We start from the raw sequence: 52,261 nt of genomic DNA on the forward strand, positions 1-52,261 counted from the left end.
CCCGATCCCTGTAGGAGCGGCCTCGCGTCGCGAAAGGGCCGCGAAGTGGCCCCAAAGGCCCCGGAGAAACACCATGACCACAAACATCATCACCCACGACAGCCAAGCCCTGGCCATCGCTGAAGACATCGCCCAGCAACTGCGCCGCGACAGCGCCCTGCGCGACCGCGAGCGCCGCCTGCCCCTCGCCGAACTCGACCTGTTCACCCGCTCTGGCCTGTGGGCCATCAGCGTACCCAAGGCCTTCGGCGGCGCCGGTGTTTCCAATGTTACCCTGGCCAAGGTCATCGCCCGCATTGCCCAGGCCGACGCCTCGCTCGGGCAAATACCGCAAAACCATTTCTACGCCCTGGAAGTCCTGCGCGTAAACGGCAGCCCCGAGCAGCAACAGCGCTTGTACGCCGAAGTGCTGGCGGGCCGGCGCTTCGGCAATGCCTTGGCCGAGCTGGGCACGAAAACCGCCAACGACCGCACCACCCGCCTGACCCGAGATGGCGACGGCTTTCGTATCAATGGCCGCAAGTTCTACGCCACCGGCGCCCTTTACGCCCAGCGCATCCCCACCTCGGTGATCGACGAAGACGGCGTGCAGCAACTGGCCTTCGTCCCCGCCGACAGCCAGGGCCTGCAGGTGATCGACGACTGGAGCGGTTTTGGCCAGCGCACCACCGGCAGTGGCTCGGTGGTATTCGACAACGTGTGGGTGCGTGCCGAAGACGTCGTGCCGTTCCAGAGCGCATTCGAACGCCCGACCCCGGTCGGCCCACTGGCACAGATCCTCCACGCTGCCATCGACACCGGCATCGCCCGCGCCGCCTACGAGGATGCCCTGCACTTCGTGCGCACCCGCAGCCGCCCCTGGGTCGACTCGGGCCTGGACAAGGCCAGTGAAGACCCACTGACCCTGAAAAGCTTCGGCCAGCTCGCAATCCGCCTGCACGCCACCGAAGCCCTGCTGGAACGCGCGGGCGAATACCTCGACCGCGCTCAGCAGGATAGCAGCGCCGACAACGTCGCCGCCGCCTCCATCGCCGTGGCCGAAGCACGCGCCATCAGCACCGAAATCTCCCTAGCCGCCGGTACCACGCTGTTCGAACTGGCCGGCAGCCAGGCCACCCTGGCCGAGCACAACCTCGACCGCCATTGGCGCAACGCCCGGGTGCACACCCTGCACGACCCGGTGCGCTGGAAGTACCACGCCATCGGCAACTACTACCTCAACAACGAAAACCCGCCCCGCCGGGGGACCATCTGATGGCCAAGCAGATGCTGCTCAATGCCTTCAACATGAACTGCATCGGGCATATCAACCATGGCCTGTGGACCCACCCGCGGGACACCTCGACCCAGTACAAGACCCTCGCGTACTGGACCGACCTGGCCCGCCTGCTGGAACGGGGGCTGTTCGACGGGCTGTTCATCGCCGACATCGTCGGCACCTACGATATTTATGGCCAGTCGCTGGAGGTGACCCTCAAGGAGTCGATCCAGCTGCCGGTCAACGACCCCTTGCTGCTGGTCTCGGCCATGGCCGCAGCCACCCGCCACCTGGGCTTCGGCCTTACCGCCAACCTCACGTACGAAGCGCCCTACCTGTTCGCCCGCCGCCTCTCCACCCTAGACCACCTGAGTAACGGCCGGGTCGGCTGGAACATCGTCACCGGCTACCTCGACAGCGCTGCCCGCGCCATGGGCCTGGCGCAGCAACCCGAGCACGACCGCCGCTACGACCAGGCCGACGAATACCTGCAGGTGCTGTACAAACTGCTCGAAGGCAGCTGGGCCGACGATGCCGTGGTCGCCGACCGCGAGCAGCGCATCTACGCCCAGCCCGACAAGGTGCGCAAGGTCAGCCACCACGGCGAGTTCTACAACGTCGAGGGCTACCACCTGAGCGAACCGTCACCGCAGCGCACACCGGTGCTGTTCCAGGCGGGCAGCTCCGCACGCGGCCTGGCGTTCGCCGGCAACCATGCCGAATGCGTGTTCATCAGCGGCCAGGACAAAACCGCCACCCGCGCCCAGGTCGACAAGGTACGCGCCGCCGCCCAGGCAGCCGGCCGCGATCCGCAGGCCATCAAGGTGTTCATGGGCATCACGGTGATCGTCGCCGCCACCGAGCAACAGGCCCAGGCCAAGCATGCCGAGTACCTGCGTCATGCCAGCCCAGAGGCTGGCGTTGCGCACTTCGCCGCCTCCACCGGCATCGATTTTGCGGCCTATGGGCTGGACGAGCCGATCGGTTTCAGCAAGGGCAACGCCATTCAGTCGGCCACCCGCCAGCTGCAGGAAAACGCCTGGACCCGCCGCCGCCTGCTTGAGCAACACGCCTTGGGCGGGCGCTACGTGACCTTGGTCGGCACACCCGAGCAGGTCGCCGATGCGCTGATCGCCTGGCTCGACGAAACCGGGCTGGACGGCTTCAACCTGACCCGCACCGTTACCCCGGAAAGCTTTGAAGACTTCATCGACCTGGTCATCCCGCAACTGCAACAGCGCGGCCGTTACAAGACCGCCTACGCCGAAGGCACCCTGCGCGAGAAGCTGTTCGACAGCGACCACCCGCACCTGCCCGCCAGCCACCCCGGCTCGGCCTACCGCTTCACCCCAACCCCCGCCCCGACTGGAGCCTTGCACCATGCTTGAGAAACTGTTCCGGCCCGTCGCGGCCATGGCCTTCACCCTCGGCCTGTGCGCCAGCGCGATCGCCGCCGAGCCCTTGAAGATCGGCACCACCTCAGCCTTCGCCATCCCACTGGAAACCGCCGTGGAAGAGGCCCACAAGCAGGGCCTGGAAGTGAAACTGATCGAGTTCAGCGACTGGATCGCGCCCAATGTCAGCCTCAACAGCGGCGACATCGACGTGAACTACTTCCAGCACATCCCGTTCCTGGAAAACGCCAAGGCCGCCGCAGGCTTCAACCTGGTGCCTTACGCGCCGGGCATCATCAACAACGTCGGCTTGTACTCCAAGCGATACAAAAGCTTCGCCGAGCTTCCCGAAGGCGCCAGCGTGGCCATCGCCAACGACCCGATCAACAGCGGCCGTGGCCTGCAACTGCTGGCCAAGGCCGGGCTGATCACGCTCAAGCCGGGGGTCGGCTACAAGGCCACAGAAGACGACATCGTCGCCAACCCCAAGAAACTGAAGATTCTGCAGGTCGAGGCGGTGCAACTGGTGCGCGCCTATGACGACGCCGACCTGGTCCAGGGCTACCCGGCCTACATCCGCCTGGCCAACACCTTCGACGCCACCTCGGCGCTGCTATTCGACGGCCTGGAGAACAAGGAGTACGTGATCCAGTTCGTCATCCGTCCGCAAAACAAGGACGACCCCCGCCTGGCCAAGTTCGTCGACATCTACCAGCACTCGCCCGCCGTGCGCGCGGCGTTGAACAAAGCCCACGGCAACCTCTACCAGGCCGGTTGGGAGGGCTGACATGAGCCAGGCCAGCGCGCTCAGGGCGCCGACCCCACAACCATTGCCGCCAACGGCCAAGGAACAGGCCCTGCGCCCCGACGTCAATGAAGCCCATGTGCGCTTCATCGGCCTGGGCAAGACCTACCCTGGCCAGGCGCAGCCCGCCTTGCACGGCATCGACCTGAACATCCGCCGGGGTGAGATCTTCGGCATCATCGGCCGCAGTGGCGCCGGCAAGTCATCGCTGCTGCGTACCATCAACCGCCTGGAGCAGCCCAGCCAAGGCCGCGTGCTGATCGACCAGGTAGACATTGCACCGTTCGACGAGGACCGCCTGGTCGCGCTGCGCCGTCGCATCGGCATGATCTTTCAGCACTTCAACCTGATGTCGGCCAAGACCGTGTGGCAGAACGTCGAGCTGCCGCTGAAGGTGGCCGGTGTGCCCAAGGCCGAACGCCAACGCAAGGTCCGCGCGCTGCTGGAACTGGTTGGCCTGCAGGAAAAGCACCAGGTATACCCGGCGCAGCTTTCCGGCGGGCAAAAGCAGCGTGTCGGTATTGCCCGGGCACTGGTGCACGACCCCGAGATCCTCTTGTGCGACGAGGCCACCTCGGCACTGGACCCTGAAACCACTGCCTCGATCCTTGAGCTGCTGCGCGACATCAACCAGCGCCTGGGCCTGACCATCGTACTGATCACCCATGAGATGGCGGTGATCCGCGATATCTGCCACCGCGTGGTGGTACTGGAGCGTGGCGAAGTGGTCGAGCAAGGCGAGGTCTGGCGGGTATTCGGCGCACCACGCCACGAGGTGACCCGCACCTTGCTCGCGCCGTTGCAGGCCAAGTTGCCAGCTAGCTTGCAGGCCAGCCTCAAGGCCAGCCCGGTGAGCCGCGACAGCGCCGTGGTACTCAAGCTGACCTTGCTCGGCGAGCCGGAGCTGTCGGCCCTGTTCAACGACCTGGGCGGGCGTGTACGCCTGTTGCAAGGGGGTGTTGAAACCATAGGTGAGCATGCGCTCGGGCAGTTGATCCTGTCGGTGCAGCACTCGCCACACGAAACCCACCAGCTGCTGGCGCGCGCCCGCCGTTGGGCCGAAGACGTGGAGGTATTGGGCCATGTGGTTTGATCGCCTGCTTGAAGGCTTGCTCGATACCCTGCTGATGGTCGGCGTGTCTTCGCTGATCGCCCTGTTGGTCGGGGTGCCGATGGCGGTGCTGCTGGTCACCAGCGACAAAGGCGGGATATTCGAGGCGCGCCTGCTTAACCGGGTGCTGGGCGCGTTCGTCAACCTGTTCCGCTCGATCCCGTTTCTGATCCTGATGGTCGCGCTGATACCCTTCACCCGCCTGTTGGTCGGTACTACCTACGGCGTGTGGGCGGCCGTGGTGCCGCTGACCATCGCCGCCACACCCTTCTTTGCACGCATTGCCGAAGTGAGCTTGCGCGAAGTCGACCATGGCTTGGTGGAAGCCGCGCAAGCCATGGGCTGCCGCCGCTGGCACATCGTCTGGCATGTGCTGTTGCCCGAAGCGCTGCCGGGCATCGTCGGCGGGTTCACCATCACCCTGGTGACCTTGATCAACTCGTCGGCCATGGCCGGGGCGATTGGCGCCGGTGGGCTGGGGGATATTGCCTATCGCTATGGGTACCAGCGCTTTGACAGCCAGATCATGCTGACCGTGATTGCCATGCTGGTGGCGCTGGTAGCGGTGATTCAGCTGGGTGGGGATCGGTTGGCGAAGGGGTTGAACAAGCGGTGAGCCATTTGGTGGGCCGCTGTGCGGCCCCAAGATCATACGGGCACCACCTCACTCCCAATCCAAATCCCCAGCCGGCACCGGCCGCCCAAACCAGTACCCCTGCCCCAACTGACACTGTTCCTGCAGCAAAAAGCTGGCCTGTTCCTGCTGCTCGATGCCCTCGGCATGCACCTGCATGCCCATGCTGCGGGCCAGAGCGATGATCACCCGCACAATCGCAATGTCATCGTCGTCATGCGGCAACCCGGCGACAAACCCCTGGTCGATTTTCAGCTTCTGCACCGGCAAGCGCTTGAGCCGCAGCAGCGACGAATAGCCTGTACCGAAATCGTCGATAGCCAAGGTGACCCCCAGCTCACGCAAGCGATGCAGCTGCTCCAGCGCTACTTCCGGGTCTTCCATCACTGCGCTTTCGGTCACTTCCAGTTCGAGCAACGCCGGGTCAAGGCCGGTTTCGTGCAACACCTCGGCCACCTGCCGATACAGCGCGTGCTGGCCAAACAGACGGCTTGAGATATTCACCGCCACAAAGGCCATTTGCCGGCCTTCACGCTGCCACTGCACCATCTGCCGGCATGCCTGGCGCAGCACCCAGGCGTCGATCTCGGCAATCAGCCCGGTGCGCTCGGCGATCGGGATGAATTCGCTCGGGGGCACCAGGCCGCGTTGCGGATGCTGCCAGCGTACCAGCGTCTCGACCCCAACCCGCTTCGCCGTGGCCAGGTCGTGCACCGGCTGGAAGTACGCCCGCAATTCGTCCTGCTCCAGCGCCCGGCGCAGCTCGCCCGCGGTTTCCACCCGGTGCTGGGCGTGCGCGGTCAGCTCCTCGGTGTACAGCGCATAGCAGGCGCGCCCGCTGCTCTTGGCCTTGAACAGCGCCGAGTCGGCGTTACGCAGCAGTTGCTCGGCGCTCAAGGCATCGCTGGGGAACAGGCCGATGCCCACGCTGACACTGATGAACAGGCGATGCCCATCAAACACGAACGGCTCGCGCATGCGCTCGATGATGCGCTGCGCCAGCTTGCCGGCCTGGCCGACCTGCTGGCAGTTCTCGGCCAGTACACCGAACTCGTCGCCGCCCAGGCGCGCCAGGGTCACACCGCTGCCCACCACCTCGCCCAGGCGCTCGCCCACCAGCTTGAGCAACTGGTCGCCAATGGTGTGGCCAAGCCCGTCGTTGATACTCTGGAAATGGTCCAGGTCGAGCAGCAGCAAGCCGCAACCGCGCTTGTTGGCTTGCGCCGTGACCAGTGCCTGTTCGACGCGGTCGGTGAACAGCAAGCGGTTGGGCAGGCCGGTCAGCGGGTCGTGATGCGCCAGGTAGGCCAGCTCTTGCTCGGTATGCTTGATCGCGCTGATGTCGCTGAACACCGCCACGTAATGGCTCAGCTCGCCGGCGTCATCGTGTATGGCACGGATCGTTTGCCATTGCGGGTAGATCTCGCCACTTTTGCGGCGGTTCCAGATCTCGCCGCTCCATTCACCCTTCTCGGCCAGGGTGGCGAAGATCTGCTGATAGAACGCCACGCCGTGGCGGCCCGACTTGAACTTGTTCGGGCGCTGGCCAACGACCTCGTCCTGCTGGTAGCCGGTGATGCGCATGAAGGCGCGGTTGACGTGCACGATCAAGCCTTGGCGGTCGGTCACCAGCACGCCTTCGAGGGTACTGTCGAACACCGCCGCCGCCATGCGCAGCCGCTCGCGGTCCTCGCCACGCAGGCGCACGCCGATGCCGATGAAATTCAGCAGCCGCGCGCGCGAAACGAAGATCAGCACCGCGCTGAACATCACCCAGATAACCACATTGATCTGCTGCCCCACGGTCAGCGCCAGCGGGTCGTCAGTCATACCCTGCAGCAGTACCTGGGCGAGCACCAGCCAGAGGATCGACAGCACCACATAGAGCGCTGCCATGCGCAAGGCGTCGCGAACGGAAACAGACATGTCGGGGGGAGTGGCCCTTGAACGAAGATCAGGCATTATAAAGGTTGAAACATGTCGTGACGTCCTATCTGAATGGGTGACTGGTTTTATTTCCCTGCCAAGGGATAATCATGCCCTTCCCCTGTGTTCTCGAGGGTTTTAACACCTATGTGGTACAACGGCCTGCTCGACTTGTCGGCCTGGCAACTGGTCGGCATCACACTGCTGATGACCCATGTGACCATCGTCAGCGTCACGGTTTACCTGCATCGCTACTCCGCGCACCGGGCCTTGGAGCTTAATGGCGCGCTCAAGCACTTCTTCCGCTTCTGGCTGTGGCTGACCACGGCGCAGAACACCCGCGAGTGGACCGCCGTCCACCGCAAGCACCACGCCAAGTGCGAAACCCCGGACGACCCGCACAGCCCGGTACACAAGGGCTTGAGTACGGTCCTGCGCAAAGGCGCCGAACTCTACCGCGAAGAGGCGCGCAACCCCGAAACCTTGCGTATCTACGGCAAGAACTGCCCGGACGACTGGATCGAGCGCAACCTCTACTCGCGCTACAAGCTGGGCGGCATTGCCCTGCTGGCGGTGATCGACCTGCTGCTGTTCGGCACCCTCGGCATCACCGTCTGGGCGGTGCAGATGATGTGGATTCCGTTCTGGGCTGCCGGTGTGGTCAACGGCCTTGGCCATGCGGTGGGCTACCGCAATTTCGAATGCCGTGACGCTGCCACCAATCTGGTGCCGTGGGGCATCGTCATCGGTGGCGAAGAGCTGCACAACAACCACCACACCTACCCCAACTCGGCCAAGCTCTCGGTCAAGCGCTGGGAGTTCGACATGGGCTGGGCCTGGATCCGCCTGTTCTGCCTGTTGCGCCTGGCCAAGGTGCAGCGCGTAGCACCGATCGCCCACCGGGTAGAAGGCAAGGCCAACCTGGACATGGACACCGCCATGGCCATCCTCAACAACCGCTTCCAGATCATGGCCCAGTACCGCAAGCTGGTGATCGGCCCGCTGGTCCAGCAGGAACTGGCCAAGGTCGATGCGTCGGTACGCCACCGCTTCCGCCGCGCCAAGCGCCTGCTGTCGCGCGAGACCAGCCTGCTGGAAGACCGCCACCACGTACGCATCGAGTCGCTGCTTGCACACAGCCAGGCGCTCAAGGTCATCTACGAAAAGCGCCTGGCCTTGCAGCAAATCTGGGCGCGCACCAGCGCCAATGGCCACGACATGCTCGCCGCCATGAAAGACTGGGTGCACGAGGCCGAAGCCAGCGGTATTCACGCGCTGCACGACTTCGCCGCACAGCTCAAGACCTACTCCCTGCGCCCCACCGGCGCCTGAAGGCCATTGATCGGCACGCCCTGCTGTCAGGGCGTGCCGCTCGGAACTTCCCCCTCTGGTTTCGACTCCAACCCGGCACATCGCCCGCGTGGCGGGCCTGATGCTGGCCGCACGCTTCCTTGTCGAGACTCGCTCCGTGCACATGGCCAAAAAATTTCCAACATCGCTGCCCGGCACCCCACCTCCAGAAGCCGCCCAAACCTTGCTGGCCCTGCTTCACGCCCAAGGCGAAGTCGCCCGCCTGAGTGAGCGCGAACAACTGTTCAGTTCATTGCTCGACAGTGTCAACGCCGTGCTTTGGGCGTTCGACTGGGAAGCCCGCCAGGTGCTGTACGTCAGCCCTGCCTACGAACGCATCTTTGGCCGCCCGGCCAGCCTGGTGCTGGCCGACTACAACGAGTGGCGCGACAGCATCTACCCCGACGACCTCGAATACGCCGAGCGCAGCCTGGCCCAGGTGCTGCTCAAAGGTTCGGTGGAAGACCGCGAGTACCGCATCCTCAATGCCGAAGGCCAGGTGCGCTGGCTGAGCGACAAGTGCTACATCAACCAGCAGCGCGAGGGCGAGCAGCGGGTGATCGTTGTCGGCATCGCCGAGGACATCACCGAGAAGAAGCAGCTTGAAGGCGAACTGCATCGCCTGGCCACCACCGACGTGCTGACCCAAAGCAGCAACCGTCGGCACTTCTTCGAATGCGCCCAACAGGCGTTCGAAAACGCCCGCGAGGACGGCACCCCCCTGGCGTTCCTGCTGCTGGACATCGACGACTTCAAGCAGGTGAATGACAGTTACGGCCACCAGGAAGGCGACCAGGTACTACAGCGCATCGCCGACAGCGGCAAAGCCGTGCTACGCCGGGGCGACCAGTTCGGGCGTATTGGTGGCGAGGAGTTTGCGGCAGTGTTCCCTGGCTGCAATGCGCAGGTGGCAGAGCAGATTGCCGAGCGTTTGCAACGCGAGATCCAACGGCTGAGCTTCAGCCATGGCGATCATGAATATGGCGTGACCGTGAGCCAGGGGCTGACGGCGTTGAGCGACGTGGACGAGTCCCTGGACAGCCTGTTCGCCCGCGCCGATGCGGCGATGTACCGGGCCAAACGCCAGGGGAAGAACCAGATCGTACGGGGGTAGTTAGGTGAAATTTGGGGGGGTGTGAATGCCTGGAGATTGTATTTAGGGCCGCTGGGTGCCTGGCTTGGTTTTTTCAGGGCGGCGCTCGATGTTCGCGGCACCTCCAAGCCCAAGACAAGCACTTAACCGCCCTCACCCGCCCCATTTTCGTTCACAGGTGATTCTTCACCCTGCGCCTTCACCTCAGGGTTTTCCACCTTGCGCAACCGGCTCAGCTCCGGCAAGCCGATCTTCAGCAGCCGCGCAGTCTTGTTACTGGCAACCGGCTCCAACCCATGACCCGCCGGCAGCCGCGACAATTGCCCAGCCAGGTTCATCGCCAGGATCTCCCGCGAATACACGCCACCGCCCAGTTGGTAAACCGCCGCGATCAATTCGCGCAGCGCCAGTGGCAAGCGCCAGCGCGTGCGCAATGCCGAACCAAACGCTGCGCCGTATTCATCCAGTGACTGCTGCACCCTGCCCTCGTCCAGCTCCCCACCGGCCAGGCGCCACTCCTGCAGGCAACGCAACACTGCCAGGTCGCCCAGGCAGTGCAGCAGCCCCGCGCAGTAGCAACGCCCTTCGTCCAGTTCGAGCATGCGCGCCAGGCTGCGACCGTATTCGGCACAGTGCAGTGAGAGGTTCCAGTAGTGGGCCGCATGCTGCGCCAGCAGCGGGTCACTCAGCCGTGCGCTGCGCTTGAGCGTCATGCCCAGGATCAGGTTCATGCTCTGGGTACTGCCAAGCTTGTTCAACGCCTGCAGCAAGGTTTGCACGGGCGCATCGCGGTGCAGGGCAGCGCTGTTGGCGGCGGCGATCAGCACCGCAGTGACCTGCGGGTCGTTGCGCACTTCCTCTTCGAGCACCTTCAGGTTCAGGCCCTGGGGGTTCAGCGCCCGCTTGATCGCCACCTGCACATCGGCCAGCAGCGGCCCACCATCGGCGGTAGCGCGGCGCTGTTCCAGGTAGCCAGGCAGGCTGGCACCCGGTTGCAAGTGCGGCACCGGGCAGGCGATTTCCTCGCCCACGGCCAGCAGCAGCTCTTCCAGACGCTTGCGCAGGTTTTCCAGGTTCAGTGGCTTGCTCAGATAAGCCGTGGGGTGCAACGGCAACGCCTCGCGCACGCTGGCGCTGTCGCTGCGGTTGCTCATCAGAATGAACGGCAACCCAGGGCCCTTGGCGCGCACCTTGCGCAGCAGGTCGAGGCCATCGACGCCGGCCAGCTCACGCGCAGCGATGATCAGGTCGGGCTTGCTCGATAGCGCGGTCAGTGCCTGCGAGCCGTCGGCGCAGACCTGCAGCCGGGCATCGCAACGCACGCTGAGCAGCATCTCCTTGAGCATGTCACGCACCCACGGGTCGCCTTCGACTATCAATACGCAAGGTGGGGTGGGGTCTACAGCGCTCATGGCCAACTCCTGAATATCCCTGACACGCAATCCGTCGCAGCTTCCTGGGCAAGTCCTGCGTCAACCATAGCGCCCCTCAGGTTTTCTGGGCACAAAAAAAACCCGCCGAAGCGGGTTTTTTCAGAAGCGCGTCACATTAGGCGAGTTCAGCGAAGCACTCTTCGATGATGGCCAGGCCTTTGTCCAGCAGCGCGTCTTCGGCGGTCAGCGGGACCAGGATACGCAGGACGTTGCCGTAGGTGCCGCACGACAGCAGGATCAGACCCTTGTCACGTGCCTTGGCAACTACTTGGCCAACGGCAGCGGCATTCGGGGTGTGAGTGCCTTTCTCGAAGACTTCGACAGCAATCATCGAGCCCATACCACGGATGTCACCGATGATCGGGTTTTTGTCCTGGATCTTGCGCAGGCCGGCAACCAGGTGCTCGCCAACGGCCTTGCTGCGGTCCAGCAGTTTTTCTTCTTCGAACACTTGGATCACGGCCAGGGCCGCGGCGCAAGCGATCGGCGAACCGGCGTAGGTGCCGCCCAGGCCACCTGGGGCGATGGCGTCCATGTACTCGGCCTTGCCGCACACACCGGCCAGCGGGAAGCCGCCAGCGATCGACTTGGCGAAGGTGGTCAGGTCAGGCGCGACGCCCATCTGCTCCATGGCGAAGAAGGTGCCAGTACGGCCAGCGCCGGTCTGTACTTCGTCGGCGATCAGCAGGATGCCGTGCTGGTCGCACAGGGCGCGCAGGCGCTGCATCAGCTCTTTCGGCGCCGGCAGGAAACCACCTTCACCCTGAACGGGTTCCAGGATGATCGCGGCGATGTCCTTAGGCTCGGCATCGTTCTTGAAGATGCGTTCGACCGAAGCGATGGCGTCGTCGACGCTCACGCCGTGCAGTTCGTTCGGGAACAGTGCGCGGAAGATGCCGCCTGGCATCAGGCCCATGCCAGCGGAGTACGGCACAACCTTGCCGGTCAGGCCCAGGGTCATCATGGTACGGCCGTGGTAGGCGCCGGTGAAGGCGATCACGCCAGCACGGCCAGTGGCGGCACGGGCGATCTTGACGGCGTTTTCAACGGCTTCGGAGCCGGTGGTGACCAGCAGGGTCTTCTTGTCGAAGTTGCCTGGGACCAGCTTGTTGATCTTCTCGCACAGCTCTACATAGGGTTCGTAGGCCAGCACCTGGAAGCAGGTGTGGCTGACTTTGGTCAGCTGCTCTTGCACAGCTGCAACCACTTTCGGGTGCAGGTGGCCGGTGTTCAGTACAGCGATGCCGCCGGCGAAGTCGATCAGTTCGCGGCCTTCAACGTCGATCACGGTCGAGTTCTTCGCGGTATCAACGAAGATCGGGTGAATTTGGCCGACGCCACGTGGGACGGCAGCTACACGGCGTTGCATCAAGGATTCGTTGGTCTTGCTCATAATGCCCTCATTGCGCCGATCGGAATGGCGCTTTTATTCGGGGGTGGCTGGGAGTGCTCGCGCACAGTATTCGTTGATCGACTGCCGTGAACGCCCTGGCCACCAGGTACTGCATGTAAAAAAGGCCAGCGAGACGTCGCTCTCGCGCCCCGCTGGCAGAGGTAAAGCCTTTTAACCGGTGATCAGACGCTGATGCACAGGTATTTGATTTCGAGGTAGTCCTCGATACCGTATTTGGAACCTTCGCGGCCCAGGCCCGAAGCCTTGATGCCGCCGAACGGCGCGACTTCGTTGGAGATCAGGCCGGTATTGATGCCGACCATGCCGTATTCCAGGGCCTCGGCAACACGGAACACACGGCTCATGTCACGGGCGTAGAAGTACGAAGCCAGGCCGAACTCGGTGTCGTTGGACATGGCGATGACTTCGGCTTCGTCCTGGAAGCGGAACAGCGGCGCCAACGGGCCGAAGGTCTCTTCCTTGGCTACAGCAGCAGTCTTCGGCACGTTGACCAGGATGGTCGGCTCGAAGAAGTTGCCTTCGATCAGCTTGCCACCGGCCAGCACCTTGGCGCCTTTGGAGACTGCGTCTTCGATGTGTTCCTGGACCTTGGCGACAGCCTTGCCGTCGATCAGCGGGCCAGTGGTGGTGCCGTCTTCCAGGCCGTTACCGATCTTCAGCTTGGCCACTGCGGCGGCCAGCTTCTCGGCGAACGCGTCGTAGACGCCGTCCTGCACGTAGATACGGTTGGCGCAGACGCAGGTCTGGCCGTTGTTACGGTACTTGGAGATGATCGCGCCCTCGACGGCCTTGTCCAGGTCGGCGTCGTCGAACACGATGAACGGGGCGTTGCCGCCCAGCTCCAGGGAAACCTTCTTGATGTCCTTGGCGCATTCTTGCATCAGCTGGCGACCGATTTCGGTCGAGCCGGTGAAGGACAGTTTGCGTACCAGGGAGTTGCCGGTCAGCTCGCCGCCGACTTCGCCAGCGCTGCCGGTGACGACGCTCAGCACGCCAGCCGGAATACCGGCACGGTGAGCCAGCTCGACCAGGGCCAGGGCGGAGTACGGGGTTTGCGAAGCAGGCTTGAGCACCATGGTGCAGCCAGCGGCCAGGGCCGGGCCGGCTTTACGGGTGATCATCGCCGCCGGGAAGTTCCACGGGGTGATGGCCGCGGTAACGCCGATTGGCTGCTTGATGACGATCAGGCGCTTGTCGGGCTGGTGGCCCGGGATGGTGTCACCGTAGACGCGCTTGGCTTCTTCGGCGAACCACTCGATGAACGAGGCCGCGTAGGCGATTTCGCCCTTGGCTTCGGCCAGTGGCTTGCCTTGCTCGGTGGTCATCAGGCGAGCCAGGTCATCCTGGTTCTCGATCATCAGTTCGAACCAGCGACGCAGCTTGGCCGAACGCTCTTTGGCGGTCAGGGCACGCCAGGCCGGCAGGGCTTTGTCGGCGGCTTCGATGGCGCGGCGAGTTTCCGCGGTGCCCATCTTCGGCACAGTACCGATGACTTCGCCGGTGGCCGGGTTGGTCACCTTGATGGTCTGGCCATTGTCCGCATCCAGCCACTCACCATTGATATAGGCTTGCTGGCGGAACAACTGAGCGTCTTTGAGCTGCATGTCGGCTTCCCGAATTGTTGATTGTTGAAAAGCGCCCAAAGCAGGGCATCGAGCGTTTGAAATCTCAAACGAATGCTAAGCGGCTGCTGGGGTGTAGGACAATAGGCTGTTCGAAAAAAAGAACGAATGGTTGAACAGCCCATCTGAAATCGCCCGCAGAACGGCCGCTACAGGGTAGACGATCGGGCGGGTAGAAATGTGAAAGGGGGGTGATAGCGGGGAGATTTTCAGCGCCTGGGAGATCGAGCGCCGCGCGGGCGGCGCTCGATCTCATAAACGCTGAAAATCCACCGCCTACACCCAGCCTCGATCAGCTCAACTCCAGCCAGATCGGCGCATGGTCGGACGGCTTTTCCATCCCACGCAGTTCATAGTCCACGCCCGCTGCCTTGATCCGCGGCACCAGGTGCTGCGAGGCCATGATCAGGTCGATGCGCAGGCCACGTTTTGGATCGTCCTCGAAACCACGGCTACGGTAATCGAACCAGCTGAAGCGGTCGGCCACTTCCGGGTAAAGGTGGCGGAAGCTGTCGACCAATCCCCAGCCCTTGAGGCGCTCCATCCACTCGCGCTCTTCGGGCAAGAAGCTGCATTTGCCAGTCTTGAGCCAGCGCTTGGCGTTGTCCGGGCCGATGCCGATGTCGCAGTCCTGGGGCGAGATGTTCATGTCGCCCATCACCAGCACCGGCTGGTCATTGCGGAACTGACCTTCGAGCAACGCCTGCAGGTCACTGTAGAAGCGCTGCTTGGCCGGGAACTTGGTGGGGTGGTCGCGGCTTTCACCCTGGGGGAAGTAGCCGTTCATGATAGTGACCGGGTTGCCATCGGCATCGGCGAAGGTGCCCCAGATGAAACGGCGCTGGGCGTCTTCTTCATCGGTGGCAAAGCCCTTGTGCAGGCTCAGGGGGGCCTGGCGCGACAGCAAGGCAACGCCGTAGTGACCCTTCTGGCCGTGGTAGTGCACGTGGTAACCCAGCGCCTGGACATCGGCCAGCGGGAACTGATCGTCACTGACCTTGGTTTCCTGCAGGCCGATCACGTCCGGCTGGTGCTTGTCGATCAACGCCGCCAGCTGATGCGGGCGGGCACGCAGGCCGTTGATGTTGAAACAGACGATCTTCATGGAAAGACAATCCTGGCAAAAGCCGCGATGCTAGCCGACATCGCACGTCATCACCAGCATGGCGGGTTGCGAGTGCTGCTGCTAACGTGCTGTAGGGGGTGAACGATGCGCGGTGGAGCCCCTCCAAGGCACTGTAAGCCCATTCCAGGAGGACTGCCCGCAATGCCCGACACCACTGCCACCCCGGCCCGTATCTGCCAGCTCGACGATGGTTACAGCCGCGAGGCACGTTCGCTGCTGTACAACGCCTACCGCCACGAGCCTACGTTCGCCTACATTTTCGAAGCGCAGCGCCCAGGCTATGAGCGGCGTTTGCGCGTGATGGTGCGTGAATGGGTACGCCAGCATTTCTATCTGCAATTGCCTGCAATCGGCCTGCTGGTGGATGACCGCCTGATTGCCGTGGCCCTGATCGTGCCGCCGCTGCGCAGGCTGGGGGTGGCCGACAGCTGGGCCTGGCGTTTGCGCATGATGCTGGGTACTGGCCTGCGCTGTACGCGGCGCTACATGGATTACCAGGCGGCATTGGCCAGTTGCCTGCCCACAGACCAGGTGCACGTGTTGCCGTTGCTGGGGGTGCATCCACAGTTCCAGGGGCGCCAGTACGGCGAGCAATTGTTACAGGCTGTGCATGACTGGTGCGCAGAAGACCCGAGCACCCAGGGCGTGGTGCTGGACACCGGCAATGAGCACTACCTGGCGTTCTATCAGCGTCAAGGCTATGAGGAAATTGGCGAGGTTGCTGTAGGGCCTATCCGTGAGAGGGTATTTTTTCACCCCAACCCGGTCTCTTCGAATCCTGCTTTTGCCTGACAGGCCGCCAGACGGCTCCCTTGAGCGCCCGGCTCTGGTAGCATGCGCCGCATGACGTATTCAGGAAGATTGACCTGGGGCCTGGTTTTCTGGGTCGCCAGTTTTGCAGCATGGGGCCAGAGCGAGTTGTTGGTGAAGGTAAAGCCCGCCAACAAAGCGCTCAAGGCCAATGTCGAAGGCTATATTGGCAACCTTGGCGACCGCGACGAAGAAGCGCTACTGCGCTTCAGCCGCGGGGCCGAGGAGCAGGCGCGCAAAGCAGCGCAGGCACTTGGCTACTATCAGGCCCAGATCGAAACCGAGGTCAAGCCTCCGACCAAGGCCGACCAACCCGCGCAACTGATCATCCAGATCGCGCCGGGCGAGCCGGTAAGGCTGCGCGACGTGACCGTGCGTATCGAAGGCCCTGCCAGTGAAATGAAGGCGTTCCGGGTGCCCGACAGCAAGGCGTTGCGTGCTGGCGAGCAGCTCAACCACGGCCTGTATGAGGATGCCAAGCGGCTGATCCAGAATCAGGCCTCGCGCTATGGGTTCTTCGCCGGCCGCTTCAGCCGCCAGCGCCTGGCGGTTGACCCCCAGGCCGGTGTGGCCGACATCGAACTGGTCTACCAAAGCGGCCCTCGTTATCGCCTGGGCGCAGTCAAGTTCGGTGGTGACACCCCCCTCGATGATGACCTGCTGCAGCGCATGGTCTCGTTCAAACCCGGCACACCCTACGATTCCGAGCTGATCGCCGAGCTCAACAACGACCTGCAATCGAGTGGCTACTTCGAAGGCGTGCGGGTAGATGCCGCGCCGACAGCTGCCGTAGGTGAGGACATCCCCGTGGATGTCCGCCTGGAAACCCGCAAACCCCGCACCATGGGCCTGGGCCTGGGCTTCTCGACCGACGTCGGGCCACGCGGCAAGGCCAACTGGACGCGGCATTGGGTCAACCCCCAAGGCCACAGCTATGGCTGGGAAACCGAGCTGTCGGCCCCCCGTCAGAACGTCGGCCTGTGGTACGACATCCCGCTGGACCCGCCGCTGACCGACAAGTTGCGCTTTGCCGGCGGTTACCAGAACGAGGAAATAGCCGGTACCGACACCCTCAGCAAGCTGCTGACGGTTGGCCCGGAATGGCACAGCAAGTTGCCCAGTGGCTGGCAGCGGGTCATCTCGCTCAAGTACCAGCGTGAGGAATACCGCCTGGGCGATGACTCGGGGCTGAGCAACCTGCTGATGCCGGGTGTGAGCTTTTCGTACCTGCGCAGCGACAACCGTATCGACCCACACAACGGCTACCGCTTGCAGTTCGATACACAGGTGGCCAAGGAAGGGCTGGTGTCCGACACCAACCTGCTGCACGGCAACGTATTGCTCAAAGGCCTGACCACGCTCGGCCACAACCATCGCTTCCTCGGCCGGGTGCAGTTCGGCGGCAGCGCCACCAACGGTTACAAGCACAACATCCCGCCTTCGCTGCGCTTCTTCGCCGGTGGTGACCAGAGCGTGCGCGGCTATGACTACCAGACCCTGTCGCCGAAAAACAGCGATGGCGACCGCATTGGTGGGCGCTACCTGGTGGCAGGTAGCGTCGAGTACCAATATTCAGTGACTGAGAAGTGGCGGGTGGCGACCTTCGTCGATCAAGGTAACTCGTTCAACACGCTCGAACTGCCCAGCCTCAAGACCGGGGTAGGTATTGGCGTGCGTTGGGTTTCACCGGTCGGGCCGCTGCGCCTGGACCTGGCCAAGGCACTCGATGACGAGGGTGGTATCCGCCTGCACTTCTCCATGGGGCCTGAGCTGTGACACGTGTGTTCAAATTCATTCTGCTGGGGCTACTCGGCCTGGTATTGACTGTGGGCCTGGCGCTTGGCGTGCTGGTAGGTACCGAAAGCGGCAGCCGCTGGGCGTTGGCAAAGGTGCCAGGGCTTGAGGTTGCTGATTTCACGGGCCGACTGGCCGGCACTTGGCAAGCCAGTCGGCTGAGCTGGGTCGACGGCGGTAACCGGGTCGAAGTACAGGCGCCTCTATTGGCTTGGTCGCCCGCGTGCCTGTTGCGTGGCACCTTGTGTATCGAGCAGTTGCATGCCCAGCGCATCGACATGGCGTTTGCGCCGAGTGAAACGCCTGCCGACAGTGGTCCTTTGCAGCTCCCGGCCTTGCGTTTGCCGGTGGCCATCGAACTGGGTGAGGTCAAGGTCGGCCAGTTGCGCCTGGACGGCAGCGACCTGCTCGGTGATCTGCAACTGGCGGCGCATTGGACCCGGACCGGGATGCGCATCGATAGCCTGCAACTGCAACGGGACGACCTGCGCCTGGACTTGCAAGGTGACTTGCAGCCCGAAGGCGACTGGCCTGTGCAATTGCAGGGGCAGGTTCAACTGCCCTCGGTGGAGGGCAAAAGCTGGCAGCTGGCACTGGCAGCAAAAGGCGAGCTGCAGAAAACCCTTACGCTCGAAGGCACCAGCTCGGGTTACCTCGATGCAAGCTTGAACGGTGAGTTGCAGGCGTTGGCCGAACACCTGCCGGCAACGTTGCAGATCCGCTCTAAGGCCTTCAAACCGGCCGCTTCGCTGCCCGACACCGTGCAGTTCAACCAGCTCGAACTGAACGCCAAGGGCGATCTGCTCAAGGGCTATTTACTGTCGGGTTCGGCCAGTCTGCCCGCAGAACAGTCGCCGATCGCCTTGGCCTTGTCCGGGCGGGTAGACACCAAGGGTGCCAAGCTCGATGCCCTTGACCTCAGCGCCAGCGATAGCCAGCGGCTCAAGCTGCAGGCTACTGCCGACTGGCAACAGGGCCTGAGCGCCGAGGCCCAGCTCGAATGGCTGGATTTCCCATGGCTGCGCCTGTACCCACTGGAAACGCCGCCCGACGTCACGCTCAAGCGCTTCAACGCCCAGGTTCGCTACCGCGATGGCAACTACCAGGGCGCCTTCAATGGCGACCTTGACGGCCCTGCAGGTGCCTTCACGCTGGCCAGCCCGTTCGAGGGTGACCTGACTCAGGTGAAGCTGCCACAGCTGGCGCTCACCGCCGGGCAGGGCAAGGCCGCCGGCAGTGTCGCGGTGCGCTTCGCCGATACACTGGCGTGGGATGTCGATCTGCAGCTTTCGGCGCTGGACCCTGCGTACTGGCTTGCCGAACTGCCGGGTACCCTGGCCGGGCCTCTGCGCAGCAAAGGTGAAATGAAGGGTGAGGAGCTCAAGCTCGATGCCCAGCTCGACCTCAAAGGCCGCCTGCGCGGTCAGCCGGCGGTGCTCAAGGTCGAAGCGCAAGGGGCAGGGCAGAGCTGGACCCTCGGCGCCCTGGCGATCCAGTTGGGTGACAATCGCATCAACGGCAGCGGCAGCTTGCAACAGCGGCTGGCAGGGCGGGTGGATCTCGACCTGCCCCGCCTGGGCCAGCTATGGCCCAGGCTGCAAGGGCAAGTCAAAGGCCGGCTGGACATTGCTGGCAACTTGCAAGCGCCCCAGGGCACGCTCACCTTGCAGGGCCAGCAACTGGCGCAGGCCGAGAACCGTATCCAGCGACTGGACCTCGACGCCCGGCTGGATAACGCCCAGCGTGGCGTGATCGAGCTGAAAGCGGGTGGCATACACCTGGGCGACACGGCGCTGGGCACCTTGCAGGCCAATGGCAAAGGTGACATTCGCCAGCAAGCCCTGACGCTGGCGCTCGACGGCCCGCAGCTCAAGCTCGACCTTGGCCTGGACGGCCAGCTGAACAAGGGCGATTGGCGTGGTCGGTTGGCCAGTGGGCGGATCCAGGCCGGTGGCCAGGACTGGCAGTTGCAGGCACCGGCACGCTTGCAGCGCCTGGCCAGCGGCCAGCTGGATTTCGGCGCCCATTGCTGGCGTTCCGGTCAAGCCAGCCTGTGTGGTGAAGACCAGCGCCTGGCGCCGGAGCCGCGCCTGCGCTACCACCTCAAACAGTTCCCCCTGGACAGCCTGGCCCAGTGGCTGCCAAAAGATTTTGCCTGGCAAGGCCTGCTGAACGCCGACGTCAACCTCGATGTGCCGGCCACTGGCCCCAAGGGCAGCATCGTTGTCGATGCCAGTGGTGGCACCCTGCGGGTGCGTGACAAGGACCGCTGGGTCGACTTCCCTTATCAGGCCTTGCGCCTGGACAGCACCCTGGCGCCACGACGTATCGATGCCCGCCTGGCATTTCGCGGCGAGCGCCTGGGTGAACTGAGCGTGAATACCCGCATTGACCCACTGGGCAAGAATAAACCGCTGTCGGGTGATTTCAGCCTGGCGGGCCTGGACCTGTCGGTGGCCCGCCCATTCGTGCCCATGGTCGAGCGCCTGACCGGGCAACTCAATGGCAGCGGTCGTTTGTCGGGCACCTTGCTTGCGCCACAGGTCAACGGCAACCTGGTGTTGAGTGGTGGCGAGGTCAGCGGCGCCGAGTTGCCGCTAAGCCTGCAAGACCTGTCATTGCAGGCAACCATTGCGGGCGAGCAGGTTCAGCTCAATGGCAATTGGCGCAGTGGCGAAGCAGGGCGCGGCCAACTGACCGGTAACCTCACCTGGGGCCAGGCGCTGGGCATGGACCTGCGTTTGCAGGGCCAGCAATTGCCGGTGACGGTGGAGCCCTACGCGACCCTGGAAGTCGCTCCCGACCTGAACCTGCGCCTGATCGACGACAAACTTGCGGTGACGGGCAAGGTCCAGGTGCCAAAAGGCAAGATCACGGTACGCGAACTTCCGCCATCAACCGTGAAGGTGTCCGATGACACGGTGATCATCGGCCATCAGACCGAAGAGGGTAAACAGCCCCTGGCAATGGCGATGGACATCGATGTCGAGGTTGGGCGAGACAAGCTGTCGTTCAGTGGTTTTGGCCTCACTGCCAACCTGCTCGGCCATGTGCACATCGGCGACAACCTCGATACCCGGGGTGAGTTGAGCCTGGCCGATGGCCGTTACCGTGCCTATGGGCAGCGCCTGACCATTCGCCGGGCGCGGCTGCTGTTCGCTGGCCCGATTGATCAGCCGTATCTGGACATCGAGGCCATTCGCAAGGTCGATGATGTGATTGCCGGTATCCGTTTGAGTGGCAGTGCCGAGCAACCGACCACACAGGTGTTCTCCGAGCCCGCCATGAGCCAGGAGCAGGCGCTGTCGTACCTGGTGCTGGGGCGCCCGTTGGGCACATCGGGTGAAGACAACAACATGCTTGCCGAAGCAGCGTTGGGCCTGGGGCTGGCCGGCAGTGCCGGTATCACCGGGAGCCTGGCGTCTAGCCTGGGCATCGATGATTTCCAGCTGGATACCGAAGGTTCGGGCAACACCACCAGCGTGGTCGCCAGCGGCAACCTGACCGAGAAACTGAGCCTGCGTTACGGGGTAGGGGTGTTCGAGCCTGCCAACACCATCGCGTTGCGCTACAAGTTGAGCCGGATGGTCTACCTCGAGGCGGCCAGCGGGTTGGCCAGCTCGCTGGATATCTTCTACAAGCGGGACTTCTGATAGCCGCGGTCAGCAACGGACCGTGGCCGCTTCGATGAATTCATTGGAGCCGGAGAGGGGGGGGGGACTGGACCTGGGTCTGCGTACCGGTGTGATCAGGCTGGTGTATTCCTCGATCAGCCGGTTCAGCGCTTCAGGCGGCTCGCTGGCCTGAAACTGCATGCGGATCTGCACCTCGTCGGGGTCGCGACTTTCGCCCTGACGGCCTTGGCCGCCAATGGTGACCTTGAAGCTGGCCGCAGTGTGCTCGTTGGCGGTCAGCAATGCTTCTTGCGCCTCGGTGCCCTTGACCCGAACCGACAAGTCGACCTGCATGCGTTCCAGAGCCAGGCCCTTGGGTGATACCAGCGCAAACAAGGGCACGCGCATGATGTGCTGTTCATCCATGGCCACTTCGACCATCTTGGCCTTCATCGGGGCGCCCAGTGCTTCGGTGTCGCAGTCGAAGAACTGATCGAACAGGTTGATGTACTGTTGAGCAATCAGGCTGTTGGTGGCACTGGCGGCTTCTTGCAGGCCCCGCGTGATCTCGCGCAGGTCGATGGATGTCATGGGGGCTAGGGACTTGTCCAATCATTCGGCTCCTGGGTGGGATGGTGCCCCCTGCTGCGAGGGGGCGATTCTTGCCAGCTTCAATTTGTTGGCGGGGTTTCACTGTCAGCTGGTTGTTTGCCAGGGGCCTGCGGATTGGTGCCTGCCGTGGGGCCTTTCAACCTGTCGGCCTGCGAGATAGCGTCTGAGCTATCAAGCGTCGCGCTCTTGACGATGGTGGGTTTGGTTGCGGCTTCGGTCAGGAAGTCGATGACCCTCATCATTGCTTCGGGCGGGTCCTGCCGCTTCAAGGTAGTGTTGAACGCGTAGCGGGCGCGGGTATCGGTCTTTCGGGTTTGCGTGGACTTGTGGCTGATGCTGCCCTTGACGTTGAGGCTGAATGGCCCCCAGCCAAGCGACCCGGTGGCTTCTGCGGCCATGTTCTTGTCGGCTACATCTTCCGACATCTGATTGATGGTCAGTTCGAACTCGACATTGCCTTCTTCGATGGAGATGTTCGGGTGGGTGATCGCTGCCACCAGCGGCACTTTCATCGTTTTGCTGACGACGCCTTGGTATTCGCCCTGTTCATCGACGATGGTTTCGTCATAGTCGAACTGGATCGCGACGGCCTTGCCTTCCTGAACGCAGACTTGCATCAGGAAGTCGGCATAGGACTTGCTGGCAGTGATCTGCGCCTGGACCATGGCTTGCAGGGGGCCTGCAATCATACGGTCCATCGGCAAGGCATTGATGACGGATCCGATGAGGCTAGAGTCTATGGACATAGCTGGATTCTCTTTTTAGTGGGGGTGCATGAAGGGTCGTCAGTAACGACCTCGTTGCTCATTGGCTAGCGAACGCAAGGTTCCTGGCGGCGGATATTGCCGATCTGGCGCAGGCTCAAGCCGTATTTGTCGGCCAGCAAGCTGCGCGACAAACCATCGGCGCTTTCTTTCTGGATCTGCAGGTTGCGCAGCTGGCGCATGAAGTGATCGGCCTTGGGGATTTCCAGGGCTACGCCGGCGAAGCGTTTGATCAGCGCATCGAGCGCCTCGGCTGGGAGTACATCGGCAAGCTTGGTCCGCTCGCGATGCTTGGGGATGTATTTGGGTCTGCCGCCATAGGTGCAGGTCAGCTGGAAGGCGTTTTCGATACCGATGCAGTCGATCAGCGCTTGCAATGAATGCGGCAAATGGCTGATGTCTATGCAGGTGAGGTCTGGTAACTCCATGCGACGCTCCTTCGTTCAGGGTTGCGATGCGGTAAGCGATCACCCGCGGCGTTATGTCGAAGGTGTGACTGGATTCTCAGGTAGAGTCAGGGCGCGTCGCTAGGCGGCATTTAGGCTGGGGTTTGTAGCCTCGGTGAACAGGGTTTGCAGGCAGCGATTTCGCTTGTTGTAGGACACTGCTTCAACTACTCGCCGCAGCTGTTGATTTTCCGTTGTCGCACTTCATAGCTTGCAAGTTGGGGGTGGGGACCCTCAGTCGCACGGATAGCTGCTCAACAGGCTGGCACTTTTCAAGTAGGCCTTGGGGGTTGTGCCCATGCCCTGTGGCAGGGCGCGCCAGTCCACAAGCAGGCACAGAGCACTGAACGCATGCTCGCCGCGCTTTCCTACAGTGCGATCGGGAAAGTCACGGCGATAAAGTGCTCGGGTCTGCTGCACGGGGTAAACTTGATCGGCCTGCGCCAAGGTCTGGCGGGCCAGCTCTGGCAGCAGCGATGCCGGCACGGTGAAATGAACCTGACCGGTGTGGGCTTGCAGGTAGCCGGCTTCGCGAGCGCGTTGCCAGAGTTGCTGCCATTGGCTGGAGCCGGCGTTGGCGGCCAGTTCGCTGCCTAGATTGAGCAACTGCTCGGCGGGCGCCTGGCGAGTGTCCAGCGCGTAGGCAGGGAGGTAAGTCAGGGCAAGGGATGCGAACAGCATGGATCTGTACATGGTGCCTCCGGCACGGGCGATGAGGGCCCAATGCTTTCAGGCGAACGGCACCATGCTAAGCAGGAAATGCAGCGCTGGTGCGGGTGAGCGTTGTATCATTGCCGCGGCTCGTTGCGAGCCATTTGCCCCTGATGTTGCAAGGAACTTTGAATGACACATGTGCAGCGCCTCAAATATTCACTTCTGATCATCCTGGTGGTACTGGGCCTCATGCTGGGCATGTCCCACCTGCAAAAGCAAGGCACGATCAGTGAGCAGACCTTCCAGATGCTGGCGATCGCCATTGCCGTGGTCGTGGTCGTGATAAACGGCATTTTGCGGCGCAAGGTCAAGCGCTGAGCTGTGCGGGCCGGCCAGCTGTGGCCGGCCATACGCTCAGCGCGGGGCGGTTTGATCCAGCACGGCGCGGGCCTGGGGGTTGAGGCTGTAGCATTTGTCGCTGCCCAGGTTGATGACGCCTTCGGCGCACAGCCGCTTGAGTACTTCACGCACACTGAGGAACGACAGCGGGATATCCAGTTGTTCCAGTTGCGCGTGCACACCACGCACGCCGATGCTGCGGCCATTGCGGTCTGCCGCATGCAGGGCATCGATCACTTTGAGCCGAATGAGGCTGGTGCGCAGGCCAAAGGTGCGCAACAGCTCGCGAATCTGTTCGTTACCAACACGTTCCTCGACGAAAGCGTCCTGTCCTTTGGGCGCCTTCCCCGGGATGTGCCCGGCCTGCATTGAGGGTTGCGGGTTGTACATGTGAATGCTCCTTTTCGTGGACTAACCCGAAATGTGGTTGCCTCACTTACTAGGACGAATGAGAACGGAAAATCTGCAGCCCGCTCGCAAAAAAATTGCCTGTTGCTGTTCAAGACGTTCTACCTCGTTGTAATACGTAAAATTTTCATTCAGCCATTCGTCTGATCGGGATGACCCCTGAATCCGAGGTGTGCCCGTGTTCTCAATTTCGCGTCCCATGACCCGAGCCAGCTTGGCCGCTGCCCTGGTCGCCTTCAGCATTGCCGCGCAAGCGCAGCCCGCCAGCGCCGATGCCAGCGCGCAGATCCGCCGTACCAGCTTCGGGGTGCCACACATCGTGGCCAAGGATGAGCGCGGCCTGGGGTATGGCATTGGTTATGCTTATGCCCAGGACAACCTGTGCCTGCTGGCCAACGAGGTGCTGACGGTGAGCGGCGAGCGGTCGCGCTATTTTGGTGCCAAGGCCAAGACCTTCGAGCAACGCGACAACTTGGCCAGTGACCTGTTTTTCACCTGGCTCAACACGCCGACTGCCGTGGGTGCGTTTCTAAACGCTCAGCCAGCGCCGGTGCGTGACCTGCTGGACGGCTATGCAGGTGGCTTCAACCGCGCCCTGGCCGAGCGCCGCAGCCAAGGGTTGCCGGCAGAGTGCGGGACTGGGGACTGGGTGCGTCCGATCACCAGCCAGGACTTGATCAAGTTGACCCGCCGGCTGTTGGCTGAAGGGGGTGTCGGCCAGTTCGTCGAGGCGTTGGCAGGGGCGCAGCCTCCTTCGCTGACCAGCCAACGCGCGGCGGCCGGTTTTGCCACGGCGCTGGCTCGGCAGGCGCGTTTCGCTTCGGAACGAGGCAGCAACGCGGTGGCCGTCGGGTCGCAGCGCTCGGCCAACGGCCGTGGCCTGTTGCTGGCCAACCCGCATTTCCCGTGGATGGGCGGTATGCGCTTTTATCAGATGCAACTGACCATACCGGGCCAACTGGACGTGATGGGGGCTGCATTGCCAGGCTTGCCGGTGGTGAACATCGGCTTCAACCGCCACCTGGCCTGGACGCACACGGTCGACACGTCGAACCATTTCACGCTCTACCGTCTTCAGCTCGATCCGAAGGACCCGACCCGCTACCTGCTCGACGGCAAGTCGCTGCCGTTGATGCGCCAAGCTGTCAGCGTCACGGTCAAGGCCGAGGATGGCACCTTGAGCCAGGTCGAACGCCAGGTCTACAGCTCGAAATTCGGGCCCGTGGTGCAGTGGCCAGGGCGCCTGGACTGGGACGCGCAAGCCGCTTACAGCCTGCGCGACGCCAACCTGGACAATACCCGGGTGCTGCAGCAGTGGTACCGCATCAACCGGGCCGACAGCCTGGACGCGCTGAAGGGCTCGGTGGAGCAGTTGCAGGGTATCCCTTGGGTCAACACGCTTGCCGTGGATGAAGACGGCCAAGCGCTTTACCTGAACCAGTCGGTGGTGCCCTATGTCGACCAGCAACTGCTGAGCACCTGCAGCAACCCGAAGGCTTCAGGGCGCCTGGTGGTGCTGGATGGCTCGCGCAGTGGCTGTGCGTGGAAGGTCGATGCGCAGGCCGCGCAGCCCGGGATCTTCCCGGCGCGATTGCTGCCCAGCCTTGAGCGCAAGGACTTTGTGCAGAACTCCAACGACCCCGCCTGGATGGCCAACCCCGCGCAGCCCTTGACCGGTTTTTCACCGCTGGTCAGCCGCAATGACCAGCCGCTGGGCATGCGCGGGCGTTTTGCCCTGAACCGCCTGCAAGGTAGCGCCAAGCTGGGCGTCGACGACCTGCAGCGCATGGTCACGGACGATGAAGTCTACCTCGCAAGCCTGCTGTTGCCGGACCTGCTGGCGTGGTGCAAGGGAGCCGAAGCGGACCTGCAGCCCGTGTGTGACAGCCTGTTGGCCTGGAACGGCAAGGCAGACCTGGACAGCGGCATTGGCCTGGTGCATTTCGAGAACATGTTCAATGCCCTGGCGGCCCACCCTGAAAGCTGGCGGGTGGCCTTCGACCCGGCGGACCCGCAGCATACGCCGCGCGGCCTGGCGGTCGAACAGGCGGCGGTGCGCAAGCTGTTGCGCGAGGCGGCCTTGGCGTCCTTGCAACAGGTGGGTAAAAGCGGAGTAGGGCGCGACAGCCAGTGGGGGCAGGTGCAGCAGGCTCTCGACGGTACGCCTGTACCGGGTGGCCCGCAGGGGCTTGGGGTCTATAACGCGATCCACAGCGTGCCGCATGGGCCGGGCAAGCGCCTGGTGGTCAGTGGTACCAGCTACCTGCAACTGGTCAGCTTCACCGATCAGGGCCCACAGGCTCGGGGGCTGCTGGCGTTCTCCCAGTCGAGCGAGGCGGGTTCGGCGCATGCCCATGACCAGACCAAGGCGTTCTCGGCCAAGCAGTTGGCAGTGATTCCGTTTACCGAGGCGCAGATCAAGGCGGACCCCGAGTATCGTGAATATGTGATCAGTGAGGGGGATAAAGGGGCAGTGGCTCAGCATTGAGCCTCTGTCCGAGGCGGTTGTCGTAGGAGCGGCCTCGCCGGGCGCTCCTACAAGCCGGTTGTCATCCGTTTGCAGAAAACTCGAACGGCGCCAGCTGAAAACCCTGCTCGTCAACCTGCAGGGTCCAACCTCGGCGGTCCCAGTCCCCCAGCACGATGCGCCGTGCGGGCTGGCCGTCCACCACCAGCTTGTGAATCGCCGGCCGGTGGGTATGGCCATGCACCAAAGTCCTGACACCGTGCGCCGCCATCACCTTAGGCACTTCCTCTGGCGTGACGTCGACGATCTCGGTGGCCTTCATGCGCGTCTGCGAGCGGCTTTCGCTGCGCAGCTTGCGCGCCAGCTTGTGCCTCGAAGACAGCGGCAGGTGCCGCAAAATCCACAGGCTCAACGGGTTGCGCAGGTAACGACGCAGCTTCATGTAGGCCAGGTCCCGGGTGCACAGTGTGTCACCGTGCATCAGCAATACCTGCTCACCGCCCAGTTCGATCACGCTCGGGTCGGTCAGCAAGGTGCAGCCGGCGGCATCGCAGAAATCCTGACCAATCAGGAAATCACGGTTGCCGTGCATCAGGTAGATCGCCGTACCGCTGTCGCTCAACTGGCGCATGGCCTGGCAAATCGATTGCTGGAAGGGCGTCATGGCATCGTCGCCGATCCACGCTTCGAAGAAATCGCCAAGGATGTACAGGGCCTTGGCGTGGCGCGCACGGCCGTCGAGCAGATCAAGAAACGCCCGGGTGATATCCGGGCGTTCTTCTTGCAGGTGCAGATCAGAGATCAGCAGTATCACTCAATGATCTCGGCTTTCTCGATGATCACATCTTCTTTCGGCACGTCCTGGTGACCGGATTTGGAGCCGGTGGAAACGGCTTCGATCTTGTCGACGACGTCCTGGCCTTCGGTCACCTTACCGAACACGGCATAGCCCCAACCCTGGACGTTTTTGCCGCTGTGGTTGAGGAAGTCGTTGTCGGAGGCGTTGATGAAGAACTGCGCCGAGGCGGAGTGCGGCTCCATGGTACGGGCCATGGCGATGGTGTACTTGTCGTTCTTCAGGCCGTTGTCGGCTTCGTTCTGGATGCTGGCACGCTTGTCACGCTTCTCGTTCATGCCTGGCTCGAAGCCGCCGCCCTGGATCATGAAGCCCTTGATCACGCGGTGGAACACGGTGTTCGAGTAGTGGCCGGCTTCAACATAGGCCAGGAAGTTGGCAACGGTCAGAGGGGCCTTTTCGGCGTCCAGTTGCAGGACGATGTCGCCGTGGTTGGTGCTCAGTTTGACTTTGGACATGCTGAAATTCGCTCTTACAGGGCATTCGGAAATAGGTTGCGCAGGTTCACGCTCAGTCACCTGACGCTGGATCGGGCTGCCGCGGCACACGTACGCGGTGCCCATTTTGCCGGATCGCGACAATTTGCTGCGATAAATCGCGCCACTTTGTCAGCGCCCGGCTGTCAGCAGCTTGACTGCTTCGGCTATGATAGGCCCTTTGATTCAATCGGCCTACCCAGGCCGGACACGTGCATTCAAGGATCCTATGAGCAAGCCCACTGCCGACAACGCGCCCAACGCCGCTGCCAAAGGCGCCCCCGCTGTCCCTGCGAACTTCCTGCGGCCGATCATCCAGGCCGACCTGGACTCGGGCAAGCACAGCAGCATCGTCACCCGTTTCCCGCCGGAGCCCAACGGCTACCTGCACATCGGTCACGCCAAGTCGATCTGCGTCAACTTTGGCCTGGCCAAGGAATTCGGTGGTGTCTGCCACCTGCGTTTCGATGACACCAACCCGGCCAAGGAAGACCAGGAGTACATCGACGCGATCCAAAGCGACGTCAAGTGGCTGGGCTTCGACTGGGCCGGCGATGTGCGCTACGCCTCCAATTACTTCGACCAGTTGCACGACTGGGCCGTCGAGCTGATCAAGCGTGGCAAGGCCTATGTCTGCGACCTGACCCCTGATCAGGCCAAGGAGTACCGCGGCAACCTCAAGGAACCAGGCAAGAACAGCCCGTTCCGCGAGCGCAGCGTCGAAGACAACCTCGACCTGTTCGCCCGCATGAAGGCCGGCGAGTTCAAGGACGGCGAGCGCGTACTGCGGGCCAAGATCGACATGGCGTCGCCGAACATGAACCTGCGCGATCCGATCCTCTACCGCATCCGTCATGCCCACCACCACCAGACCGGTGACAAGTGGTGCATCTACCCCAACTACGACTTTACCCACGGCCAGTCGGACGCCATCGAGGGTATCACCCACTCGATCTGCACCCTGGAATTCGAAGGGCATCGTCCGCTGTACGACTGGTTCCTGGATAACCTGCCGGTACCGGCGCACCCGCGTCAGTACGAGTTCAGCCGCCTGAACCTGAACTACACCATCACTTCCAAGCGCAAGCTCAAGCAGTTGGTCGACGAGAAACACGTCGATGCCTGGGACGACCCGCGCATGTCGACCTTGTCCGGCTTCCGTCGCCGCGGCTACACGCCGGCGTCGATTCGCAACTTCTGCGAAATGATCGGCACCAACCGTTCCGACGGCGTGGTCGACATGTCGATGCTCGAATTCAGCATCCGTGACGACCTCGACCGCACCGCGCCACGCGCCATGTGCGTGCTGCGCCCGCTGAAAGTGGTCATCACCAACTACCCGGAAGGCCAGGTCGAGCAACTCGAACTGCCGCGCCACCCGAAGGAAGACATGGGTGTGCGGGTACTGCCGTTCGCACGCGAACTGTACATCGACCGCGACGATTTCATGGAAGAGCCGCCGAAGGGTTACAAGCGCCTGGAGCCAGCCGGTGAAGTGCGCCTGCGCGGCAGCTACGTGATCCGCGCCGATGAGGCGATCAAGGATGCCGACGGCAACATCGTCGAGCTGCGCTGCTCGTACGACCCGGACACCTTGGGCAAGAACCCCGAGGGCCGCAAGGTCAAGGGCGTGATCCACTGGGTGCCGGCCGCAGGCAGCGTCGAATGCGAAGTGCGCCTGTACGACCGCCTGTTCCGCTCGCCTAACCCGGAAAAGACCGAGGACGGCGGCAGCTTCCTCGACAACATCAACCCGGATTCGCTGCAAGTGCTGACCGGCTGCCGTGCCGAACCGTCGCTGGGTCGGGCGCAGCCTGAAGACCGCTTCCAGTTCGAGCGCGAAGGCTACTTCTGCGCCGACCTCAAGGACAGCCAGCCGGGCCGCCCGGTGTTCAACCGCACCGTCACCCTGCGTGACTCCTGGGGCAGCTAAGGAACCGTCGTGCTTAACATCTACAACACGCTGAGCAAAACCAAGGAAGCTTTCAAGCCGCTCGATGGCAACAAGGTGCGCATGTACGTCTGCGGCATGACCGTGTACGACTACTGCCACCTTGGCCATGGTCGCAGCATGGTGGCCTTCGACCTGGTCACCCGCTGGCTGCGCAAGAGCGGCTATGAGCTGACCTATGTGCGCAATATCACCGACATCGACGACAAGATCATCAACCGGGCCAACGAGAACGGCGAGACGTTCGATGCGCTGACCGCCCGCATGATCGACGCGATGCACGAAGACGAGCGCCGCCTCAACATTTTGCCGCCGGATCAGGAGCCGCGTGCCACCGACCACATCGCTGGCATGCACGCAATGATCCAGACGCTGATCGACAAAGGTTACGCCTACGCGCCAGGTAACGGCGACGTGTACTACCGGGTAGGCAAATTCGTCGGTTACGGCAAGCTGTCGCGCAAGAAGATCGAAGACTTGCGCATCGGTGCGCGTATCGAGGTCGACGAGGCCAAGCAGGACCCGCTGGACTTCGTGCTGTGGAAGGGCGTCAAGCCGGGCGAGCCAAGCTGGGAATCGCCGTGGGGCCCGGGCCGTCCGGGCTGGCACATCGAGTGCTCGGTGATGTCCACCTGCTGCCTGGGCGAGAGCTTCGACATCCACGGCGGTGGCAGCGACCTGGAGTTCCCGCACCACGAGAACGAGATTGCCCAGAGCGAGGCCGCGACCGGCAAGCAGTACGCCAATGCCTGGATGCACTGCGGCATGATCCGTATCAATGGCGAGAAGATGTCCAAGTCGTTGAACAACTTCTTCACCATCCGCGACGTGCTTGAGAAGTACCATCCGGAGGTGGTGCGTTACCTGCTGGTGGCCAGCCACTACCGCAGTGCCATCAACTACTCCGAGGACAGCCTGCGCGATGCCAAGGGCGCTCTGGAGCGCTTCTACCACGCACTGCGCGGTCTGCCGCGCGTGGCGGCCAAAGGTGGCGAAGCGTTTGTCGAGCGCTTCAGCATGGCGATGAACGACGACTTCGGCACCCCGGAAGCCTGCGCTGTGCTGTTCGACCTGGTGCGCGAGATCAACCGCCTGCGTGACAGCGATCTTGAGGCTGCTGCTGGCCTGGCGGGTCGCCTGCGTGAGCTGGGTGATGTGCTGGGTGTGCTACAGCTGGAGGCTGATGACTTCCTGCGGGCCGGCGCTGAAGGCAAGGTGGATGCTGCTGAGGTTGAAAGCTTGATCCAGGCACGGCTGCAGGCACGGGCTGACAAGAACTGGGCCGAGTCCGACCGTATCCGCGACCAGTTGACCGCCATGGGTGTGGTACTGGAAGACAGCAAAGGCGCAACCACCTGGCGCCTGGCTGACTGATGGCTGCTGTGAAGGGGCTGCCAGGCAGCCCTTTCACGACACCTGGCCCAGGCTTCAAGCCTTGCGGCACACTACGAAACAGCAGAAACCGCTTTTCTTCCCAACACCGCACGCCCTTTCTTCATGCCGACCGCAAGCGCCAACAAGATCAGCGCGATCGATAGCCAGTCCCATCCGCTCGGAACCTGATGCACGATCACGGCCGAGCTGACGATGCCGAACACCGGTATCAGCAACGACAACGGCGCCACCGTCGACACCGGGTATTCGCGCAGCAGGCAGTTCCACCCCCAATAGCAGAAGTGCGTCGCGGCATACACCTGGAACGCGAGTGAACAGGCCAAGACGGCATTCGCTTGTGTGACCAGCGCCACAAACGGGCTCGTGCCGTGCAGCCACCAGGTCAGCAACAGCAAGGGTGCCGGCGCAAAGAGGCTGGCCCACACGACGAAGGCGAATATCTCCCGCACCTTTGACAGCTTGATGATGACATTGCCGATGCTCCAGGCCAGTGCGCTGATCATCACCAGCGTCAAACCGATGGTCGTGGTCTTGCCAGGGCTCGCGGCGAGGATGCCAAGCAAGCCGGTTGCCGCCAGCACGATGCTGATAAGTTGGGGCCAGGCCAGGGGTTCGCGAAACAGCAAACAGCCCCAGGCCAGCGTAAAGAATGCACTGAACTGGATCAGCAACGAGGCGCTGCCTGGCGGCACACCCATGGCAATCCCCAGGTTGATCAAAGCCCACATGGCGACGCCAAAGATCAAGCCATAAGCACCCAGCCAGCCGATCGCGACATTCGGGCGCTTCACGAAAAACACCCACGGTAAGGCGCACAGCGCAAAGCGGATGCCTGAGAGCAGGAGCGGGTCGACGTGGGCCAAGCCCAGTTTGGTAATCGGAAAGTTGATGCCCCATAGCGCAGTAACCAGCACTGCGAGGATCAGGTGTTTTCTACGCATGGTTTGACAGCCTTGTGAAAGTCGCGGCAGGGGGCCTTGACGCATTTGCCAATATGCCGGGGCGTGGTTTGGCCTGCTTTCAATTCAAGGTCAAATACCATTAAAATCAGGCCATGACGCATGCAGATGACACGCTGTACCAAGACACCGCTTGCGATGTGGTGGTGACGAGGAGGGCCTTTGCCGATGGCGAGCTGTTCCCGATGCACAGCCACAGGCGCGGCCAGTTTGCCTACGCCGCCTGCGGCGTGATCACGGTAGCGACCGCTTCGGGCACCTGGGCAGTACCGCCATTGCGGGCCATCTGGGTGCCTGCCGAGCTTGCGCACGCCATGCACATGCGCGGCCCCGTCACCATGCTCAACGCCTATATTTGCCCCCAGGCAGCCCAGCGGGTGGGCCTGCCTGAGCATTGCCAGGTCTTTGCCGTTTCGCCCCTGGTGCGCGAGTTGCTTGAGAAGGCCATTGACGTGCCCGCCCAGTATCCCGCGCAGGGGCGCGATGCCTGTTTGATGGGGCTGCTGCTTCATGAGGTCGCTGGCATGCCGGGTTTGTCGCTCAATGCCCCAATGCCCGAGGAGCCACGCCTTGCACGTGCTTGCAGGGCGTTTCTGGCGGAGCCCTCGTTGCAAACAGGCATCGACGGGATGGCGGAGCGCGCCAGCATGAGCAGGCGCACCTTCACCCGCCAGTTTCGCCTGCACACCGGGATCAGTTTTAACGAATGGCGCCAGCAGGCATGCTTGCTGGCAGCCGTGGTCCGACTGGGGAATGGGGAGCCCGTTACGCGCGTTGCGACAGCGCTTGGGTACAGCAGCCCAAGCGCTTTCGCGACGGTGTTCAAGCGTTTGCTCGGTGCTGCTCCCAGCCGCTACTTCGCCGATCCCGCCAATGGGCAATGCAGCACCAGCTTGGCCCCGCCCAGTTCGCTGGAGCCGATTTCCAATCCGAACCCATGCAGGTCTACGATCGCCGCCACGATCGACAAGCCCAGCCCGAAGCCCGGGTGACGGTGGCCTTCTTCGCTGCGATAGAAGCGCTTCAGCACAGCGGTGCGCTCTTCTTCCGGAATGCCCGGCCCAGTGTCCTCGATGGCGATATGCAGGCCCCGTTCATCCTGCGTCGCCGAAACCCGCACGCAGCCGCCCTCAGGCGTGAACTTGATGCCGTTGCCCACCAGGTTGGCCAGCGCCTCGAACAACAATTCGCGGTCACCGTGCAGCGCCGGTAACTGTTCGGGCTGGTCCAATTCAAGCCGAATAGCGCCATCTTCGGCCAATGGCAGGTAGAAGTCGTGCAGTTCCACCAGCAGCCCATGCGGGTCGAGCTGAACGAAGCCGGCACGGCGCTGACGGTCTTCCAGTTCGCTGATACGCAGCAAGCCGCGAAAGCGTGCCATCAGTGTGTCGGTTTCACCTATCGCCTGGTCGAGTGCCTCGGCCTGCGCCGAATCGCTGTCGCTCTGCTGGCGAATGCGGTACAGCTGGGCGCGCAGGCGGGTCAATGGCGTGCGCAGGTCATGGGCGATGTTGTCGCACACGCCCTTGACCTCATGCATCAACCGCTCGATGCGGTCGAGCATGGCGTTGACGATGGCGGCCAGCATGTCCAGCTCGTCGCGCCGGGCCGACAGCGGCAGGCGGTGGGTGAGGTCGCCTGCCACGATCAGCTCGGCCTGGGCCTGAATGGCGCGGATGCGCTTGAGCGGCCTGCGCCGCAGCAGGTACCAGCCGGCAAAGCCTGGGATCAGGGTCAGAGAAATACCCCAGAGCAGGGCATGCAGGATGATCCGGGTGACCACGAACAACGAGCCGTTGTCGCGCACCAGCACCAGCCAGCGGCCATCCTGCACCTTGATCGCCACGGCATCGCAGCTGTCGCGTGGCATGTGCGGGTCGTCGGCGTCCAGGCAGCGTTTGAGCTCATGAACCTTGCCGTCCAGGCCAAGCTCGGAGGGCAGGGTGCGAATACGCCCGCCGAGCGGGTTGAGTTGGGCATCGAACAGGCCGTAGGCGTCGAAGCTGCGTTCTTCGAAGGCCTGGCTGGCAATCAGCGCGTCGTCCAGTTGCTTGCCGCTCATGTGTGCGAACAGGTGCTGGCGCTGCAGCATGGAATGACGGGTGAGTTTGTTCAGGTAGCTGGACACCTCGAAGTACAGCACCCCCATGAGGATGCTGCTCCAGGCCACGAACAGAAAGCTGTACAGCGCCAGCAGGCGGCTGGTCGAGGAACTCCAGCCCTTAGACGGGTTCAGCAATGGCATAGCCCGAGCCCCGTACGGTACGGATCAGCGGCGATTGGCCGGGAGAGTCGATCTTCTTGCGCAGGCGGCCAATGTGGACATCGATCAGGTTGGTGCCGGGGTCGAAGTGATAACCCCAGACCTCCTCGAAGATCATCATCCGGGTGATGACCTGGCCACTGTGGCGCATCAGGTATTCCAGCAGCTTGTATTCGGTGGGCAGCAGGTTGAGGGTGTGCTCGCCGCGCCGCGCTTCGTGGCTGATCAGGTCCAGTTGCAAGTCGGCGACCTGCAGGCGGGTCTGGGTCATGGGCACGCTGTTGCGGCGCAATAGCACCTCGACACGGGCAGCCATTTCGTCCGAGGCAAAGGGCTTGGTCAGGTAGTCATCACCCCCGGCACGCAGGCCGCGCACCCGTTCGTCGACGTCAGACAGGGCGCTGATCATCAGGATCGGTGTGGCGATCTTCAGGCTGCGCAGGGTGGTGACGATGGTCAGGCCATCGACTTCGGGCAGCATGCGGTCCAGGGTAATCAGGTCGTAGCCACCGGCAATCGCCTTGGCCAGGCCTTCCCGGCCATTATCGGCCCAATCCACGTCCAGGCCGTGGCTGGAGAGTTCGGCGACGATTTCCTGGCCGGTGACGGCGTCGTCTTCGATGGTCAGTACGCGTGGCATGCTGGTTCCTGGGCGGCGAATAGAGGCTTGATTGTGCCAAAGAATAGACAAACGGCGATTTAAGAAAAATTCATCTGGCAAAGCACGGTCGACCAAGCGGCCAAAAAAAAGGGCATGCCATTGCCTGGCATGCCCCGTTTTCAGGCTGTCGCAGCGCCTCAGGCGACCTTGACGATCCAGCCTGCCGGTGCTTCGACGTCACCGCTCTGGATGCCGGTCAGCTCGTTGTAAAGCTTCTGGGTGACCGGGCCGACTTTCTCCAGGTCGTGGAACACGTGCAGCTTGCCGTTGTACTCGATGCCACCGATCGGGGTGATCACCGCGGCGGTACCGCAAGCGCCGGCTTCGATGAAGCGGTCGAGGTTGTTGATCTCGACATCGCCTTCGATCACTTTCAGGCCCAGGCGCGAGGACGCCAGTTCCATCAGCGACAGGCGGGTAATGCCTGGCAGCACGGAGGCCGATTTCGGCGTGATGAACTCGTTGTTGGCGGTGATGCCGAAGAAGTTGGCCGAACCGACTTCCTCGATCTTGGTGTGAGTCAGCGGATCGAGGTAGATGGCATCTGCGAAGTTGGCCTTCTTGGCTTCAGCGCCCGGCTGCAGACTGGCGGCATAGTTGCCACCGACCTTGGCTGCGCCGGTGCCTTGCGGGGCGGCGCGGTCGAAGCTGGAGATCTGGAAGTTGTGCGGCTTCATGCCGCCCTTGAAGTACGAACCCACTGGGATGGCGAAGACCGAGAAGATGAACTCGGGCGCGGTACGCACGCCGATGTTGTCACCGGTGCCGATGACGAACGGGCGCAGGTACAGGGCGCCTTTGCCATGTGGCGGCACGAAGCGCTCGTTGGCCTTGACCACTTGCTTGCAGGCCTCGATGAACACATCGGTCGGCACGTGCGGCATCAGCAGGCGAGCGCAGCTGCGCTGCATGCGCGCGGCGTTCTGGTCTGGGCGGAACAGGTTGATCGAGCCGTCCTTGCAGCGGTAGGCCTTGAGGCCTTCGAAGCACTGCTGGCCGTAGTGCAGGGCAGTGGAGCCTTCACTGATGTGCAGTACGTTGTCTTCGGTCAGGGTGCCCTTGTCCCACTCGCCATTGCGCCATACGGACAGGTAGCGCTTGTCGGTCTTGATGTAGTCGAAGCCCAGCTTGTCCCAATTAATGCTCTCGTTACTCATGACACCCTCGATTGTCTTGCAGATGCCCGATTGCTCGGGCTGCTGTTATATGCGCACCACGCCACGATAATACATCCGTCGCGGATCGGGAACGGCCAGTCACGAATTGCTGGCCGCTGATGCGGGGTTGCTGGCTCTAAAGCTGCCAGTAATCATCCAGCGCGAGCCGTTCGAGCAGTACTGCATCATGGGAAACCACCACCAGCGCCCCCTGAAAACCCCGAAGCATGCATTCCAACGCCTCCAGTGACGGAAGGTCCAGGTGGTTGCTGGGCTCATCCAGCAACAGCAGGTCTAGCGGCCGCGCGCGGTACAGCACAGCGGCCAGTGAGGCCTTCAGCCGTTCACCGCCACTGAGCAGGGCGCTGGGCAGCTCGATGCGTCCCGCATCGAGGCCCAGTTGCGCCAGCCGACAACGCAAATCACTCTGTGCCAGCGTCGGGTTGGCCTGTCGCAAGTGGTCGAGCACGGTGGTTTGCCCCGGTAGCACGCTGCAGTGCTGGTCGAGTAAAGCCACTTCGCCGCTCACGTGGACGGTGTCGGACGGCACGGCTAGCGTGCCGTTGAGCACTTGCAGCAGGGTGGACTTGCCAGTGCCGTTGGCGCCGACCAGGCCTACACGCTGGCCCAGACACAGCCGCAGGCACAAGTGTTTGCGGTTGCCGTGCGGCAGGCGCAGCTGATGCACCGCCAGTACTTCCCTGCCTGGGTGGCGTTGAGGCGTCGGTGTGTGCAGGATGATGGTGCTGCTCTGTTCAACCTCGCAGGCTGCATCACGGACTTGGCCCTGCAGGGCCTGCAAGGCATCCCGATGGTCGCGTCGTTGTTTGCCAGCCGTGGCCTGGCTGCGCTCATGCTGGCGATCCAGCAGAATTTTCGCCTGGTTTGCATGCTTGGCCTGCCGCCCGGCACGCGCCTGGTGGCGCTCAAGGTCTTCGCGCTGGCGCTGTAACTGGTGGGCGTGACGTTTGCGCTCCAGTTTGAGCCGCGCAAGTTGCTGCTGGGCCACTTCTGTCTGCTTGGCTTTTTGCGTGACATAAAGGTTGAAATTGCCTCCAAATGCCTGCAAGCCGAGGCTGGACAGCTCGACGATACGCGCCATGTGCTGAAGCAGGCCGCGGTCATGGCTGATAACCAGCAAGCCGCGGTCCCAAGCCTGGATCATGCTCAGCAACTGTGCGCGGGCTTCGGTGTCCAGATGATTGCTCGGTTCGTCGAGAATCAAATAGTCGGCGTCGCTGAGCCAGGCACCGATCAAGGCCACGCGCATGGCCTGGCCACCGCTGAGGCTGCGGGCAGGTTGGCGCCAGTCGAGTTGGCCAAGGCCCTGTCGGTCAAGGTGCACCTGGAGTTGCTCGCGAATATCCCAGCGTTCACCCACCGTGTCGTAATCGACGGGGTCGACGCTGCCTTGTTCAATACGCTTCAACGCCGCGATCACCGTGCCTGCCTGGGCAAGGTCGGCTACCGTGGCGCTTTGCTGGATGACCTGTTGATGCAGGTGGTGAATGCGACCCTGGCGAAGGCAGCGCCCGCTTGTGGGTTCGCGCTGACCTGCCAGTAACTGTCCGAGCAGGCTTTTACCCACGCCATTGCGCCCAACCAGCCCCGTACGGCGCTGATCGAACGATTCGTTGAGATTGGAAAACAGCAGCCTGCCATCAGGCAAAGCCAAGGAGACGCTATCCAGCGTCAGGATCGACGTATTCGTCATGCACAACTCCACTCAATGCCGCGACATCTCCGGAGCAAACCGGAGGCTGAAGGCTGGCCGTCGAAAAGACGGCGGCATCAATGGCGCATTGGACGAACACCTCGCAGGAATGGAAGACGGATCGTATCGAACCGGTGAAGGCAGGTAAAGCGCCGTCCGCCGATAGGCCTCAGTGCACTTGCAGGCGCTTGTTCCAGTCACCGTTGTGGCTGCGGCTACAGGCCTCTTCACTGTCAAAACGCACATGCCAGGCCGGATGATCCAAGCGTATCCCTACTTCATCCAGCGCCTGACAGGTCAGCGCCAGCATGCGCGCCTTGGCCACCCCAGCCAGCGCTGCAGCTTTGTCTGCCTCGCGCTGGAAAACCCAGGTGATGCGCAAGCTTGCGGGAAAGTTGTCGGGGTCGAGGCGGTGGGTGAGCCAGGTGAACCCGACGATTTCTGCCTTGGCCGTTTCGCAGGCCTCCGTCAGGCAAACTACCAGTTCACGCTCCACGCGTGCCACCTCGCGCTTACCCATAGCCTTCATTGGGCGGCCTCATTATCTATTTGCTGGCAAAAACGCAGGCGGTTGCCGAACGGGTCGTACACCTGCATCTGCAGGCCCCAGTCCAGCCTTTCGGCCTCAGGGCGGGCGTAGCCGTAGCGTTTGGCCTGCAGTTCGCCTTCGAGGGCGCGCAGGTCGTCAATACGGGCAAATACGGTTGAACCAGGGGTAGCGTCTCCATGGTGCTCGGTCAGGTGCAGTATCAGCCCGTCGCGATGAATTTGCGCGTACAGGGGCAAGTCCGGGCTGAAGCGGTGCTCCCAGTCGAGGCTGAAACCGAGAAAATCGAGGTAGAACTCTTTGGCCTTGTCGACCGAAAAAATACGCAGTACCGGGATGGCGGGGGCGAGCGGCATAAGGCGTCCTTGACCGTTGGCAAAGGTGCCACTGTAGCGCAGTTATGCAGTTGCCTGCGCGTCTCTGGCTGCCGGGCCTACGGCAATGGTTGACCACCTGCCGGCCACTGCGTAGCCTTGCCAGTTCGAGGTTCTTCGGCCAGGCCGAAGCTAAGACGGGAACGCGGTACATGCCGCGGCTGCCCCCGCAACTGTAAGCACCGACAAAGGATCGACACAGCCACTGCGCAAGCGCGCGGGAAGGCGTCATCCGGCCCGCCTTGCTCTTTACCGAGCAGCAGGCATGGTGCGAGCCAGGAGACCTGCCTCGAAGCGCTTTCGACTTTCAACCGGGCGGGGTGATCCGGTGGCGAACAAGCCCGGCCGACCTGGCCCGTGGCTGTCGTCCTGCATGCCCGCGCCATCTGCCAAGGGCACCGCGACATGAAAACACTGGCCAAACTCCCCGTCACCATCGTTACCGGCTTCCTCGGCTCGGGCAAGACCACCTTGCTGCGCCATATGCTCGACAACGCCCAGGGCCGCCGTATCGCGGTGATCGTCAACGAATTCGGCGAGCTGGGCATCGACGGCGAAATTCTCAAGCAGTGCAGCATCGGCTGCACCGAAGAAGAAGCCAGCGGCCGCGTTTACGAATTGGCCAATGGCTGCCTGTGCTGTACCGTACAGGAAGAATTCTTCCCGGTAATGCGCGAATTGGTCGCGCGCCGTGGTGACCTCGACCACATCCTCATCGAAACCAGTGGCCTGGCTTTGCCCAAGCCGTTGGTACAGGCCTTCCAGTGGCCGGAAATCCGCAACGCCTGCACCGTCGACGCGGTGATCACCGTGGTCGACAGCCCGGCCGTGGCGGCCGGTACCTTTGCCGCCTACCCGGACCAGGTGGATGCACAGCGCAAACTCGACCCTAACCTGGACCACGAGTCGCCGCTGCACGAACTGTTCGCCGACCAGTTGGCCAGTGCCGACCTGGTGGTGCTGAACAAGGCCGACCTGATCGACGCCGAAGGCCTGGCCAAGGTCCGCGCCGAAGTGGCTGAAGAGCTGCCGCCCGCCGTCAAGGTGGTCGAGGCCAGCAGCGGTCGCCTGCCGCTGGAAGTGCTGCTGGGGGTGGGCGCCGAGTCCGAGGCGCACATCGATGGCCGCCGTACTCACCATGATTCGCACCACGATGGCGACGACCACGACGATCATGACCACGACGCCTTCGATTCGATCTCCATCGACCTGCCCGAGGCTGACGAAAGCCTGTTGCTCGATGCCCTGACCCAACTGGTGGTCGAGTTCGGCATTCTCCGCGCCAAAGGCTTTGCCGCCATCCCGGGCAAGCCAATGCGCCTGCTGGTGCAGGGCGTGGGTACCCGTTTCGACAAGCACTTCGACCGCGCTTGGCGCGCCGACGAGCCGCGTATTACGCGCTTGGTACTGATCGGTCAAGAGCTTGACGCTGCGCAACTCGAAGCGCGTCTGCGCCAAGCACTGGGCGCCTGACCCATGCACCTGCTGCGGACCCAGCCCGGCGGCTTCGTGCCGGATGACAGCATCGCCGACCTCGGCCAGAGCCCCGCCGATCTGGTGATCCTCTGCAGCGGTGATTCACACCTGGCATTGCTCGCCGACACGGCCGAGCAATTGCCTGACGACTTCCCCAGTTTGCGCCTGGCCAACCCGATGCAGGTGCAGAACCATGCCTCGGTCGACCTGTATGTCGACCAGGTGCTGCGCCATGCCAAGGTCATCCTCGTGTCGCTGCACGGTGGCGTTGGCTACTGGCGCTATGGCGTAGAGCAACTGGTCGCACTGGCGGCCCAGGGCGTGCAACTGATCCTGGTGCCGGGCGACGACCGCCCGGACCCGGAGCTGACCGGCCTGGGCACGGTGACCGGCGAGCAGGCCGAGCGCCTCTGGCACTACCTGCGCCAGGGCGGCAAGGCCAACGCCATCAACCTCTTCAACTGCCTGGCCAACCAGTGGCTGGGCCGCGATTATGGCTGGGACGAGCCGCAGCCCTTGCCGCGCACCTCGGTGTACCACCCGGCCAAGGGCAGTGCAGCGCTTGAAGACTGGTATGCGCAGTGGCACCCGGAACACCCGGTGGCACCGCTGCTGTTCTACCGCTCTCACCTGCAGGCGGCCAATACCGCATTCATCGACGTATTCTGCGAGCGCTTGCTGGCGGCCGGGGTCAACCCTTTGCCGATCGCCGTCGCCAGCCTCAAGGAAATCGCCTGCCTGGAACAGGTCGAAGCCTGGCTGGACGAGGTCGGTGCCGAGGTGTTGATCAATACCACGGGGTTTGCCTTGTCCAGCCCTGAGCGCCCCAACCTGCGCCCGTTCCGCCGCGATATCCCGGTACTGCAGGCTATTTGCGCGCAAGACAACCAACCCGCCTGGGAAACCAGCGAGCAAGGCCTGGGCGCGCGCGACCTGGCCATGCACATTGCCTTGCCGGAGCTGGACGGGCGCATCATCACGCGCCCGGTCAGCTTCAAGGACATGGCCTGGCGCAGCGAGCGCAGCCAGTCCGACGTGGTCTGCTACCGCGCCCATCCCGAGCGCATGGACTTCGTCGCTGAACTGGCCCGGCGCTGGGTAGCGCTGGCCCGCTTGCCCAATGGCCAGAAGCGCGTGGCCCTGGTGCTGGCCAACTACCCGACCCGCGACGGCCGCATCGGCAACGGTGTGGGGCTGGACACGCCGGCGGCTGCGTTGAACATCCTCAAGGCGCTGCAGGGCGAAGGGTATCCGCTGGCCGACCTGCCGGGCACGGGCACCCAATTGATCCACCAGTTGCTGGGCGGCGTGACCAACGACCTCGACCATCTGGACCAGCGCCCCTGCGCGCAGAGCCTGAGCCTGGATGACTATCAGGCAGCGTTTTCCCGCCTGCCGGAGGCCAATCGCCAAGCGGTGCTGGAGCGTTGGGGCGCGCCGGAACACGACCCCATGTACCGCAGTGGGCGGCTGATGGTGGCAGGCCTGCGCTTCGGCCAGACCTTCGTCGGTATCCAGCCGGCACGCGGCTACCAGGTTGATCAAAGTGCGGTGTACCACGACCCCGATCTGGTGCCGCCACACGGGTACCTGGCGTTTCATTTCTGGCTGCGCCATGCCTTTGCTGCCGATGCGGTCATTCATGTTGGCAAGCACGGCAATCTGGAGTGGCTGCCCGGCAAAGGGGTCGGCCTGTCGGCGCAATGCTGGCCAGACGCGCTGCTTGGCCCGTTGCCGAACATCTACCCGTTCATCGTCAACGACCCCGGGGAGGGCGCGCAGGCCAAGCGCCGCACCCAGGCGGTCATCATCGATCACCTGATGCCGCCGTTGACGCGCGCCGAAACCTACGGCCCGCTGCGTCACCTGGAGCAACTGGCCGACGAATTCTATGAGGCGCAGTTGCTCGACCCGCGGCGGGCCCGCGAGCTGCAGCGCGACATCCTGGAACTGGTCAAGGCCAACCACATCGATCGCGAACTGCAACTGGAAGGCCAGCTGGACGATGCCGCCGTATGGCTGCCGCGCCTGGACACTTACCTGTGCGACCTCAAGGAATCGCAGATCCGCGATGGTTTGCATGTGTTTGGCCAGTCACCTGAAGGTAGGCTGCGCCTGGACACCTTGCTGGCGTTGCTGCGCGTGGAGCGCGGCGACGGCCGGGGTGGCAATGCCAGCCTGTTGCGCACACTGGCCAAGGCCCTGGTGCCCGGCTTCGACCCACTCGATTGTGACCTCGGACAGCCTTGGCAGGGCCTGTGCCCAGCGCTTTTGCAGGCAGTGAGCGACGCGCCATGGCGCACCTGCGGTGATACCCGTGAGCGCCTTGAACTGCTGGCCCTGCAGGTGATTGAGCAGGCACTGGACGGAGCTTCGGCACTGCCTGCAGTGAGCGAATGGCAACCGGTGCACGAAGTGGTGCAAGCGCTGTGTGCAACGGTGGCGCCGAGCCTGGATGCCTGTGGCGCGGCAGAAATCGACGGCCTGCTGGCGGCCCTGGCTGGCCGCTTCGTCCCGGCGGGCCCCAGTGGCGCGCCAAGCCGCGGGCGCCTGGACGTGCTGCCCACCGGTCGCAACTTCTATACCGTGGATGTGCGTAACCTGCCCACCACCACGGCCTGGCGCCTGGGTTTCGCGTCGGCAAACCTGATTCTCGAACGCCACTTGCAGGACCACGGCGACCACCTGCGCCAATTGGGCCTGTCGGTATGGGGCACAGCGACCATGCGCACCGGCGGTGACGACATCGCCCAGGCCATGGCCTTGATGGGGGTGCGCCCGGTCTGGGCCACCGGCAGCCAGCGGGTCGACGATTTCGAAATCCTGCCGCTGGGTGTGCTTGATCGCCCGCGGGTGGATGTGACCTTGCGCGTCTCGGGTTTTTTCCGCGATGCCTTCGGCAACCTGATTCGCCTGTTCGATGCCGCCGTTCAGGCTGTAGCGGCGCTGGATGAGCCCGATGACCTCAACCCGCTGGCAGCACGGGTGCGCAACGAGCGCGAAACGCTGCAGGCACAGGGCGTCGACGCTGAGCAGGCGGCCCGCCAGGCTGGCTGGCGGGTGTTCGGGGCCAAGCCCGGTGCCTATGGCGCTGGCGTGCAGAACGCCATCGAGGGCCGTTTGTGGCACAGCCGTGACGACCTGGCCGAGGTCTACCTCAACCACGGCGGCTACGCTTACGGCACAAGCGACGAGGGCACCCCGGCCCGCGCCCAGTTCGCGCACCGCCTGGGCCAGGTCCAGGCGGTACTGCAGAACCAGGACAACCACGAGCACGACGTGCTCGATTCCAACGATTACTACCAGTTCCAAGGTGGCATGCTGGCCGCCTCTGAAACCTTGTCTGGCGCGTCGGTAGCCAGTTATCACGGCGACCACAGCCAGGTCGATCGGCCGCGTATCCGCACCCTCAAGGAAGAGCTGAACCGGGTCATCCGGGCCCGTGCGCTCAACCCGAAGTGGATCGACGGAGTGAAGCGCCATGGTTACAAAGGCGCCTTCGAGATGGCGGCGACAGTCGACAACCTGTTCGCCTTCGACGCTACCACGCACCTGATCGACGACCATCATTATCAGTCCCTGGCCGATGCCTACGTGCTCGACCCGGCGACCCGCGACTTCATGCGCGAGCACAACCCCGAGGCCCTGCGCGACCTTACCGAGCGTTTGCTGGAGGCCCAGCAACGCGGCCTCTGGGAGGCGCCTGGCGATTACCGCGAAGCCCTTGAGGAGCAGTTGCTCGACGGCGAGGAACAGGCTTGAAATGAGTGAACCCGTACAATTTCCGCTGGCTGCAGTGGTCGGTGCCGATGAGCTGAAACTGGCCCTGTGCCTGACCGCCATCGACCCGAAGATCGGTGGCGTGCTGATCGAAGGCCCGCGCGGCATGGCCAAAAGCACCTTGGCCCGCGGCCTTGCCGACCTGCTCGGCGAAGGCCCGTTCGTCACGCTGCCATTGGGCGCCAGCGAAGAGCGCCTGGTCGGCACCCTCGACCTGGACGCTGCACTGGGGCAGGGCAAGGCACAGTTTTCGCCAGGCGTGTTGGCCCAGGCCGATGGCGGTGTGCTGTACGTGGACGAGGTCAACCTGCTGCCCGATACCTTGGTCGACCTGTTGCTCGACGTGGCAGCCAGCGGCACCAACCGCATCGAGCGCGACGGCATCTCGCACCGGCATAGCGCCCGCTTTGTGCTGATTGGCACCATGAACCCGGAAGAAGGCGAGTTGCGCCCGCAGTTGCTCGACCGTTTTGGCTTGAATGTGGCACTAGAAGGTTTACCAGAACCGCACGCACGCCAGCAGATCATCCGTCGCCGCCTGGCGTTCGACAGCGACCCGCAGGCCTTTTGCGCGCAATGGGCGGCCGCCCAGGCGCAACTGCGTGAGCGTTGCCAGAAAGCGCGCCACGCCCTTGCCCTGATTGCCTTGGACGATCAGGCCCTGGCCTGGATCACCGAGCGCTGTTATGCCGCCGGGGTCGATGGCCTGCGTGCCGACCTGGTCTGGCTGCGCGCTGCACGGGCGCACTGCGCCTGGCGCGGGGGCGCGGCCATAGAGGAAGCCGATGTCGACGCGGTGGCCGAGTTCGCCCTGCGCCATCGCCGCCGGGTGACGCCGCAGCAACAACAGCCGCCTTCGACACCGCCCGAGGCAGGCCGGCAGGGCGCAGACAATCAAGGCGGGCAGGGTGATTGGGGTGCGCTGCCACCTCAACCGGTAGTGAGTGGCGCGCGTCGCGAGGTGCCGAACTGGGCAAAAAAGCCCTGAGCATCCGCCCGCGGCAGGTTCAAGGGGCGGATGCCAGACCACGCGTGGGCAAGCTGGCAGGCGCCAGCCGTGGTCGAGCGCGCAGTGCCGCGGCGGGCCGGGTGGCGTGGTTGCCGACCTTGCTCAAAGGGCGGCCCCGGCTGCGTGACGACCTGTGCTGGCAACAGCGCCAGGGCCAGGCTAACGAACTGTGGCTGGTAATCGTCGACGCATCTGCTTCAACCCGCCGCCATCAGGCTCTCGCGCAAACCAAAGGCTTGCTGGCGGCGTTGTTCGACCAGGCATACCGGCAGCGCGCCCGGCTGGCCTTGCTGACCGCCAGTGGGCGGACACCGCAGTGGCAGCGTCACGGCCTGAAGGCCTCGGCAGCCCTGCAGCCCTGGTTGCAAGCGCTGGGAGCGGGCGGTGGTACGCCCTTGATCGCTGCGCTGGAGCAGGCACGGCAGTGGCTGCAGACTCGGCAGCAGGCCCACCCCAATGAGGCTATGCGTTGCCTGGTGTTTACCGACGGACGGCTGCAGCGCTGGGATGCCGTGCAGCCCATGCCGTGTGCCACGCTATTGGTCGACATGGAACTGGCGGCCGTTCGTCTGGGGCGCGCACAACAGTTGGCAGAACAACTGCAGGCGGATTATCAGCACCTGGAACAGTTCAAGGTTGTGGATTGAGTTACGGCGGCGGGGGAGGTTGCGACACTATGTCGCAATAACAAAAGTTGCGAGAGCCGCAGCTGGGAAGTTGCGCAAGTGCGTGACAGGGCACGCACTTGGCGGGGTAATCGGTATTACTTCGGCATCGACCACGGTTGCAGGTCGTAACCTTTTTCGCACAGTTCGGCGCGCACTTCCTCGATCAGGCTGGCCCATTGCGCAGGGTCGGAATAAATGCGCGAGGACACTTGCTTGCTGCCGATGCGTGTGCTGGTCCGGTCGATCACTGCCAGGCTCAGCTCACCAGTACCGTTGGGTGCATCCCAGGCTACGCACTGGAAAGGTTCGAAGGCGTGGTCGGCAATCAGCAGTGCTTCGTTGACACGGAGCGGGGCATTCATGGTTCGGTCTCTCTATGGTCCCAAACATCGAAGTAAAGTCCGCGTTGCTTCAAAGTCGCCTCAATAATCGCGAAGTGCAGCGCGGGGTTATGTGTACTGATGCTCGTTGTCCGGGGGGAAGTCACACATTGGATGTAAAAATTTTTGTCAGGGGCGAATCTGTTCACGCTTACGCCGCCATGTGATGTCGATAAAGTGCGAAAATTCCCGTCATGGATTGTAAAAAAATGATTCGGCAGACAGACGGTACTGGGCACCGTCAAGTTCGTTGCTACTGTTAATTGGGCGCCACAACTTGCTGTTTTACTTCACAAAACCAAACTCTGGCGCCAAGGAACGGTCATGCAGCAACCCGCTTCCCAACGCCGTTTGCTCATCGTCGACCCCTGCGACGACTGCCACCAATTGCTGCCGGGCCTGCGCAGTGCCGGCTGGGACGTGGACAGTTGTATCCTCGGCGCCGCGCTGGAGCACACCTGCGATGTTGGCCTGCTGCGCCTGCAGGCATCGCACCTGCGCCATCCCGACGCCGTGAAGGACATGATCAAGCGCAGTAATACCGAGTGGATTGCCGTGCTCAGCGCCGAGCAGTTGCGCATGCAGAACGTGGGTGATTTTGTCTGCGAATGGTTTTTCGACTTCCATACCTTGCCGTTCGATGTTTCCCGCGTGCAGGTCACCCTCGGCCGTGCCTTTGGCATGGCCCGCCTGCGCGGCAAGGGCGCGGCGCGGGTGGACGAGGCGACGCATGAGCTGCTGGGTGAAAGCCGCCCTATTCGCGAACTGCGCAAATTGCTGGGCAAGCTGGCGCCCACCGAATCGCCGGTGCTGATCCGCGGTGAGAGCGGCACAGGCAAGGAACTGGTGGCGCGCACCCTGCATCGCCAGTCACAGCGGCGCGATCAGCCGTTTATCGCCATCAACTGCGGGGCGATACCCGAACACCTGATTCAGTCCGAGTTGTTCGGGCACGAAAAGGGCGCATTTACCGGCGCCCATCAGCGCAAGGCCGGGCGAATCGAAGCGGCCCATGGCGGCACCCTGTTTCTGGACGAGGTCGGTGACTTGCCCTTGGAGCTGCAGGCCAACCTGCTGCGGTTTCTGCAGGAGAAGCACATCGAACGGGTCGGAGGCAGCCAGCCGATCCCGGTGGATGTACGGGTGCTTGCGGCCACTCACGTGGACCTGGAAAAGGCCATCGAACAGGGGCGCTTTCGCGAGGACCTGTATTACCGGCTCAATGTGTTGCAGGTGGTGACCGCGCCGTTACGTGACAGGCATGGCGACCTGTCGATGCTGGCCAGCCATTTTGCGCATTTCTACAGCCTTGAAACTGGGCGCAGGCCGCGCTCGTTCAGTGACCATGCCTTGGCAGCCATGGGCCGGCATGATTGGCCCGGTAACGTGCGCGAGCTGGCCAACCGGGTGCGACGCGGGTTGGTGTTGGCTGAAGGGCGGCAGATTGAAGCGCCGGACCTGGGCTTGCAGATCGAGCAGGAACAGCAGCCGCTGGGGACGCTGGAGGAGTACAAGCACCGGGCGGAGCGCCAGGCTTTGTGTGATGTGCTTAACCGTCACAGCGACAATTTGAGCATCGCGGCGAAGGTGCTGGGGATCTCACGGCCGACGTTCTATCGGCTGTTGCACAAGCACCAGATCCGCTGACAACAAGCCTTAGACTGTGCGTAGCTGCCGACCTTGTGGGGGCGGGTAAACCCGCCCCCACAGTTCCCTGATACCCCGATCGATCAGTGCGGGGCGCGGTGGATGGTCTTGAGCAGGTCTTCCGGGCTGATATGCCCCACCACCTGGGCCACCGCGCTGCCGGGAGTCGGCAGGTCGATGATGTGGCTCTTCATCTTGCCGACCACGTGCATCTCGCACGGCTTGCAGTCGAACTTCAGGGTCAGTACTTCGTCACCCTGAATCAGCTGCATCGGCGCGACCTTGGTGCGCACGCCGGTCACGCCCTTGGCCTGCTTGGGGCACAGGTTGAACGAGAAGCGCAGGCAGTGCTTGGTGATCATCACCGGCACTTCGCCGTGCTCTTCATGGGCCTCGTAGGCCGCATCGATCAATTGCACGCCGTGACGGTGGTAGAAATCGCGGGCCTTCTGGTTGTACACGTTGGCCAGGAACGACAGGTGCGACTCCGGGTACACGGGTGGTGGCGTGGTCTCGGCCTTGCGCCCGCCACGCGGGTGCGCCTTCACCCGGGCAGCGGTCAGCGCCTCGATGGCCTCACGGCGCAGGGCTTTGAGCTGCGAGTTGGGGATGAAGTACGCCTGCGGCGCATCCAGCTCGATGGCGTTGGCGTGGTACTGGGTCGTGCCCAGTTGGCCCAGCAGGTCGTGCAACTGCTCGAGTGCCTGTTGCGGCTTGTTGGCCGCGCCGAACGGGCCATCCAGGGCCACTTGCACACTGACGCCTTCTTCACTGCTGACGGTCAGCATCAGGCGCTGCTCACGCAGTACTGCGTGCCACTCGACGCCCACCCGTCGCTCGGCCGAGGTGCGCTGCAAGGCTTGCTGCCAGTTGTGGTCGAGGTTGCGCGACAGCGGGTGGTTCGGCCGCAGCTTGTACAGGCCGTCGGGCATCTCGTTGGGTTCGACGCGGTAGCGGTAGCGCTTTTGGCCGTCTTCCTCGAATTCGCCGCGGGGTTCGGCGATGTTGGCGCGGAAACCCACCACCTCACGCTTGACCAGCACGTTGAGGCCGTCGCCGTTGGTCAGCGGCACATCGGTGATGACCAGCATGTCGCGCTTGTTGACCTTTTCCACCACACCCACCGGCAAGCCGGTGAAGGTCGGCGAGTCGAAGGCGCCGATGTCGATCTTGCGGTCGCTGACGAAGTAGTCGGTGCTGCCGCGGTGGAAGGTCTTGTCCGGGTCTGGGACGAAGAAGTGTTCGGTGCGGCCGCTCGAGGCACGGGCCAGGGCCGGGCGGTCTTCGAGGATGGCGTCGAGCTCTTTGCGGTAGTGGGCGGTGATGTTCTTCACATAGCCCATGTCCTTGTAGCGGCCTTCGATCTTGAACGAGCGCACGCCGGCGTCGACCAGGTCGCGCAAGTTGGCGGTCTGGTTGTTGTCCTTCATCGACAGCAGGTGTTTTTCGAAGGCAACCACGCGGCCCTGGTCATCCTTGAGGGTGTAGGGCAGGCGGCAGGCTTGTGAACAGTCGCCACGGTTGGCGCTGCGGCCGGTCTGGGCGTGGGAGATGTTGCACTGGCCGGAGAAGGCCACGCACAGCGCGCCATGGATGAAGAATTCGATGGCCGCATCGGTTTCGGCGGCAATGGCGCGAATCTGCTGCAGGTTCAGCTCGCGGGCCAGTACCAGCTGCGAGAAGCCCGCCTGGTCGAGGAACTTGGCCCGCTCCAGGGTGCGGATGTCGGTCTGGGTGCTGGCGTGCAGCTCGATCGGCGGGATATCCAGCTCCATCACCCCCAGGTCCTGCACGATCAGGGCATCGACGCCGGCGTCGTAAAGCTGATGGATCAGCTTGCGCGCGGGCTCCAGTTCGTTGTCGTGGAGGATGGTGTTGATGGTGGTGAACACGCGTGCATGGTAGCGACGGGCAAACTCGACGAGTTCGGCAATTTCGCTGACTTCGTTGCAGGCGTTATGGCGCGCGCCGAAGCTCGGGCCGCCGATATAGATGGCGTCAGCGCCGTGCAGGATCGCTTCGCGGGCGATGGCCACGTCACGGGCAGGGCTGAGCAGTTCCAGGTGATTCTTTGGAAGGGACATGTCGTTATATTTTCGGGCGGTCACGGTTTAGGCGGGCATTGTAGCGGTGAAACGGGTTGCTGGCATCCCTGCGCTGCATCCCCTGCTTGCGCAACCGGTGTGTGAGCGGCCTGGCCGGCGCCCCGGCAAGGCCGTTCACAAAGGGATCAGCGCTTGGCCGCCATCGCGGTCACTTCCACGCGCATGCCGTCGAACGCCAGCGACGCCACGCCAACGGCGGCGCGTACCGGCCACGGGTTGCTGAAGAAGCGCTGGTACACCTCGTTGAACGCAGCACGGTCGGCCATGTCGGTGAGGTAGATGGTCAGGTGCAGTACGCGGTCCATGCCGCTGCCGGCTTTCTCCAGGGCCACTTTCAGCGCCTGCAGGGTGCATTCGCTTTGCGCAACGATATCGCCCAGCTCAAGGCTGCCATCGGCGTGGGTCGGGATCTGGGTGGTGACCAATACGCCGTTGTACTCGGCGACGTCGGACGAAATGGAATCGGCATCCGGGTCGGGGGTGTAGGTGATGTCTGTATTTGCCATGGGAACGTTTGCCTTGCGACGGAAGGAAAACGGCAAGCCTACGCGAGCAAGCGGCAGGGGTCGAGCCATGGGCAGTGGCGAATGCAGGATAAAAAGAAGGGCGCCTGTTGGCGCCCTTCCTGGTGTTGCTTAGGCTTCAGCGTCCCACGGACGATCGCCTTTCTCATCTTTGACGCGGGTCGGCAGGCCCATCACGTCCAGCGCCTTGAGGAACGGCTCGGCTGGCAGTTCTTCGACGTTGACCATGCGCTTGGCATCCCATTCACCACGGGCGACCAGCAGGGCGGCAGCCACTGGCGGTACACCGGCGGTGTAGGAAATACCCTGGCTGTCGGTCTCGGCGAAGGCTTCTTCGTGATCCGCCACGTTGTAGATGAACACTTCGCGCGGCTGGCCGTCCTTGGTGCCCTTGACCAGGTCACCGATGCAGGTCTTGCCGGTGTAGCCCGGGGCCAGGGAGGCCGGGTCAGGCAGCACGGCCTTGACCACTTTCAGCGGGACCACTTCCAGGCCTTCGGCAGTCTTGACCGGTTGCTCGGAGAGCAGGCCAAGGTTTTTCAGCACGGTGAACACATTGATGTAGTGCTCGCCGAAGCTCATCCAGAAGCGCACGTTCGGTACGTTGAGGTTCTTCGAAATCGAATGCACTTCATCGTGGCCGGTCAGGTAGAGGTTTTGCGAACCTACGACCGGCAGGTCGTCGGTACGCTTGACCTCGAACATGGTGTTGCTGGTCCACTGGCTGTTCTGCCAGCTCCACACTTGCCCGGTGAACTCGCGGAAGTTGATTTCCGGGTCGAAGTTGGTGGCGAAGTACTTGCCATGCGAACCGGCATTGACATCGAGAATGTCGATGGAGTCAATGCGGTCGAAGTATTGCTGCTGCGCAAGTTTTGCGTAGCTGTTCACCACACCCGGGTCGAAACCGACGCCGAGAATGGCAGTAATGTTCTTTTCTTGGCACTCTTCGAGGTGTTTCCACTCGTAGTTGCCGTACCAGGGCGGTGTTTCGCAGATCTTGCCTGGTTCTTCGTGAATCGCGGTGTCCAGGTAGGCGACACCGGTATCGATGCAGGCACGCAGCACCGACATGTTGAGGAAGGCAGAGCCCACGTTGATCACGATCTGCGATTCGGTCTCGCGGATCAGTGCCTTGGTCGCCTCGACATCGAGGGCGTTGAGCGAGAAGGCCTGGATGTCGGC

Annotated in this window: 42 protein-coding genes, 1 pseudogene and 1 riboswitch; of the genes and pseudogenes, 20 read left to right on the forward strand and 23 right to left on the reverse strand. The window is 63.1% G+C overall.

The genetic code is table 11. The features are described from left to right. The first annotated feature begins 73 nt into the window (after positions 1 to 73). From NP534_RS05440 to NP534_RS05460, 5 genes are read left to right on the forward strand one after another with little or no spacing between them, the layout of a single operon-like run. A complete protein-coding gene (locus NP534_RS05440; RefSeq protein ID WP_274098043.1) occupies positions 74 to 1,255 on the forward strand; it encodes an SfnB family sulfur acquisition oxidoreductase in 1,182 nt (393 codons plus the stop codon). Continuing rightward, a complete protein-coding gene (locus NP534_RS05445; protein WP_274098044.1) occupies positions 1,255 to 2,646 on the forward strand; it encodes an LLM class flavin-dependent oxidoreductase in 1,392 nt (463 codons plus the stop codon). Before NP534_RS05440 ends, NP534_RS05445 begins: the two co-directional genes overlap by 1 nt. Further along, positions 2,639 to 3,439 (forward strand): MetQ/NlpA family ABC transporter substrate-binding protein, encoded by an 801-nt coding sequence (locus tag NP534_RS05450; RefSeq protein ID WP_274098045.1) that lies wholly within the window; start codon positions 2,639 to 2,641, stop codon positions 3,437 to 3,439. Before NP534_RS05445 ends, NP534_RS05450 begins: the two co-directional genes overlap by 8 nt. Before the next feature lies 1 nt (position 3,440). Further along, positions 3,441 to 4,550: a methionine ABC transporter ATP-binding protein gene (locus tag NP534_RS05455; RefSeq protein WP_274098046.1), complete on the forward strand. Its 1,110-nt coding sequence runs from the start codon at positions 3,441 to 3,443 to the stop codon at positions 4,548 to 4,550. Next, complete coding sequence (locus tag NP534_RS05460) at positions 4,540 to 5,184, forward strand: methionine ABC transporter permease (protein WP_033703266.1); 645 nt, start codon at positions 4,540 to 4,542, stop codon at positions 5,182 to 5,184. The genes NP534_RS05455 and NP534_RS05460 overlap by 11 nt, the downstream gene beginning before the upstream one ends. Before the next feature lie 48 nt (positions 5,185 to 5,232). On the opposite strand, the gene dibA is transcribed toward NP534_RS05460, so the two are convergent. Beyond that, positions 5,233 to 7,128, reverse strand: coding sequence for a phosphodiesterase DibA (gene dibA / locus NP534_RS05465; RefSeq protein WP_186660492.1), 1,896 nt, complete (start codon positions 7,126 to 7,128; stop codon positions 5,233 to 5,235). Between the two features lie 147 nt (positions 7,129 to 7,275). On the opposite strand from dibA, the gene desA reads away from it, so the two are divergent. Continuing rightward, on the forward strand, positions 7,276 to 8,460 hold the full coding sequence (gene desA / locus NP534_RS05470) for a delta-9 fatty acid desaturase DesA (RefSeq protein WP_274098047.1): 1,185 nt from the start codon (positions 7,276 to 7,278) through the stop codon (positions 8,458 to 8,460). A 100-nt stretch (positions 8,461 to 8,560) separates the two neighbouring features. Continuing rightward, positions 8,561 to 9,592 carry a GGDEF domain-containing protein gene (locus NP534_RS05475; protein WP_274098048.1) on the forward strand — a complete coding sequence of 344 codons (1,032 nt, stop codon included), beginning with the start codon at positions 8,561 to 8,563 and terminating at the stop codon, positions 9,590 to 9,592. A gap of 122 nt (positions 9,593 to 9,714) precedes the next feature. Here NP534_RS05475 and NP534_RS05480 read toward each other — a convergent pair whose 3' ends face one another. The 4 genes from NP534_RS05480 to xthA all read right to left on the reverse strand — a co-directional run bounded on the left by NP534_RS05480 (position 9,715) and on the right by xthA (position 15,145). Next, a complete protein-coding gene (locus NP534_RS05480; protein WP_274098049.1) occupies positions 9,715 to 10,983 on the reverse strand; it encodes a response regulator in 1,269 nt (422 codons plus the stop codon). Positions 10,984 to 11,119: 136 nt separating this feature from the next. Then, positions 11,120 to 12,397, reverse strand: coding sequence for a 4-aminobutyrate--2-oxoglutarate transaminase (gabT, locus tag NP534_RS05485; RefSeq protein ID WP_033703273.1), 1,278 nt, complete (start codon positions 12,395 to 12,397; stop codon positions 11,120 to 11,122). Positions 12,398 to 12,579: 182 nt separating this feature from the next. Further along, the gene (gene gabD, locus NP534_RS05490) at positions 12,580 to 14,022 is read right to left on the reverse strand and encodes an NADP-dependent succinate-semialdehyde dehydrogenase (protein WP_186660500.1); all 1,443 of its coding nucleotides are present in this window, start codon (positions 14,020 to 14,022) and stop codon (positions 12,580 to 12,582) included. Between the two features lie 310 nt (positions 14,023 to 14,332). Continuing rightward, positions 14,333 to 15,145, reverse strand: coding sequence for an exodeoxyribonuclease III (xthA, locus tag NP534_RS05495; RefSeq protein ID WP_033698293.1), 813 nt, complete (start codon positions 15,143 to 15,145; stop codon positions 14,333 to 14,335). Positions 15,146 to 15,307: 162 nt separating this feature from the next. Between xthA and NP534_RS05500 the strand changes: the two genes are divergently transcribed. The 3 genes from NP534_RS05500 to NP534_RS05510 are packed head-to-tail and all read left to right on the forward strand — an operon-like array spanning position 15,308 to position 21,423. Continuing rightward, the gene (locus NP534_RS05500) at positions 15,308 to 15,958 is read left to right on the forward strand and encodes a GNAT family N-acetyltransferase (RefSeq protein ID WP_033698291.1); all 651 of its coding nucleotides are present in this window, start codon (positions 15,308 to 15,310) and stop codon (positions 15,956 to 15,958) included. A gap of 51 nt (positions 15,959 to 16,009) precedes the next feature. After that, entirely contained in the window at positions 16,010 to 17,752 is a 1,743-nt protein-coding gene (locus NP534_RS05505) for an autotransporter assembly complex protein TamA (RefSeq protein ID WP_274098050.1), read from the forward strand. Further along, positions 17,749 to 21,423: a translocation/assembly module TamB domain-containing protein gene (locus NP534_RS05510; protein ID WP_274098051.1), complete on the forward strand. Its 3,675-nt coding sequence runs from the start codon at positions 17,749 to 17,751 to the stop codon at positions 21,421 to 21,423. The genes NP534_RS05505 and NP534_RS05510 overlap by 4 nt, the downstream gene beginning before the upstream one ends. A gap of 9 nt (positions 21,424 to 21,432) precedes the next feature. Here the strand turns inward: NP534_RS05510 and NP534_RS05515 are convergent, their stop codons facing one another. The 4 genes from NP534_RS05515 to NP534_RS05530 form a co-directional block, all read right to left on the reverse strand. Next, the gene (locus NP534_RS05515) at positions 21,433 to 21,996 is read right to left on the reverse strand and encodes a DUF2589 domain-containing protein (RefSeq protein ID WP_274098052.1); all 564 of its coding nucleotides are present in this window, start codon (positions 21,994 to 21,996) and stop codon (positions 21,433 to 21,435) included. A 59-nt stretch (positions 21,997 to 22,055) separates the two neighbouring features. Beyond that, the gene (locus tag NP534_RS05520; protein WP_274098053.1) at positions 22,056 to 22,742 is read right to left on the reverse strand and encodes a DUF2589 domain-containing protein; all 687 of its coding nucleotides are present in this window, start codon (positions 22,740 to 22,742) and stop codon (positions 22,056 to 22,058) included. A 65-nt stretch (positions 22,743 to 22,807) separates the two neighbouring features. After that, complete coding sequence (locus NP534_RS05525) at positions 22,808 to 23,188, reverse strand: Mor transcription activator family protein (RefSeq protein ID WP_274098054.1); 381 nt, start codon at positions 23,186 to 23,188, stop codon at positions 22,808 to 22,810. A 252-nt stretch (positions 23,189 to 23,440) separates the two neighbouring features. Further along, positions 23,441 to 23,899 (reverse strand): hypothetical protein, encoded by a 459-nt coding sequence (locus NP534_RS05530; protein ID WP_274098055.1) that lies wholly within the window; start codon positions 23,897 to 23,899, stop codon positions 23,441 to 23,443. A 150-nt stretch (positions 23,900 to 24,049) separates the two neighbouring features. Here NP534_RS05530 and NP534_RS05535 point away from each other — a divergent pair, with 150 nt between their 5' ends. Beyond that, positions 24,050 to 24,238 carry a hypothetical protein gene (locus NP534_RS05535; RefSeq protein ID WP_274098056.1) on the forward strand — a complete coding sequence of 63 codons (189 nt, stop codon included), beginning with the start codon at positions 24,050 to 24,052 and terminating at the stop codon, positions 24,236 to 24,238. Between the two features lie 36 nt (positions 24,239 to 24,274). Here the strand turns inward: NP534_RS05535 and NP534_RS05540 are convergent, their stop codons facing one another. Then, on the reverse strand, positions 24,275 to 24,649 hold the full coding sequence (locus NP534_RS05540) for a fe2+ zn2+ uptake regulation protein (RefSeq protein WP_274098057.1): 375 nt from the start codon (positions 24,647 to 24,649) through the stop codon (positions 24,275 to 24,277). A gap of 196 nt (positions 24,650 to 24,845) precedes the next feature. On the opposite strand from NP534_RS05540, the gene pvdQ reads away from it, so the two are divergent. Further along, on the forward strand, positions 24,846 to 27,155 hold the full coding sequence (gene pvdQ / locus NP534_RS05545; protein WP_274098058.1) for a bifunctional acylase PvdQ: 2,310 nt from the start codon (positions 24,846 to 24,848) through the stop codon (positions 27,153 to 27,155). 61 nt (positions 27,156 to 27,216) lie between these two features. Here pvdQ and NP534_RS05550 read toward each other — a convergent pair whose 3' ends face one another. Both NP534_RS05550 and NP534_RS05555 read right to left on the reverse strand, forming a co-directional pair. Continuing rightward, the gene (locus NP534_RS05550; protein ID WP_274098059.1) at positions 27,217 to 27,948 is read right to left on the reverse strand and encodes a UDP-2,3-diacylglucosamine diphosphatase; all 732 of its coding nucleotides are present in this window, start codon (positions 27,946 to 27,948) and stop codon (positions 27,217 to 27,219) included. After that, a complete protein-coding gene (locus NP534_RS05555; protein ID WP_274098060.1) occupies positions 27,945 to 28,448 on the reverse strand; it encodes a peptidylprolyl isomerase in 504 nt (167 codons plus the stop codon). Before NP534_RS05555 ends, NP534_RS05550 begins: the two co-directional genes overlap by 4 nt. Before the next feature lie 247 nt (positions 28,449 to 28,695). Between NP534_RS05555 and NP534_RS05560 the strand changes: the two genes are divergently transcribed. Both NP534_RS05560 and cysS read left to right on the forward strand, forming a co-directional pair. Next, a complete protein-coding gene (locus NP534_RS05560; RefSeq protein ID WP_274098061.1) occupies positions 28,696 to 30,399 on the forward strand; it encodes a glutamine--tRNA ligase/YqeY domain fusion protein in 1,704 nt (567 codons plus the stop codon). Between the two features lie 9 nt (positions 30,400 to 30,408). Next, the gene (gene cysS / locus NP534_RS05565) at positions 30,409 to 31,791 is read left to right on the forward strand and encodes a cysteine--tRNA ligase (RefSeq protein WP_033698271.1); all 1,383 of its coding nucleotides are present in this window, start codon (positions 30,409 to 30,411) and stop codon (positions 31,789 to 31,791) included. A gap of 71 nt (positions 31,792 to 31,862) precedes the next feature. Here the strand turns inward: cysS and NP534_RS05570 are convergent, their stop codons facing one another. Beyond that, positions 31,863 to 32,753: an EamA family transporter gene (locus NP534_RS05570; RefSeq protein WP_274098062.1), complete on the reverse strand. Its 891-nt coding sequence runs from the start codon at positions 32,751 to 32,753 to the stop codon at positions 31,863 to 31,865. Positions 32,754 to 32,866: 113 nt separating this feature from the next. On the opposite strand from NP534_RS05570, the pseudogene NP534_RS05575 reads away from it, so the two are divergent. After that, a pseudogene (locus tag NP534_RS05575) lies at positions 32,867 to 33,637 on the forward strand (AraC family transcriptional regulator); the annotation flags it as partial. Here NP534_RS05575 and NP534_RS05580 read toward each other — a convergent pair. From NP534_RS05580 to NP534_RS05605, 6 genes are all read right to left on the reverse strand, one after another. Further along, positions 33,625 to 35,016, reverse strand: coding sequence for a sensor histidine kinase (locus tag NP534_RS05580; protein WP_274098063.1), 1,392 nt, complete (start codon positions 35,014 to 35,016; stop codon positions 33,625 to 33,627). The pseudogene NP534_RS05575 and the gene NP534_RS05580 sit on opposite strands and share 13 nt — an antisense overlap. Next, positions 34,994 to 35,674 carry a response regulator transcription factor gene (locus NP534_RS05585; protein WP_033698266.1) on the reverse strand — a complete coding sequence of 227 codons (681 nt, stop codon included), beginning with the start codon at positions 35,672 to 35,674 and terminating at the stop codon, positions 34,994 to 34,996. Before NP534_RS05585 ends, NP534_RS05580 begins: the two co-directional genes overlap by 23 nt. A 158-nt stretch (positions 35,675 to 35,832) precedes the next feature. Continuing rightward, complete coding sequence (locus NP534_RS05590) at positions 35,833 to 36,852, reverse strand: branched-chain amino acid aminotransferase (RefSeq protein ID WP_047583041.1); 1,020 nt, start codon at positions 36,850 to 36,852, stop codon at positions 35,833 to 35,835. Between the two features lie 136 nt (positions 36,853 to 36,988). Further along, a complete protein-coding gene (locus NP534_RS05595; RefSeq protein WP_274098064.1) occupies positions 36,989 to 38,566 on the reverse strand; it encodes an ATP-binding cassette domain-containing protein in 1,578 nt (525 codons plus the stop codon). Between the two features lie 169 nt (positions 38,567 to 38,735). Beyond that, positions 38,736 to 39,095 carry a hypothetical protein gene (locus NP534_RS05600; protein WP_274098065.1) on the reverse strand — a complete coding sequence of 120 codons (360 nt, stop codon included), beginning with the start codon at positions 39,093 to 39,095 and terminating at the stop codon, positions 38,736 to 38,738. Then, positions 39,092 to 39,469 (reverse strand): glyoxalase superfamily protein, encoded by a 378-nt coding sequence (locus NP534_RS05605; protein ID WP_274098066.1) that lies wholly within the window; start codon positions 39,467 to 39,469, stop codon positions 39,092 to 39,094. The genes NP534_RS05600 and NP534_RS05605 overlap by 4 nt, the downstream gene beginning before the upstream one ends. Before the next feature lie 111 nt (positions 39,470 to 39,580). Continuing rightward, a riboswitch (cobalamin riboswitch) is annotated at positions 39,581 to 39,793 on the forward strand. A 99-nt stretch (positions 39,794 to 39,892) separates the two neighbouring features. On the opposite strand from NP534_RS05605, the gene cobW reads away from it, so the two are divergent. The 4 genes from cobW to NP534_RS05625 all read left to right on the forward strand — a co-directional run bounded on the left by cobW (position 39,893) and on the right by NP534_RS05625 (position 46,399). Then, complete coding sequence (gene cobW / locus NP534_RS05610; protein WP_274098072.1) at positions 39,893 to 40,960, forward strand: cobalamin biosynthesis protein CobW; 1,068 nt, start codon at positions 39,893 to 39,895, stop codon at positions 40,958 to 40,960. A 3-nt stretch (positions 40,961 to 40,963) separates the two neighbouring features. Next, a complete protein-coding gene (gene cobN / locus NP534_RS05615) occupies positions 40,964 to 44,725 on the forward strand; it encodes a cobaltochelatase subunit CobN (RefSeq protein WP_274098067.1) in 3,762 nt (1,253 codons plus the stop codon). A gap of 1 nt (position 44,726) precedes the next feature. Further along, complete coding sequence (locus tag NP534_RS05620; RefSeq protein WP_274098068.1) at positions 44,727 to 45,731, forward strand: ATP-binding protein; 1,005 nt, start codon at positions 44,727 to 44,729, stop codon at positions 45,729 to 45,731. A 101-nt stretch (positions 45,732 to 45,832) separates the two neighbouring features. Next, positions 45,833 to 46,399, forward strand: a complete 567-nt coding sequence (locus tag NP534_RS05625; protein ID WP_337994311.1) for a vWA domain-containing protein — start codon at positions 45,833 to 45,835, stop codon at positions 46,397 to 46,399. Between the two features lie 116 nt (positions 46,400 to 46,515). On the opposite strand, the gene NP534_RS05630 is transcribed toward NP534_RS05625, so the two are convergent. Next, positions 46,516 to 46,782, reverse strand: coding sequence for a hypothetical protein (locus NP534_RS05630; RefSeq protein ID WP_013972506.1), 267 nt, complete (start codon positions 46,780 to 46,782; stop codon positions 46,516 to 46,518). A gap of 342 nt (positions 46,783 to 47,124) precedes the next feature. Between NP534_RS05630 and NP534_RS05635 the strand changes: the two genes are divergently transcribed. Further along, positions 47,125 to 48,447 carry a sigma-54 dependent transcriptional regulator gene (locus tag NP534_RS05635; protein ID WP_274098070.1) on the forward strand — a complete coding sequence of 441 codons (1,323 nt, stop codon included), beginning with the start codon at positions 47,125 to 47,127 and terminating at the stop codon, positions 48,445 to 48,447. 83 nt (positions 48,448 to 48,530) lie between these two features. Here the strand turns inward: NP534_RS05635 and NP534_RS05640 are convergent, their stop codons facing one another. From NP534_RS05640 to NP534_RS05650, 3 genes are all read right to left on the reverse strand, one after another. Next, a complete protein-coding gene (locus NP534_RS05640; RefSeq protein WP_156310045.1) occupies positions 48,531 to 50,531 on the reverse strand; it encodes a peptidase U32 family protein in 2,001 nt (666 codons plus the stop codon). A 146-nt stretch (positions 50,532 to 50,677) separates the two neighbouring features. Continuing rightward, entirely contained in the window at positions 50,678 to 51,058 is a 381-nt protein-coding gene (locus NP534_RS05645) for a RidA family protein (RefSeq protein WP_033698252.1), read from the reverse strand. A gap of 129 nt (positions 51,059 to 51,187) precedes the next feature. Beyond that, positions 51,188 to 52,261 (reverse strand): saccharopine dehydrogenase family protein (locus NP534_RS05650; protein ID WP_274098071.1); only part of this gene is annotated, 1,074 nt, incomplete at its 5' end.

Source organism: Pseudomonas sp. 39004, assembly GCF_028682155.1.
Lineage (GTDB): Bacteria > Pseudomonadota > Gammaproteobacteria > Pseudomonadales > Pseudomonadaceae > Aquipseudomonas > Aquipseudomonas capeferrum.

Bases quoted from the DNA above. Each gene is read 5' to 3' on its own strand.
- NP534_RS05535 (WP_274098056.1), top strand. From the start codon at position 24,050: ATGACACATGTGCAGCGCCTCAAATATTCACTTCTGATCATCCTGGTG.
- NP534_RS05440 (WP_274098043.1), top strand. From the start codon at position 74: ATGACCACAAACATCATCACCCACGACAGCCAAGCCCTGGCCATCGCT.
- NP534_RS05585 (WP_033698266.1), bottom strand. From the start codon at position 35,674: ATGCCACGCGTACTGACCATCGAAGACGACGCCGTCACCGGCCAGGAA.
- NP534_RS05595 (WP_274098064.1), bottom strand. From the start codon at position 38,566: ATGACGAATACGTCGATCCTGACGCTGGATAGCGTCTCCTTGGCTTTG.
- NP534_RS05505 (WP_274098050.1), top strand. From the start codon at position 16,010: ATGACGTATTCAGGAAGATTGACCTGGGGCCTGGTTTTCTGGGTCGCC.
- cobW (WP_274098072.1), top strand. From the start codon at position 39,893: ATGAAAACACTGGCCAAACTCCCCGTCACCATCGTTACCGGCTTCCTC.
- NP534_RS05450 (WP_274098045.1), top strand. From the start codon at position 2,639: ATGCTTGAGAAACTGTTCCGGCCCGTCGCGGCCATGGCCTTCACCCTC.
- xthA (WP_033698293.1), bottom strand. From the start codon at position 15,145: ATGAAGATCGTCTGTTTCAACATCAACGGCCTGCGTGCCCGCCCGCAT.
- desA (WP_274098047.1), top strand. From the start codon at position 7,276: ATGTGGTACAACGGCCTGCTCGACTTGTCGGCCTGGCAACTGGTCGGC.
- NP534_RS05645 (WP_033698252.1), bottom strand. From the start codon at position 51,058: ATGGCAAATACAGACATCACCTACACCCCCGACCCGGATGCCGATTCC.
- NP534_RS05540 (WP_274098057.1), bottom strand. From the start codon at position 24,649: ATGTACAACCCGCAACCCTCAATGCAGGCCGGGCACATCCCGGGGAAG.
- NP534_RS05590 (WP_047583041.1), bottom strand. From the start codon at position 36,852: ATGAGTAACGAGAGCATTAATTGGGACAAGCTGGGCTTCGACTACATC.
- NP534_RS05480 (WP_274098049.1), bottom strand. From the start codon at position 10,983: ATGAGCGCTGTAGACCCCACCCCACCTTGCGTATTGATAGTCGAAGGC.
- NP534_RS05630 (WP_013972506.1), bottom strand. From the start codon at position 46,782: ATGAATGCCCCGCTCCGTGTCAACGAAGCACTGCTGATTGCCGACCAC.
- NP534_RS05475 (WP_274098048.1), top strand. From the start codon at position 8,561: ATGCTGGCCGCACGCTTCCTTGTCGAGACTCGCTCCGTGCACATGGCC.
- NP534_RS05580 (WP_274098063.1), bottom strand. From the start codon at position 35,016: ATGCCATTGCTGAACCCGTCTAAGGGCTGGAGTTCCTCGACCAGCCGC.
- NP534_RS05620 (WP_274098068.1), top strand. From the start codon at position 44,727: ATGAGTGAACCCGTACAATTTCCGCTGGCTGCAGTGGTCGGTGCCGAT.
- gabD (WP_186660500.1), bottom strand. From the start codon at position 14,022: ATGCAGCTCAAAGACGCTCAGTTGTTCCGCCAGCAAGCCTATATCAAT.
- NP534_RS05530 (WP_274098055.1), bottom strand. From the start codon at position 23,899: ATGTACAGATCCATGCTGTTCGCATCCCTTGCCCTGACTTACCTCCCT.
- NP534_RS05455 (WP_274098046.1), top strand. From the start codon at position 3,441: ATGAGCCAGGCCAGCGCGCTCAGGGCGCCGACCCCACAACCATTGCCG.
- NP534_RS05520 (WP_274098053.1), bottom strand. From the start codon at position 22,742: ATGTCCATAGACTCTAGCCTCATCGGATCCGTCATCAATGCCTTGCCG.
- NP534_RS05500 (WP_033698291.1), top strand. From the start codon at position 15,308: ATGCCCGACACCACTGCCACCCCGGCCCGTATCTGCCAGCTCGACGAT.
- gabT (WP_033703273.1), bottom strand. From the start codon at position 12,397: ATGAGCAAGACCAACGAATCCTTGATGCAACGCCGTGTAGCTGCCGTC.
- NP534_RS05555 (WP_274098060.1), bottom strand. From the start codon at position 28,448: ATGTCCAAAGTCAAACTGAGCACCAACCACGGCGACATCGTCCTGCAA.
- NP534_RS05460 (WP_033703266.1), top strand. From the start codon at position 4,540: ATGTGGTTTGATCGCCTGCTTGAAGGCTTGCTCGATACCCTGCTGATG.
- NP534_RS05570 (WP_274098062.1), bottom strand. From the start codon at position 32,753: ATGCGTAGAAAACACCTGATCCTCGCAGTGCTGGTTACTGCGCTATGG.
- NP534_RS05635 (WP_274098070.1), top strand. From the start codon at position 47,125: ATGCAGCAACCCGCTTCCCAACGCCGTTTGCTCATCGTCGACCCCTGC.
- cobN (WP_274098067.1), top strand. From the start codon at position 40,964: ATGCACCTGCTGCGGACCCAGCCCGGCGGCTTCGTGCCGGATGACAGC.
- NP534_RS05605 (WP_274098066.1), bottom strand. From the start codon at position 39,469: ATGCCGCTCGCCCCCGCCATCCCGGTACTGCGTATTTTTTCGGTCGAC.
- NP534_RS05560 (WP_274098061.1), top strand. From the start codon at position 28,696: ATGAGCAAGCCCACTGCCGACAACGCGCCCAACGCCGCTGCCAAAGGC.
- dibA (WP_186660492.1), bottom strand. From the start codon at position 7,128: ATGTCTGTTTCCGTTCGCGACGCCTTGCGCATGGCAGCGCTCTATGTG.
- NP534_RS05640 (WP_156310045.1), bottom strand. From the start codon at position 50,531: ATGTCCCTTCCAAAGAATCACCTGGAACTGCTCAGCCCTGCCCGTGAC.
- NP534_RS05600 (WP_274098065.1), bottom strand. From the start codon at position 39,095: ATGAAGGCTATGGGTAAGCGCGAGGTGGCACGCGTGGAGCGTGAACTG.
- NP534_RS05525 (WP_274098054.1), bottom strand. From the start codon at position 23,188: ATGGAGTTACCAGACCTCACCTGCATAGACATCAGCCATTTGCCGCAT.
- NP534_RS05445 (WP_274098044.1), top strand. From the start codon at position 1,255: ATGGCCAAGCAGATGCTGCTCAATGCCTTCAACATGAACTGCATCGGG.